Below are 57,671 nucleotides of genomic sequence, written 5' to 3'. Positions count from 1 at the left end.
GCCGCAGGCCGATCGCACGGAACTCGATCTGCGCCTGAAAATTATCGACTGGGTACGTGACACCATCAACATGCCAGCGGAAAACTTGGGGCCGGAACAACTGGCGACCCGCGCGGTAGACTTGATGTGTGACGTGGGCTGCGATGCGGTTAACTATCGCATTACCAAAGGCGAAGATCTGCGTGAGCAGAATTATGCGGGTATCCACGCGGTAGGGCGTGGCTCCGAACGTCAACCGGTATTGCTGGCGTTGGACTTTAACCCAACCGGCAATCCAGACGCGCCGGTGTTTGCATGTTTGGTGGGCAAAGGCATTACCTTTGATTCCGGCGGCTATAGCCTCAAGCAAAGCGCATTTATGGATTCGATGAAAGCAGACATGGGCGGCGCGGCGACCATCACCGGTGCGCTGGCGTTGGCGGTGGCGCGCGGTCTTGATAAGCGCGTGAAGCTGTACCTGTGCTGCGCGGATAACATGGTGAGCGGCAACGCGTTCAAACTGGGCGATATTATTCGTTACCGCAATGGTAAAACCGTTGAAGTCATGAATACCGATGCGGAAGGTCGGCTGGTGCTGGCGGATGGCCTGATTGATGCATCTGCGCAGAACCCTGAGATGATCATTGATTGTGCCACGCTGACCGGTGCGGCAAAAACTGCGTTGGGCAATGATTATCATGCTCTGTTCAGCTTTGATGATGCATTGGCGCAAGCGCTATTGACCAGTGCACAAGCTGAACACGAACCGTTCTGGCGTTTGCCGCTGGCCGAATTCCACCGCAGCCAGTTACCTTCCAATTTTGCAGAACTGAACAACGTAGGCGGGGCAGCGTACAGCGCCGGTGCCAGTACGGCGGCTGGCTTCCTGTCGCATTTTGTGGCGCAGTATCAGCAAGGTTGGCTGCATATTGATTGCTCTGCTACTTACCGCAAAGGTGCCGTGGATCAGTGGTCTGCCGGCGCGACTGGCTTGGGCGTGCGTGCCGTCGCTAATTTGTTGTTGAGCAAAGCCAAATAATATTGGGTTAATGGTTATATTCCTAAGGGTTCAGCATGCTGAACCCTTAATAATTGGAGTTGGTAATGAGTTCCCACCATCACGAAGCCACCCCCGGCGAAAATACGCTTGAACGCCTATTGAAGCTGGCGGTGAATGAACCCGCCCATCGTCCGTCATTTTTTCGCGAGCTGTTGGACTCGACGGTCTACATTCTCGGTGATAGCGATCAGGTGTCGCAGGAGGGGGAGATAGCCCTGAATGCGGATACGCCGGTTAATATCCAACACTGGGAGAAGCAGGACGGTAGCAGCATCGTGCCATTCTTTTCATCGCTTGCGGCACTGCAACACGCGGTGGAAGGACAGCAACCGTTTATTGCATTGCCTGCGCGCGTGCTGTTTGAAATTACGCAAGGTGCCGATTTATTCCTCAATCCCAAAGCCGAATACGGCAAAGAGTTTTATCCTGAGGAAGTGGCGATGTTGCTGGCAACCGGCGGCGTAGTTAAACCGGTTGAGCACTATGTTGATAAAGACACGCAGGTTCTACTCGGGCAACCAGAGGTCTATCCAGCAGCGATGGTGGACGCATTAACCACGTTGTTCAGCCAGCGAAAACTGGTACGTCGCGCGTTCCTGGCGCTGATGCATGACCGCGCAGTCGATGAGAAACCCAATCTTCTGGTGGGGCTGGAGGCTGATGGTGAACCGGCTGAAATTGAAGCATTAATCCACGAAGCGGGAAGCGTAGCCAGTGAGACACTGGCGGATGATGAGCCGGTGGATTTTTGCATCGTGTCAGAACAGGAACGGGGCGTTAGCCATTATTTGATCACGCATACGCAGCCGTTTTATCAGCGTCGTTGGGGCAGCTGGTTGCGCAATATCATACCGTCTACCGACAAAACACAGTAACTTCACATTACCTGCCGAGCGGCATGTTAGCCGCCGGTCGTACTTGCTGGCGAATCCCTTTCCTTAACGCTGATGCCCATGTGGTGAATGTGGGCTGAAAGGGGCAGCGTGCGGCCTTATCGGGGAAAAATCAATCAAACTCGAGCCTGTGCTGAGATGACGTTGCGCACCCTGAGCGTTGGAGTCGTCCTGAATTTTTTTGCAATATTGGGTTTGTGCGGCAAATTCAGCAATAACGATAACGTTTTTTTAATGAAATGTTGTTTTTTCCGTAGGCAAGCGTTAACGGCGCACATATAATCTGCGCCACTTGAGAAGGCCGGCACGCCAAATTATAGTCCGGCTCGTATTGGAAGTTAGACAGAGGCCATCATGACCGTAGAACGTACCTTTTCCATCGTTAAACCAAACTCCGTAGCCAACAATGACATCGGCGCTATCTATGCGCGTTTTGAGCGTGCGGGTTTCAAAATCATTGCTGCTAAAATGTTGAAACTGACTCGCGAACAAGCCGAAGGCTTCTACGCTGAGCACAAAGGCCGTCCTTTCTTCGACGGTCTGGTTGAGTTCATGACCTCTGGCCCGATCATGGTGCAGGTGCTGGAAGCAGAAAACGCTATCCAACGTAACCGTGACATCATGGGTGCAACCAACCCAGACAACGCGCTGGCTGGTACACTGCGTGCTGATTATGCAGACAGCTTCACGGCTAATGCGGTACACGGTTCTGACTCGCCTGAATCAGCAGCGCGTGAAATCGCCTACTTCTTCAACGAAAGCGAAATCTGCCCACGTTGATACGCTAGCATTTTTTCCTTTGGCATTAGCGCGCATTCACCGGCTGAAACAATAAAAATGGCCTGAATGGCTTCCAGCCATGGAAACCTGCTACTAAAATTTGTACAATGCCGCGCCCTGGATGAGCCAAGCTATCCAGGGCGTGTTTTTGCTGGCCAATCACCGACGGTGATGCCGTTACATAAAACACACTTCACTCATTCTTATTCCCGAAAGATCCAGGGAAAAAGCCATAACGTGTAATAACGAGGCTAAAGATCATTATGTTAGAACCCATCACGTCCGAGCACACCGTGTCTGAAAATAATTCGCTGACTCATCAGTCCGTTACTACGGAACAACCGGCTACGGCCAAAATTAACCTGCTGGATTTGAACCGTCAGCAACTCCGTGAGTTTTTTGCCGAACTGGGTGAAAAACCGTTTCGTGCCGATCAGGTAATGAAGTGGATGTACCACTATTGCTGTGATGATTTTGAGCAGATGACCGACATTAATAAGGTTCTGCGTAACAAATTACAGAGCATTGCCGAAATTCGTGCACCGGAAGTGGCCGAAGAGCAACGTTCAGCCGATGGCACCATTAAATGGGCGATCAAAGTGGGCGATCAGCAGGTCGAAACCGTGTATATCCCGGAAGCCGATCGTGCGACGCTGTGCGTATCTTCACAGGTAGGTTGTGCGCTGGAGTGTAAATTCTGTTCGACGGCGCAGCAGGGCTTTAACCGTAACCTGCGCGTGTCGGAAATCATCGGCCAGGTCTGGCGTGCGGCGAAAATCATCGGCGCACAAAAAGTGACCGGTCAACGTCCCATCACCAACGTCGTGATGATGGGCATGGGCGAACCCTTGCTCAACCTGAACAATGTGGTGCCAGCCATGGAAATCATGCTGGATGATTTCGGTTTTGGCTTGTCAAAACGTCGCGTCACGCTGTCAACGTCCGGTGTCGTACCTGCGTTGGACAAATTGGGAGACATGATCGACGTCGCACTGGCGATCTCGCTACATGCGCCAAACGACACAATCCGCGACGAAATTGTGCCGATCAACCGCAAATACAACATCGAAACCTTCCTGTCCTCGGTACGCCGTTACTTGGAGAAATCCAATGCGAACCAAGGCCGGGTGACGGTGGAATATGTGATGCTGGATCACGTCAATGACAGCACCGACGACGCGCACCAATTGGCCGAGGTGTTGAAAGACACGCCATGTAAGATCAACCTGATCCCGTGGAACCCGTTCCCCGGTGCACCGTATGGCCGTAGCTCTAACAGCCGGGTCGACCGTTTCTCCAAGGTGTTGATGGAATACGGTTTTACGACTATTGTTCGTAAAACCCGTGGCGATGATATCGATGCCGCCTGTGGGCAGTTGGCCGGTGAAGTGATCGACCGTACCAAGCGTACCCTGAAAAAGAAAATGGCCGGGGAACCTATCAACGTGCGGACGGTCTGAACCCTATAGGACGTTTTTTGTTATCAAACAGCCTGTTATGTGCGTGGTGTTTTCAGGCGAACGATAGCACCAGATAAGGAAATACATTCGAGCATGAAGCTGACACGGTGGGGATGTTTGCTGGTAGCAAGTCTGTTAGTGGGGTGTGCAAGCTCGTCGCCTGAAAGCGATGCGGCGGCAGGGCAAACGCGGTTGCAGCTCGGCCTGGCGTATTTGCAGCAGGGCGATTTAGATGCCGCGCGGCAAAACCTGCAAAAAGCGTTGGATGCCGCACCGCACGATTATCGGCCGCTGTTAGGTATGGCGTTGTATGAACAGCGGACGGGCAATCATGCTGCCGCTGAGCAACGTTATCAACGTGCGCTGAAGCTGGCACCCGGGAATGGCACCGTATTGAATAATTACGGTGCGTTTCTTTGCAGTTTAGGGCAGTATGTAGCGGCACAACAGCAGTTTAGCGCGGCGGTGCTGGCCCCTGAATATGGCCAGGTTGCCGACAGTTTGGAAAACGCAGGTTATTGTTTCCTCAAAGCTGGCCAGAATGATGAAGCGCGTAGGTTATTAAGCCGTGCTTTGAAGGTTAATCCAGATAAGGGGTTGCCATTGTTGGCTGAGGCAGAAAAACAATTTGGAGCAGGGAAACGCGCGCAGTCGCAGCTTATGTTAGATGTGTATCAGCACGTTCTGCCGGCCAGCGCCGACAGTTTATGGTTACAGATTCGTTTCGCCGCGTTAGCCGGCCGCCAAGATAGTGTTCAACGTTATGGCAGGCAGTTAGCGCGAAGTTTTCCACAATCCAAACAGTACCAGCAGTTCTTAGCTAATGAATACTGAAACCTCCCAAGATAAAACCGAATCCATGACGACAGGTGAGCGCCTGCGTCAAGCCCGCGAACAACTCGGGCTGAGCCAGCAGACGGTGGCAGAACGTCTGTGTCTCAAAATGTCTACCGTGCGCGACATTGAAGCCGACAACCTTTCGGCCGATCTGGCGTCAACCTTCGTGCGTGGTTACATCCGTTCTTACGCCAAGCTGGTGCATTTACCAGAGGATGAACTGTTGCCAATGCTGGCCAAGCAGGCTCCGATCAAAGCGGCCAAAGTGGCGCCAATGCAAAGTTTCTCGTTGGGCAAACGCCGTAAAAAGCGTGATGGCTGGCTGATGAGCTTTACCTGGCTGATCTTGTTCGTCGTCATCGGGCTGACCGGGGCGTGGTGGTGGCAAAATCACAAAGCACAGCAGGATGAGATCGCCACCATGGCGGATCAATCGTCAGCGCAACTGTCACAAAGTAGTGAAGGCCAATCGGTGCCGTTGATCGATAGCAACGCCGAAACCAGTGTGCCGTTGACTGACACGGCTTCTACGCCTGTGGCGATTGCCCCTCCAGCACCGGCGGCAAACGACGCGGAGAGTGCATCGCAATCGGCAGTCGTTTCGCCAAGTCAGGCGAGCATCCCTGAAGCGACGCCAACGGCGCAAGCCCCGTTGCCAACCGGCGACGCTGCCGTGACTGAACCGGCGGCCGATCAGAATGCATTGGTGATGGATTTCTCGGCTGACTGCTGGTTGCAAGTGACCGATGCGAACGGCAAAACGCTGTTTAGTGGTACGCAAAAAAACGGCGGTAAGCTAAATCTGACGGGAACGGCGCCTTATAAATTGACCATCGGTGCGCCAGCCGCAGTACAGATTCAATATCAAGGTAAACCGGTTGATTTAAGCCGGTTTGTTAAGTCAAACCGTGTTGCTCGACTGACCGTTGCCGCGCAGTAATTGCGTGGCGCGCGTCTTTAGGTTAAGAGCAGCAATGGAGAGTAAGTAATGCATAACCAAGCACCCATCAACCGTCGCAAATCAACACGTATTTACGTCGGCAAGGTGCCTATTGGCGATGGTGCACCGATTGCCGTGCAATCGATGACCAATACCCGAACCACCGATGTTGAAGCCACAGTCAATCAAATCAAAGCATTGGAGCGCGTAGGTGTCGACATCGTGCGCGTTTCCGTTCCTACCATGGATGCCGCTGAGGCGTTCAAATTGATCAAGCAACGGGTCAACGTTCCGTTGGTGGCCGATATTCACTTTGATTACCGCATTGCGTTGCAGGTTGCTGAATATGGCGTTGATTGCTTGCGTATCAACCCCGGCAATATCGGTAACGAATCACGCATCCGCTCGGTAGTGGATTGCGCGCGTGATAAAAATATCCCGATCCGTATTGGTGTCAACGGCGGTTCGCTGGAAAAAGACATTCAAGAAAAATACGGTGAACCGACACCGGAAGCGTTGCTGGAATCAGCCATGCGCCATGTGGATATTCTGGATCGCCTTAATTTCGACCAGTTCAAAGTCAGCGTTAAGGCTTCTGACGTGTTTTTAGCCGTGCAATCTTACCGCCTGTTAGCTGCACGTATCGATCAACCGCTCCACCTTGGGATTACCGAAGCGGGCGGCGCACGGAGCGGTTCAGTTAAATCAGCTATTGGCTTGGGACTGTTGCTGTCCGAAGGTATCGGCGACACCTTACGCATCTCACTGGCGGCCGATCCGGTTGAAGAAGTGAAGGTAGGTTTTGACATTCTGAAGTCTCTGCGCATCCGTGCGCGGGGTATCAACTTCATTGCGTGCCCAACCTGTTCGCGTCAGGAGTTTGATGTGATCGGCACGGTAAACGCACTGGAGCAGCGTCTGGAAGATATCATTACACCTATGGATGTATCCATTATCGGCTGTGTGGTGAATGGTCCAGGGGAAGCGCTGGTCTCCACCATGGGCGTGACCGGCGGCCACAAGAAAAGCGGCTTCTACGAAGATGGCGTGCGCCAAAAAGAACGCTTTGATAACGAACAGATGATTGACCAGTTGGAAGCGAAGATTCGTGCCAAAGCAGCGATGATGGACGAAAGCAATCGCATTGCGGTGAATCTGCTGGAAAAATAAGTTGCTTAGGTAGGGCGAGCCTGACTCGGTTCGCTCACTCTAGAACCCGGGGCGTATCCACGTTGAATAGCGAGGGGTAAAGTCCCTATAATCGGGTTCATTTTTTTATAAAACGGACAGAGAATTCACGTGGCAAAGAACATTCAAGCCATTCGCGGCATGAACGACTACCTGCCGGAAGAAACGGCATTATGGCAGCGTATTGAAGGCATTCTGAAACAGGTGCTAGGCAGCTACGGTTACAGCGAAATCCGGTTGCCGATTGTAGAGCAGACCCCGTTGTTTAAACGCGCGATCGGTGAAGTCACCGACGTGGTGGAAAAAGAGATGTACACCTTCGATGACCGCAACGGTGAAAGCCTGACGCTGCGCCCGGAAGGCACCGCGGGTTGCGTACGCGCCGGTATCGAACATGGTCTGCTGTACAATCAGGAACAGCGTCTGTGGTACGTCGGCCCAATGTTCCGTTACGAACGTCCACAAAAGGGGCGTTATCGTCAATTCCATCAGTTGGGTGTCGAAGTGTTCGGTCTGCAAGGGCCTGACATTGATGCTGAACTCATCTTGCTGACGGCCCGTTGGTGGAAAGCGCTGGGTATCGCGGAACACGTCAATCTGGAGTTGAACTCCATCGGTTCGCTGGAAGCGCGCGCCAATTATCGTGATGCGCTGGTTGCCTTCCTTGAGCAACACGTTGATGTGCTCGACGAAGATTGTAAACGTCGCATGTACAGCAACCCGTTGCGGGTTTTGGACTCAAAAAACCCCGATGTGCAGAAATTGCTGAATGACGCGCCACGTCTTTCCGAGTATCTGGATGAAGACTCCAAAGCCCACTTTGCTGGCCTGTGTGAACTTTTATCCTTGGCAGGTATCCCATTTACCATCAACGAACGTTTGGTGCGTGGTTTGGATTACTATAACCGCACCGTGTTTGAGTGGGTGACCACCAGCCTTGGCGCACAGGGTACCGTGTGTGCCGGTGGCCGTTACGATGGGTTGGTTGAACAGTTGGGTGGGCGCGCGACTCCGGCGGTAGGTTTCGCGATGGGGTTGGAGCGTCTGGTGCTGCTGGTTCAGGCAGTGAACCCGGAATTCAAAGCGCCAGCGACCATTGACGTTTACGTTATTTCTTCCGGTGCGGGTGCACAAAGTGCAGCGATGCGTTTGGCAGAGCAGGTGCGCGATGTTGCACCACAGCTCAAGCTAATGACCAACTACGGCGGCGGCAACTTTAAAAAGCAAATCACCCGTGCAGATAAATGGGGTGCGCGTGTCGCACTGATCTTGGGTGAAAATGAAGTCGCAGCGCAGCAGGTGGTCGTTAAGGACCTGCGCAGTGGTGAACAAGAAACGCTGGCGCAAAGCGAAGTCGCGGCGCGTCTGGCTATGATGTTAGGTTAAGGAGAAGGACACCGTGGAAGTCTATACCACTGAAAACGAACAGGTCGATGCCTTACGTCGCTTCTTTGTCGAAAACGGCAAAGCGTTGACGGTAGGCGTGGTGCTCGGTATTGGTGCCCTGGTAGGTTGGCGTTTCTGGCAAAGTCATCAAACCTCCAACATGATGGCCGCCTCACAATCTTATCAACAGGCAAGCGAAACGCTGGCTGCCGATAAGTCTGGTGACGTTGCCGCTGTGGAGACGTTTATTCAGGCCAACAACAATAACTATGGCGTAATGGCTGCGTTGGAGTTGGCAAAGCATTTCGTTGATAAAGGCGACTTTGCCAAAGCGGAACAACAATTGACGCTGGCGCAGTCTCAAGCGAAAGATGACAATCTGCTGTCGGTGATTAACCTGCGTCTGGCGCGTGTTCAGTTGCAGGAGAAAAAGCTGGATGACGCGCTGAAAACGTTGGAAGGCGTGAAAGGTGAAGGTTGGGCGGCGATGCTGGCAGATGTCCGCGGTGACGTGCTGTTAGCGAAAGGCGATACCAAAGGCGCACGTGAAGCCTACAGTAAGGGCATGGAGTCCAACGCCTCCCAAGCGCAGCAGGTGCTGTTGCGCATGAAAATGAATAACTTGTCCAGCTAAGGGGAATTCCCATGCAATTGCGTAAAACACTCTTGGTCGGGCTGGTTTCTGTCGCCTTGCTCAGTGGCTGTTCGCTGTTTAGCAGCGAAGAAGACGTGGTTACCATGTCACCACTGCCAAAAGTTGAAAACCAATTCACGCCCAATAAAGCGTGGAGCACGTCTGTCGGCAACGGCATTGGCGATTTTTATTCTCATTTGCGCCCTGCCTATCAGGACGGTACGGTGTTTGCAGCCGACCGTCATGGTATCGTGAAGGCGATGGATGCCGAAAACGGGAAAGAAAAGTGGAAGGTCGATCTGTCCGAGAAGACCGGTTTCCTCTCTCGTAACCGTTCGGCCATACTGTCTGGCGGCCTGACCGTGGCGGGCAGCAATGTCTACGTGGGTAGCGAAAAAGCGGTTGTTTACGCACTGAACACCGCAGACGGTGCGGTGACTTGGCAGAGCAAAGTGGCTGGCGAGATGATTTCTCGTCCGGTAGTCAGTGATGGCATGGTGCTGGTTCATACCAGCAACGGCCAGTTGCAAGCGCTGAACGAAGCGGACGGCGCGGTGAAGTGGACCGTTAACCTGGATATGCCAGCCTTGTCGCTGCGCGGTGAATCTGCACCGGCGACGGCATACGGTGCGGCGATTGTCGGTGGTGACAACGGTCGTGTTAATGCGGTACTGATGCAGCAAGGGCAGTTGATTTGGCAGCAGCGTATTTCGCAGCCAAGTGGTGCCACTGAAATCGACCGTTTGAACGACGTTGACACCACGCCGGTGATTGTTGAAGGCGTGATCTACGCATTGGGTTACAATGGCAACCTGGCGGCGCTGGATCTGCGTTCAGGCCAAATCATCTGGAAGCGTGATTTGGGCTCGGTGAATGACTTTATCGTCGATGCTGGCCGAATTTACCTGGTCGATCAGAACGATCGCGTGGTGGCATTGAGCACAGAAGGTGGCGTCACCGTTTGGACGCAGAGCGAACTGCTGCACCGTAATCTGACCGCGCCAGTGATGTATAATGGTTATCTGGTCGCCGGTGATTCCGAAGGTTATCTGCATTGGGTCAATACCACTGATGGTCGTTTTGTCGCCCAGCAGAAAGTGGACAGCTCTGGTTTCCTGTCTACCCCGGTCGTGGCAGGTGATAAATTGCTGATTCAAGCCAAGGGCGGCGAAGTTTACGCTTTCACCCGTTAACGCTGGAGATAGACTCGACATCATTCGGATTGCATGATTGCAGACGTGGCCCTTAGGGCAAGGTTCAAGGATGGGCCAACTCACCGCAGCGGCGGGGGCGTCTTGAATTTTGTCGGGTACAGATTTCCAAACGGCTCCTGAAATGTTCAGGGGCCGTTTCGTATTTTATAAACTACGTTGCCGGTGTTTATCCGCTGCGTGGTAACGCATTGATAATTAAGTAATGAGGCTTCAACAATGATACCTGTCGTCGCGCTGGTTGGGCGCCCGAATGTGGGTAAATCCACCTTGTTTAACCGTTTAACACAGACGCGCGATGCGCTAGTGGCGGATTTCCCCGGGCTAACGCGAGACCGCAAGTATGGTCGTGCTGAAGTTGAGGGTAACGAATTTATCATCATCGATACCGGCGGTATTGATGGTACCGAAGATGGCGTAGAAACGCGCATGGCTGGGCAATCGCTATTGGCGATTGAAGAGGCCGATATCGTGCTGTTTATGGTTGATGCGCGTGCCGGGCTGATGCCAGCGGATCAAGGTATTGCACAGCACCTGCGTAGCCGTCAGAAGGCAACGTTCCTGGTTGCTAACAAAACCGACGGTATGGACCCAGATATGGCGGCGGCTGATTTCTTCTCGCTAGGTTTGGGTGAAGTGCATCCTATCGCGGCTTCACACGGGCGTGGCGTTACCCAACTGATCGAACATGTGTTGGTGCCATTCCTGCCGGAAAAAGAGCAAGAAATTGAGCTAACCGAAGAAGAAGCCAATGCGGCCTACTGGGCAGAGCTTGAAGGCGAGCAGGCGGAAGGTGAAGAGGGCGAAGAGCCGGAAGATGACTTCAACCCGCAGGATTTGCCGATCAAGTTGGCGATTGTCGGGCGGCCTAACGTGGGTAAGTCCACACTGACCAACCGTATTCTTGGTGAAGATCGCGTGGTGGTATATGACATGCCGGGCACCACCCGCGACAGCATTTACATCCCGATGGTTCGCGATGAGCGTGAATATGTGCTGATTGATACCGCCGGGGTACGTAAGCGTGGCAAGGTGACCGAAACCGTCGAAAAATTCTCGGTGATTAAAACGTTACAGGCGATCGAGGATGCCAACGTGGTGCTGTTGGTGGTCGATGCGCGTGAAGGCATTTCCGATCAGGATTTGTCGCTGCTTGGCTTCATTTTGAATAGTGGGCGCTCACTGGTGATTGCGGTCAACAAGTGGGATGGCATGACTGAGGAAGATCGCGAGCATGTGAAAGAGATGCTCGATTTGCGTCTTGGCTTCGTCGATTTTGCGCGCGTACACTTTATTTCAGCGCTGCACGGCAGCGGTGTTGGCAACCTGTTCACATCGGTACAAGAAGCCTACGAGTGCGCAACCCGTCGCGTAAACACCTCGATGCTGACCAAAATCATGAACATGGCGGCGGAAGATCACCAGCCACCCTTGGTTCGCGGCCGCCGCGTGAAGCTGAAGTATGCCCATGCGGGCGGATATAACCCGCCAATTGTGGTTATCCACGGTAACCAAGTGGCCGATCTATCAGATTCCTACAAGCGTTATCTGATGAACTACTTCCGCCGTTCGCTTAATGTGATGGGGACGCCAATCCGCATTCAATTTAAAGAGGGTGAAAACCCATTTGCTGGCAAACGCAACACGCTGACGCCAAACCAGATGCGCAAGCGTAAGCGCTTGTTGAGCCATCTGAAGAAAGGTAAAAAGTAAGATGAACGGGGCGTGGTATTGATACCGCGCCCTTTTTATTGCTACAACACGATGAGTATTACCGCGTAATTTGAAGGGACGCCATGTCTTGGGAAACCTGGAGTTTTGCATTTAACGTCACCGTACCAAACTTATTGATGATGTTGCTGGGCGTTTTGCTGCGCCATCGGCGCATGATGGATGACCGCTTAATTGACGGTGCCAGCAAGCTGGTGTTCAATCTGGCTCTGCCTTGCCTGTTGTTTTTCAGTATCGCCACCAACCATCTGCACATGATGGAAAACCTGTCGTTGGTAATGTACGGCGCGGTAGGGACGATCATCACCTTTTTACTGTTGGAAATCGCTGCGGTCTGGTTGGTGAAAGAGCCGCGCGAGCGCGGGGTGTTCGTTCAGGGGGGATTCCGCGCGAATACCGCGATTGTGGGGCTGGCGTATGCGATGACGGCCTACGGCGCTGAGGGCGTGGCGCTCGGCTCGCTGTATCTCACGGTCACGGTGATTCTGTTCAATGTGCTTTCTGTTATCACCCTGACGCGTAGCTTGCAAGGCGGGGCAGATAAGCGCATCGGCCATTTGTCTCTACTGCGCAGCATGGTCCGCAACCCATTAATTATCAGTTTGGTTTGCGGTTTGGCGTATGCGCAAACTGGCTTGGGTATACCCCACGTTATTACCCAAACGGGCGGTTATATTTCTGGTTTATCGTTACCGTTGGCATTGTTATGCACCGGTGCCAGTTTGGATCTCCGCGCTATGTTTCGCTCGTCCAATGTTGCCGCGTTGTCGTCGGTGGCGAAACTGATTGTCGTCCCGGTTTTGATCACCTCTGGTGGTTGGTTCTGTGGTTTTCATGGTGCGGCATTGGGCATTATCTTTTTGTTTTCTGCCGCACCGACCGCTTCAGCCAGCTATGTCATGACGCGCGCGATGGGGGGGAATGCCACGTTGGCGGCAAATATTATTGCGATTACCACCGTGGGCTCTTTCTTTACCACCGCGCTGGGTATTTATGTCTTACGCTTATGGGGCGTGATGTGATTAGGGAAAACAACATGGAGACACTTTGCCCACAATGCCACCAGCCGATGATCTGGGTAAGTGGTCACTTTCACTGTGAGGCTTGCAACGACGCCTTCAAGCAACTCGCGCTTTGTCCTGATTGCGGCCAACCGCTACAAGAATTAAAAGCCTGTGGCGCGGTGGATTATTTTTGCCAAAACGGCCATGGGTTAATCTCTAAAAAACGCCTGCGGTTGAGTTATCAACCGCTGTAACCGATTCTTCCGTGCGAGCCGGGTTCTGGCGGCTAGCAAGCGCCGCATAACGCGACCATTAGGGATCATACAACTGATGGTTGTGAGTGCTGACTGCGGGAGTGACTTTATGGGCACTGAGGCGCTTAACCGATTCGCGTATCGTCAATCGACCGTGCAGCAACAGATTGCACGGTGGCGCATCTGGCCGCAGTATACGGCGCTGCAATAGCTGAATCGCCTCGAAACCCAGTTCGTCACGTGGGACATGCACCGAGGTTAAAGGAACATCATGAATCGCCGCCAGATTGAACCCATCGGTACTCATCACAGAAATATCGCCCGGCACGGTGAAGCCTAATTTCTGCAATGCGCTGACAGCCCCTACCGCCATATAATCGCCACCGGCCAAGATCGCCGTCGGTAGCTGCGCCCGATCGCTGACTTGATGAATAAAGGTCGTCAACGCCTGCTCGCTCTCTTCGCTGCTAAAACCGGAGGTGGTGATCAGGTGGCGTGCCTCATCGAAAGGCTGAGGGTGCTGTGCATACGCTTGACGGATACCGGCCAGTCGCTGTTCCATGGTGTGGCGACGTAGGCATTGTATATTGAGTATTTGGCTGTGGCCCTGCTGCAACAGGTAGTTTGCTGAGAACTCGCCGATCAATTGATGATCGGGTGAAACGCTGTCGAGCCGCATAGCGCGATCGCGACAGTTGATTAATACGCAGGGTTTATGCAGGTCTGCCGCCAGTGCATGAATGTGCTCATCATCGATACCAATAATCAGTGCCGCTTGCGTCAGCGGATCGCTCATCTTTTCCAGAAACAGCGCGCTATCGCTGCTGATTTCTTCTAACGCACAATAGCGAACCCGTACTTCGTGCCCGGCCAGTGCGGCGATAATACCTTGAATAACCTTGTAATAAAAAATATCGGTGCGGACATCAAAAGCACGCTGCGGCGCAAATACCATCACGCTGTTGAGCATCAATCGTCCGTTGGACATATTTTGCAAAATGCCGTTGCGTTGGGCGCATTCCAATACCTGCTGCCGAGCAGCGGCACTGGTGTTGGCTTTCCCCGCCAGTACGCGTGAAACCGTACTGATCGACAGGCCAGTTTGATGCGCAATTTCCTGTATTTTTAGCTTTCCGTTCATTTTGTGATCCCGTTCAAATCCGGTAATGAAAAAATTTTCATCGTGCAGGGAAGCTGTATTTATTGGGTTATTCATCCATTACGGCATATTTTTTCTACGCGATGAGAATTTTTGCAAAAAACGACGTTTCTCTCTGTGACATCGCTCGCTAGTCTGATTTGGTACACCAATTTAAACGACTTATTAGTCCAATTGGTAGACAACCTAACCCTAACACGGGCTTTATTCCCTGGATTGCCGTAGCAGCATGGCGAATATCACCGCCGTCTGTTGATCCCTCCGAAAACAAATGTACCCACTATAAGGCGATTGTCTTTAGGGCAATCGCCACGGAGCTGAGAAATGAGTGTTGAGATTGATCAGGCCGTCGCGCCCAGCGGGCGACGTAAATTCAAATCGCTGCGTTGGTGGATGTTGGCGCTGTTCTTACTAGGCGTAACGGTAAACTACATCACCCGTAACTCGTTGGGCATTTTGGCACCGGAACTCAAAACCAGCCTGAATATGACCACTGAGCAATATTCTTGGGTGGTGGCATCATTCCAACTGGCCTACACACTATTCCAGCCTATCTGCGGCTGGTTAATCGATGTGATTGGCTTAAAGATGGGATTCCTGATTTGCGCCAGCATTTGGGCGATCGTCTGCATGTTGCATGCAGGGGCGGGCAGTTGGCTACAGCTGGCCATTCTGCGTTTCTTTATGGGGGGAGCCGAAGCCGCCGCTACACCGGCCAACGCTAAAGCGATCTCCGAATGGTTCCCAAAAAAGGAGCGGCCTATCGCCGCGGGTTGGGCGGGCGTCGGTTTTTCCATTGGCGCGATGCTAGCGCCCCCCATTATCGTGATTGCGCACGTTTCCTTTGGTTGGCAGGGGGCTTTCCTGTTCTCTGGCATGTTGGCGATGGCGTGGGTAGTGCTGTGGTGGCTGTTTTATCACCAGCCGCAGCAGCACCCGAATTTAAGTCAGCAAGAATTAGCGCTGATCCGCGAAGACAATGAACCCGACCTTCCTAAGCTGCCGTTCTTTAAATCTCTTGCCATCGTGTGCAAAAACAAAAAGTTTTATGGCATCGCGATTCCTGCCTTCCTCGCAGAGCCTGCCTGGGCAGTTTTTAGCTTCTGGGTGCCGCTGTATCTGGCGACGGAACGCGGGATGGATCTAAAGCAGATTGCCATGTTTGCCTGGTTACCGTTTCTGGCGGCAGATATCGGCAGCGTGGCTAGCGGTTATCTCACCACGCTGTACCGTAAATGGTTTGGTTGTACACGAGTCAACGCGGTGGTAGCCAGCTCAGTAACCGGTGCTTTTATGATGGTGTCGCTGGCGTTTGTGGCGATCACTAAAGATCCCTACTTGGCGATCCTGCTGATTTCGATCGGCGGCTTTGGCCATCAGGTGATCTCCTGCATGTTGAGCGCGCTGGTGGTGGAATCATTCGATAAAAACCAAATGGCGACGGTGAACGGTATGCGCGGTTCTAGCGCCTGGATCGCCAGCTTTTTGTTTACGCTGCTGATTGGCGCGGTTTCTGACACCGTTGGCTTCAGCCCGCTATTCATCGCGATGGGCTTTTTTGACCTGATTGGCGCCGTATTCTTGATTGCGCTAATCGCCGAACGCGGTAAGAAAAAACCACTTAATCAGTAATACGGATGCTTATGAAAACGTTGAAAAACTGGACACTGGCAGGACAATACGCCGATCGCGTTGAGCTATGGGTGGATGAACGCCATCTGTTTTGCCTGTATGTACTCGAACATAATCTGTTTCGCGTATTGGTCAAGCGCAATGGTGAACTGGCGCTCGATCGTACCTGGAGCATTGCACCGGAAAACGATGTTCCATGGGAAGGGCGCGACCGACTGAGCACGGACGGTTTCAGTCTGCCGGGTTATCAATTGCATCAATTGGACGATCGACTGGTGGTGGCGAGTGAAACGCTGCGCGTTACGGTACATCAGCCGCTGTGGTTAGAGTGGGAATATCGCGATGAGCAAGCACAGTGGCAGCCACTGGCGGCAGATCGACCCACCAGCGCCTATTTACTGAACCCACAGGGTGACGGTGTGGCGCATTATCAGCGTCGTTTTACCGGGGAACGTTACTACGGTTTAGGCGAAAAGGCTGGCGATCTGGAGCGGGGCGGCCGCCGCTTCGAGATGCGTAATCTCGATGCGATGGGTTATAACGCCGCGAGCACCGATCCGCTTTACAAACATGTGCCGTTTACCATTACCCGACGTGAAAGCGTCAGCTTTGGCCTATTTTACGATAACCTCAGCAGTTGTTGGCTGGATCTCGGCAACGAGATCGATAATTACCATTTGGCTTATCGGCGCTATCAGGCCGAAGCGGGCGATCTGGATTATTACCTGTTCCTTGGCCCAAAGGTGTTGGATGTCACTAAAGCCTTTGTACGCCTGACGGGGAAAACCCATTTCGGGCCAAAATGGAGTCTCGGCTACAGCGGATCGACCATGCATTACACGGATGCGCCGGATGCGCAGGTGCAATTACAGCAGTTTATTCAACTGTGCCAATGGCATGATATTCCTTGTGATTCATTTCAGTTGTCCTCCGGCTATACCTCGATCGGCAACAAACGTTATGTGTTCAATTGGAACAAGGAAAAAGTGCCGCAACCGAAGCAATTGAGCCAAGCGTTCCATGATGCCGGGTTAAAGCTCGCCGCGAACATTAAACCGTGTCTGCTGCAAGATCATCCGTCTTATTCGGCGGTGGCAGAGCAAGGGTTATTTATCCGCGACTCGGAAAGCGAGGCACCGGAACGTTCAAGTTTTTGGGATGATGAAGGCTCGCATCTTGATTTCACCAACCCGGCAACGGTGCGCTGGTGGCAACGCGGCGTTACCCAGCAATTGCTGGAAATGGGCATTGATTCGACCTGGAACGATAACAACGAATATGAAGTGTGGGACGGCGAAGCGCGCTGCCACGGGTTTGGTCGCGCGATCGCCATCAAACATATTCGCCCTGTCATGCCGTTGCTGATGATGCGCGCCTCAATGGAAGCGCAGCAACGTTTTGCGCCAGGACGACGGCCGTATTTGATTTCACGCTCTGGTTGCGCAGGCATGCAGCGTTATGTACAGACCTGGAGCGGAGACAACCGCACTAACTGGCAAACTCTGCGTTACAACACCCGCATGGGATTGGGCATGAGTCTGTCTGGGCTGTATAACGTGGGGCATGACGTTGGTGGGTTTTCCGGCGATAAACCGGATGCCGAGCTGTTTGTGCGTTGGGTACAAAACGGTGTGATGCATCCGCGTTTTACTATTCATTCGTGGAATGATGACGCGACGGTGAATGAGCCGTGGATGTATCCGGCGGTGACGCCGATGATTCGTGATGCTATTAACCTGCGTTATCGTTTGATGCCGTATTTTTACACCTTGCTATGGCAGGCCAGCGTCAATGATGAACCGATGCTGCGGCCGACCTTCCTCGATCATGAGCATGACGCGCAGACCTGGTGTGAAAACGATGATTTCCTGATTGGTCGCGATTTGCTGGTGGCCAGCGTGGTGGAGCAGGGGCAGCGCCAACGCACGGTGTACCTGCCGGATAACGGCGAGGGGTGGTACTGCTTCTACCGTGGGCAATGGTTTAGCGGTGGCCAAACCATTCTACTCGATGCGCCGTTGGAGCGCTTGCCGCTGCTGGTTCGTGCCGGTGCGGCGCTGCCGTTGTCACATCGGCTGGCGCATGTGGACGTTGCCGCCGACGATCGGCGTGAATTGGCGTTATTTCCGCTGCGGCGAGGCCAAAGCACAGGCGTGTTATTCGAAGATGATGGTGAAACTGATGCTTGGCAGCAAGGTAATGCGCTGTGGTTACATTGGCAAATGCGCTGTAGCGCCAGCCGGGTTGAACTGGATATCCGCACCGAAGGGGATTTCCAACCTGCATGGCGCAGGCTGAGCGTGGCCTTACCCGCAGAGGAAACCCGCGAACTGTGGATTAACGGTGAACGGGCAACGGACTTTACCTTGGCTTAATCACGCTGGGTGCGGTAAACGCACCCACCTGCCTACTTGGCCGTAGGTTTCTTACGCGTCTTTTTCGCTTTGGTGATGGTTTTTACTTCGCTTTCTACCCAGCCGTCTTGCAAGCGGGTTTTCAGTAATTCACCCACCTGCGCCTGCTGCGTGGTTTTTAGCACATCACCGCACGGGGTTTGCGTAACGCTATAACCGCGAGCCAGCGTGGCTAGAGGGCTGACCGCTTCCAATTGGCTACAGGCGACGCCAAACCGCTGGCGATACGCATTGAGCTGGCGCTCTAGCCCTTGCTGTAAGCGGTATTGCTGCTGTTGAATGCGTTGTTGATAACGATGGATACGGCCTAACGGTTGTACCTGTGCCAGCCGTTGTTGAGTGCGTTCACTGCGGCGTGAAGAGAGCCGCAATTGATATTGCATGCCTTCTTCCAAACGGCGCCGCAGTTTGAACAAACGCGTTTGTTGCCGCGCCAGACGCAGGTGCGGGTGTTGCTGTTGCAAGCGATGATGTAACCGGCTGAACTGCTGTTGGCGCTGCGCCAGATAATAATCCATCGCCATTTCCAGCCGTTGTTGCTGCGATTGCAATTGGCGCAGTAACTCCAGTTGGTTACGGCTGACCAGCTCGGCGGCGGCAGAAGGGGTGGGCGCACGCAAATCTGCGGTAAAATCGGCGATGGTGACGTCGGTTTCATGACCGACGGCGCTGACGATAGGGATACGGCTGGCAAAAATAGCGCGCGCGACGCGTTCGTCGTTGAAGCTCCACAGGTCTTCCAGCGAGCCGCCGCCACGGCCAACAATCAAGACGTCGCACTCATCACGGCGGTTCGCGATTTCAATCGCCCGAACGATTTGCAACGGTGCTTCACTGCCCTGAACGGCGGTGGGATAGATAACCACTGGCAGCGAGGGATCGCGCCGCTGTAATACCTGCAGGATATCGTGCAATGCGGCTCCGCTGGCGGAGGTGATCACACCGACCCGTTTAGCCGGAGCCGGCAGCGGTTGTTTATTGTGTTGCTCGAACAGCCCCTCGGCAGCTAGACGTTGTTTAAGCTGCTCGAACTGTTGTTGCAGCAAGCCATCACCGGCAGGTTGCATGCTTTCGGCAATCAGTTGGTAATCACCGCGTGGCTCATACAGTGTAATACTGGCGCGTACTAATACCTGCTGACCGTTTTGCGGGCGGAAGGTGGTGCGACGATTACTATTGCGGAACATCGCACAACGAACCTGTGCGCGATCGTCCTTTAAGGTGAAATACCAGTGGCCGGAAGCCGGTTGGGAGAAATTTGAGACCTCGGCAGAGAGCCAGATCTGCCCCATTTCCATTTCCAGCAGCTGTCGAACCGTCTGATTTAGGCGGCTTACGGTAAAAATGGGGGGAGAGGTAGGTAGCGACATGTGACCCAGATCAAATTCCAAAACAACCACTTAATCCGTCGATACTACATGGCTAATAGAGGTAATCAAGAGTTTTTGTAAGAAAGTGCTGGAGGCAACCGATTACGCTCTGTATAATGCCGCGGCAATATTTTATCTTTTCCGCATCCACCTTGGTGAGATATTGCCCATGCTACGTATCGCTAAAGAAGCTCTGACGTTTGACGACGTTCTCCTGGTTCCAGCCCACTCTACCGTTCTGCCGAACACCGCAGAATTAGGGACTCAACTGACCAAAACTATCCGCCTGAATATCCCCATGCTGTCTGCAGCAATGGATACCGTAACCGAATCCGGCCTGGCTATTGCGCTGGCGCAGGAAGGCGGCCTTGGCTTCATTCACAAAAACATGTCCATTGAGCGTCAGGCTGAAGAAGTCAGCCGCGTGAAGAAACATGAAAGCGGCGTAGTCACTGACCCGCAAACTGTCACCCCAGCCACCACGCTGAAAGAAGTGAAAGAACTGACCGCACGTAACGGCTTTGCCGGCTATCCGGTAGTCACGGAAGAAAACGAACTGGTCGGCATCATTACCGGCCGTGACGTACGCTTCGTTACCGATCTCAACCAACCGGTCACTGCGGTGATGACGCCGAAAGAACGTTTGGTGACGGTCAAAGAAGGTGAAGCGCGTGAAGTCGTGCTGCAAAAAATGCACGAAAAACGCGTCGAGAAAGCGCTGGTGGTTGACGACAGTTTCCACCTGTTGGGCATGATCACCGTCAAAGACTTCCAAAAAGCCGAGCGGAAACCTAACGCCTGTAAAGATGAGCATGGCCGTTTGCGCGTTGGTGCTGCCGTCGGTGCCGGTGCAGGTAACGAAGAGCGTATCGACGCGCTGGTTGCCGCTGGCGTTGACGTGCTGCTGATTGATTCCTCCCACGGCCATTCCGAAGGCGTCTTGCAACGTATCCGTGAAACGCGCGCCAAATACCCCGAGCTGCAAATCGTTGGCGGTAACGTCGCGACGGCTGCGGGTGCCAAGGCACTGGCGGAAGCCGGTGTGAGCGCGGTGAAAGTAGGCATCGGTCCTGGCTCCATCTGTACCACCCGCATCGTTACCGGTGTCGGTGTTCCACAGATTACCGCTATTGCCGACGCCGTCGACGCGCTGGCTGGCACCGGCATCCCGGTTATCGCCGATGGTGGCATCCGTTTCTCCGGTGATATCGCGAAAGCCATTGCGGCGGGCGCATCCTGCGTCATGGTAGGTTCCATGCTAGCGGGTACCGAAGAGTCCCCTGGTGAGATCGAACTGTATCAAGGCCGTTCGTTCAAATCATACCGTGGTATGGGCTCATTGGGCGCGATGTCAAAAGGCTCTTCGGATCGTTACTTCCAGACCGATAACGCCGCAGACAAGCTGGTGCCAGAAGGGATCGAAGGCCGCGTGGCTTACAAAGGCATGTTGAAAGCCATCGTTCACCAGCAAATGGGCGGCCTGCGTTCTTGCATGGGGCTGACCGGCTGCGGCACGATCGACGAATTGCGCACCAAAGCCGAGTTTGTGCGTATCAGCGGTGCTGGCATTCAAGAAAGCCATGTGCATGACGTGACCATTACTAAAGAGTCACCAAACTACCGCATGGGTTGATTCCAGAACGGCGGCCTGTGCCGCCGTTCACGGCTTACGGCGCAGTGACGTGATGTTAGCTGTGCTAAGCCGTACTGACGGGATTGACCCTGTCGAATTCACTTTTACTTTTTCTCTGTTGCTGGAATTCGCCACACATGACACAAAATATCCATAAGCATCGCATTCTTATTTTGGACTTCGGTTCGCAGTACACCCAACTGGTTGCTCGACGCGTACGTGAAATCGGCGTTTACTGCGAGTTGTGGGCCTGGGATGTGACCGAAGAGCAGATCCGCGAATTTAATCCAAGCGGCATTATCCTTTCCGGTGGCCCGGAAAGCACCACCGAACAGAACAGCCCACGCGCCCCTGAATATGTGTTCAGCGCTGGCGTACCGGTACTGGGCGTCTGCTACGGCATGCAAACTATGGCGATGCAACTGGGCGGCCACGTTCAGGGCTCTACCGAGCGCGAATTCGGTTACGCGCAGGTTGAAGTCACCACCGAAAGTGCGTTGATTCGCGATATTGAAGATGCCATCAGCCCAGCAGGTAAACCGCTGCTGGATGTATGGATGAGCCACGGCGATAAAGTCACTGCCATTCCAGCGGGCTTTGCGACCGTTGCCAGCACCGATACCTGCCCGTTTGCCATTATGGCCAACGAAGAAAAGCGCTTTTACGGCGTGCAGTTCCACCCCGAAGTGACGCATACCCGCCAAGGGCAGCGCATGTTGGAGCGCTTCGTACTGGACATCTGCGGCTGTGAAGCGCTGTGGACACCGGCAACCATTATCGAAGATGCGGTTGAGCGTATTCGTGAGCAAGTTGGGGAAGATCACGTGATCCTCGGGTTGTCTGGCGGTGTGGATTCGTCTGTTACTGCGATGCTGTTGCACCGTGCGATCGGCAAGCGTTTGACCTGCGTCTTCGTTGACAATGGCTTGCTGCGCCTGAATGAAGCCGATCAGGTACTGGAAATGTTTGGCGACCATTTCGGGCTGAACATCGTTCACGTGCCTGCTGAGGAACGCTTCCTGAGCGCGTTGGCTGGCATCGATGAGCCAGAAGCGAAGCGTAAAACCATCGGCCGCGTGTTTGTTGAAGTGTTTGACGAAGAGGCCTGCAAGCAAAGCGAAGTTAAATGGCTGGCGCAAGGTACCATTTACCCTGACGTGATTGAGTCTGCCGCTTCGGCTACCGGCAAAGCGCACGTGATCAAATCGCACCACAACGTGGGTGGCTTGCCGAAAGAGATGAAACTGGGGCTGGTTGAACCACTGAAAGAGTTGTTCAAAGATGAAGTGCGCAAAATCGGCTTAGAGCTGGGTCTGCCGTACGACATGCTTTATCGTCACCCGTTCCCAGGGCCAGGTTTGGGCGTGCGCGTATTGGGTGAAGTAAAGAAAGAGTACTGTGACCTGTTGCGCCGTGCCGACGCGATCTTCATCGAAGAACTGCACAAAGCCGATTTGTACAACAAAGTCAGCCAAGCATTTACCGTATTCCTGCCGGTACGTTCCGTCGGGGTGATGGGCGATGGCCGCAAATACGACTGGGTGGTCTCACTGCGTGCGGTAGAAACCATCGATTTCATGACCGCGCACTGGGCGCACCTGCCTTATGAGTTCCTCGGCCGGGTCTCTAACCGCATTATCAATGAAGTCGACGGTATTTCCCGTGTCGTTTATGACATCAGCGGTAAGCCGCCAGCGACGATTGAGTGGGAATGATGCTCCTTTAAGAAAGGTCCGGCATTAACAGGCACTAAATCATACTTAAGTCCGCGTAACTGCGGGCTTTTTTGTTTTTGTATCTGGCACTTTCTGGCAGCTGTTAGCAACGGGAAGCACTTTTTTTTCAATGAAATTTTTGATGGTACTCTCTGGTTACGAATTCAGGTTTGAAAAAGTACCATGTGATAAATTCCGGTTGAGTTATGGTATTTGTTTTGTGTAACTCAATTAAAAACAGATAGTTAAATCATTTATCTGAGCTTTTTACAACATGGTATTAATTGAAGAAGGAAAACATTAATCCATGTTGACTGACACCAGGCTGCGCCATCTTAAGCCGAAGGAGAAACTCTATAAAGTTAATGACCGTGATGGTCTGTATGTTGCGGTCACTCCGGCTGGAACGATCTCATTTCGTTATAACTATTCAATAAACGGAAGACAGGAGACCGTTACTTTTGGCCGCTATGGTGTGGGAGGGATCACGCTTGCAGAAGCACGTGAACGGCTCAATGAAGCTAAAAAAATGGTTGCCGGTGGAAGTCGCCTGCGAGGGAAAAAGCCAGAGATAAAGCGCGTATCAAAGATGCGGAGACTTTTGGTGCGTGGGCTGAGAAATGGTTACGCGGTTATCAAATGGCTGAATCGACGCGTGATATGCGGCGTTCGGTATATCAAAGGGAGTTGAAGTCAAAACTTGCCCAGCAGAAACTGAGTGAGATTACACATGAAGACTTACGCGCATTAACCGATAACATTGTAGAGAGAGGGGCACCGGCGACAGCTGTACACGCCAGAGAGATTGTATTGCAAGTCTATCGCTGGGCTATTGAGCGCGGTCAGAAGGTGGAGAATCCAGCCGATCTGGTACGGCCTGCAAGCATAGCGAAATTTGAGTCTCGTGACAGGGTATTGACGCCAGTTGAAATCGGTCTGATGTATCGGTATATGGAACGGGTAGGAACGACGCCATCAATCAGAGCAGCGGTTAAACTTTTGCTGTTAACGATGGTACGTAAAAGTGAGCTGACTAACGCGACCTGGAACGAGATCAATTTTAGTGAAGCATTATGGACGATACCGAAGGAGAGGATGAAACGACGTAATCCACATTTGGTTTTTCTTTCCAGACAGGCAATGGATATTATGATTGCTCTCAAAACCTTTGCCGGTAGCTCTGATTTTATCCTTCCTTCGCGCTACGATTCCGATGCGCCAATGAGTAGCGCTACTTTAAACAGGGTTTTGACACTGACGTATCGCCTAGCACAGAAAGAAGGGCAGTCATTGCCCAAGTTTGGTCCCCATGATTTACGGCGTACAGCTAGCACCTTATTGCATGAAGCTGGGTACAATACTGACTGGATTGAGAAGTGTCTTACGCATGAACAAAAAGGAGTACGGGCTGATTATAATAAGGCCGAGTACCGCGAGCAGAGGTCAGAGATGCTGCAAGATTGGGCGAATATGATTGATGAATGGTTAGGTAAGTAATTGATAAACAATTGATTAAGTGAACTTTCCTATTCTGCACCGGAAGGAAAATTTTAGCCGCTAAAATTTATGACACATTTACCGATTGTTGATGCGATTACATAAAAAGAAGGAAAAGCAAGAATGCCTGAGTTGTCTGCAATTATACAGTGGATGGATCAATACCCTAAGATCGGTTGGCTGCTGCTGCTTGTTTATATTGTACTTGGTGTGGTTCGCCACAGAGTTATTAATGCTGAATCCGGTAGTGTCTTTCGTGGACTACTGAATTTCAGGAAGCGCCGACTAGAACAAATGCTGACGCAGCCCTATCTGAATAAAAATGCTGTCAGGTTGGCAAAGCGTGAGCTTCGCCAGCGTAGTCTATACCGACTCACAGGTCTATATCACTACCGCTTACAGGATTTGGCCGTCATACTGTGCGATCGCTATGGGCTGCGGGCTGCTTATCTCAAGCCGTGGCGTAACTGGCTGAAAGAACGAGACGGGCAGATAGTGTTCAATAGGAAAGGGCATAGTATCTGCTGGAGTCTTTTCTTAGTGGGGCAGATTGCAAACACTGCCTTACTGGTAGCATTTATTGTGTATTTAATTCGTCATGCACCAGCCGAAATGATTGCTCCCCTACTGATGCTTTACATGGTTGTTTTATGGTTTCCGTGGCTAATGATGACCTCGATGCCCTTTCCCGCATGGACTCGAGAAATGGAGGCTTATCTGGAAAAATTCAACAGTGAGCAGAGCGTAGTGTAATGCTTTCTCGCTGGACAGGAGGCCAGCCTTTACATTTTAAACAATGAATCACCATGGGTTTTACGGTCGTATATGATTTTTTTTGACTGGCTGTGTACCTTGATTTTTATCTCGTTATAATTATCAGGGTTAGAATACACTGAATTTGTAATACAATTTCTTGATAGTTATATTTAAATGAAAATATTTAATTTAAATATAGAATTCTTTTCGCACTGATGCTACGGCCTTGGACACAGCCTGATGTGTCATTGGTAAGCGATAATTTCTTGTTAATATTTGTGCAATCTCAGATTGATTAAATCCTTGATGTTTTAATGAAAGTATTTTTTTCTTGGTATCAGAGAGCTTAGAGTCAGTCATGCGTCGTGCAATATTTCTCAGCTCACCTATATCTACAGGGGTTAAGGTTTGACCTTGCATCTACTGTAAAAAATAATTATCAATTAATTTATCCCCGGAGTTAGCGTTAGCTTTTCTTGGTTTAGCGCATTGCCTTCTCAGTCTTATTAGTTCTTGATTAAATTGTTCTAGGGATCTTTTTCCTTGTCTGTAATGGGGATTCCATTGGCCATTGGTCAGTCTGGGTCTATGGTTAGAACAATATCGATGGTTAAGTACAAGTTTTTTATGATCAGGGAGTTCATTATCGTTAGAAATATATTATGATATTTCTCTGATAAATAAAGAGGATTCTGTTTGGTTGCCACAGAACTCGCAAAATCCAAGTTTACGCTGTGAATTTAAAGTCACCCCTGTTACAGATGATGATTTCTTCGGCCGCTTGGAACCGCATTCATTAACTAATTCAATAAGAGACTCGGCCGTAGCAATAAAACATTTATCAAGTGAATTTTGGCTATCTTTTGTCAGGACGAAATGGCGCAACAGGTGTCGTTGTGAACGGATCATAACATCAAAGCCCACTTTTTTGATTAGTTCACTAAATCCTATTTCTTCACCGGGAATATAGTCCTTATGGCTTGCTGGCAAGGAATTTATATAAATAGCTACTGCAGGGTCAACTACTTCCTGTATCAGCCGCAGTATGGGATACCTCCGTGAAGATATGGAATACGGAGAGCTGCGTTCTAAAAATGCTTTGATTGCTGCTGCGAAGGTGAAGTCACAGCCTTCTCAAGTTGTAATTTTCATGTCAACCATTTTAGCCAATGGATAGATTTTAGCAAGTGGTAATACCTGGCATTGTTTAGGTCTGATTGGAAACTGGAGGAAGGCAGATGCAAACAAAGGCACATAGCACACTCATTAATAGGAAAACACTTCTGAAGATGATCCCATTGTCAGCCCGGACTATTTATAACCTTGAGCTGCGAGGGGAGTTTCCTCGCCGTATAGCGCTTACTAGCCGAAAGGCCCTGCGTGGCGGGGACGTCGGGGATACGCTACAACTCGGATCTGAGACGTAGAAATAGCTGATGGTTACGCGGCGTCGGCTGTCGACCAAGGTCAGTCCTTCGCCAGTGGCGCTTCGAAGGGCAACTACTTTGAGAACCTACAATTTGTACGATGCGAAACTGACCGGCAGCTATGTGCACCGATAGTGGTCGTTCGGGAGGGGGGCAAAGTGGTCCCGGAACCTGCCATTCGTTTGTGCAACTTCCCAAATGACCGGACGTCGCGCTTGAATCTCAGCGGGAGTGATCGGCTAATGCTAAAACTCAACCACGAGACCGTACGGTGTCTTGACGTGGGCGATGTGCTTTTCGCCCGTGGCTGGATCAAATGCCGCGATTTCCTGCCATTCGAGGGGAAACTTGTTCTTCCAGTAGCGGTGCCACTTGGCTTCACTTTTCCACCAAGGGTTGCATAGGGGGGGGCTTAAGTGACCAGTGCCAGACTTTGACGTCCTACACTTGGCGACCATGCCGCCACCACAGCTCGGGCAGGTTCCCTTGAGCTTTGGTTGAGCCTCTACGCGCTTTTCATTCACAACCGCCAATCTCACGTTTCGCCCCGTCTTTTGATGTGGAGATAATGCCAGTCTTGCCCTCGAATCCACTCCCTTTACCGTCGGTCATATGCTATGGTACAGCTTAAGCGATAGTTAGTAATCGATAATAATTCTTCCATAATAACAAGGCGTTGCATAATCGGGCGGGGGCAAACCATATGCATCTTCACTCTCTGGCGTTTAAGAATTTTCGTAGGTTGAAAGATGCGCGTATCGAGTTTGCGAACGACCTGACCATATTTGTTGGAGCTAACAATAGCGGAAAGACATCAGCAACTCACGCAGTAGACCTGTTCTTGTCCGGCTCTAAAGACAAGTTCACTGTCAATGATTTCAGCGCAGATTGCTGGCCGGCCTTTGAAAATTTCCCGGCGGAAGATGCGGTTGAGCAAGCCCACGAATTCCCGGCAATAACTCTTGATGTGTGGATAAGCGTTGATCCGGATAATCTCTACCGGGTCGTGGATCTCCTGCCCAGAGCCGCATGGGAAGGTGCACTCGTCGGTGTCCGGATTGAGTTTACCGTGAAGGACGCGGCCCAAACGCTGGCCAGCTACCGGAAGATGGCGACCGAGGCTGCGAAGTTCGCCCAGAATAAGGCTGAGCATGGCGCAGATTACAAACCTTGGCCTCGCAACATGCGCGACTACCTCGCGCGCGAGCTGAAGAATGAATACGGCCTGCGCTATTTCATTCTCGACGAAGCGTCGCTATCCCCCGCTAACGTTGGCGAGACGTACACGCCGAAAGAGATCCTGGGAGACACCGAGCGAACGGGACACTCAATCATCAATTCGCTGATTAAGGTGGACTTCCTGAGCGCTCAACGACACTTGAGCGACGGTAACTCACAAGCTCGAACCGAGGACTTGTCCAAGCGGCTCAGCCGTTTCTACACTCGCAACCAGAGCAAGCGCGAAGACGACCACAACGCCCTGCGCGCGTTGGCGCTCTCTGAAGAACAACTGACGAAGCATTTTTCGGATGTGTTCAAGGACACGTTCAAATCGCTGCGCAAGCTCGGTTATCCCGGCCTTTCCAACCCTGCACTGGAGATCCGCGCAGCCCTGCGGCTGGAGCGACTGATGGGCGATCAACAGGCCAAAGTTCACTACCTACTCGAAGAAGCGACTGGTGGCGTAGAAGCCCTGTCTCTCCCCGACAGCTACAACGGGTTGGGTTTTAAAAACCTCATCTACATGGGCGTCGAACTTCTCGACCTCCACGCTGCGTGGTCGGTCACAGAGGAAGGCGAGGAAGGAAAACGCCAGCCAATCCACCTGATGTTTATCGAGGAGCCGGAGGCGCACATGCACGCGCAACTCCAGCAGGCCTTCGTTCGCAAGCTCACCGAACTCATCCCGTCCGAAGGGGCGGACGGTTACGACACGCAGTTCGTGATCACGACGCATTCCCCGCACATCCTGTACGAGCGGGGCTTCAAACCGATCCGCTATTTCCGCCGTTCGGCCGAAATCGGTTCCAAGCAATGCTCTTCTGTTTTCAACCTCTCAGCCTTCTACGAGAGCAACAAGGACGACCGGGATTTCCTCCAGCGATATATGAAGCTGATGCATTGTGACCTCTTCTTCGCTGACGGCGCAATCCTTGTTGAGGGTAACGTCGAGCGCCTCGTACTTCCGTTGATGATTGGTCACGGTGCTAAGAAGCTGAACGCGGCTTATCTCAGTATTCTTGAGGTCGGTGGTGCTTTCGCCTTTCGTTTCCAGAAGCTGATTGAGTTTCTCGGCTTGCCGACCCTGATCGTGACAGATCTCGACAGCGTGTACCCGCCCAAACCTAAGAAGACTGCTGACGCCGCTGCCCAAGACGATAACGACGCTGGCGATGACGAGGACGATGATCTCGACGATGAGGCCGCGGCTGAAGGGGATGAGCCGAAGCCAAGCTCAAAATGCCCTGCAGGAACGGCTGGAGCTGTTACGGCAAACCAGACCCTTCGCCAGTGGCTCCCTGGCAAGATACTGATTGAAGACCTTCTGGCCGCAACGCCTGAAAGTAAGCTGCAAGCGCCGCAAAACGGCTCGGGTGCGCATGTGATGGTGACGTATCAGTGCCCTGTAACCGTGAAGTGGGGAGAGGAAACTGCTGAGCTGAAGAGCCGAACCCTCGAAGAGGCCTTCGCCTATGAAAACCTTGAGTGGTGCCAGAAGAAGGAGCACCGCGATCTGAAGCTGAGATGGAGCAAGGCGGGAACGATGCCGCTGGCCGACCTTGCTTCGAAAATCCATACTCGCGTCAAAGGCCAGCATTTCAAGAAAACCAACTTCGCCTTGGGCCTGTTAGCTAGCAGCGACGCGACGTGGGTCGTCCCTACTTACATCCAGCAGGGCTTAGACTGGCTGACGCAGCACGTCACAATCGTAGAAGAGGTGTCGGATGGCACGGCTGAAGTAGTCGGTGTCGATGACGCTCCTGTCCAACCTCAAGATGTTCAGGTGGATCAATGACCAGCCGTGCGGGAAAGCCGGATACGCCGGCTGATATTGAACTGAGAACCTTGCTAGACGATGATGCTTCTACTGGGTTCGTGATGGTTTCAGGTGCAGGGTCGGGCAAAACGACCTCGATCGTCAAAGCGCTCGATCATCTTCTCAAAACACGAGGCCCCGCTCTACGAGCGCAGTCCAAAAAGATTGCCTGCATTACTTACACAGAAGTCGCGGTCGGCGAGATTTGGGGTGATGTCGGCAACAACCAGCTGTTCCACGTGTCCACAATCCACAGCTTCCTCTGGGCGGCCGTGAAGCCGTTTCAGAGCGACATCGCAGACTGGGTCGGACGTCGGCTCGACAAGAAAATCACCGACACTGAAACTAAGATTGAAGGCTTCACGAACAAGACGCGGGCATCGACGCGAGAACGTAAACACGCCGACCTAGAGCGGTATCGAGCCCAAAAGCTCACGATCGGTGATGTGAAACGCTTCACCTACGGTGTCGGGAGCGACTACCCGAATGGCATTCTGGGGCATGGCGACGTTATCAAGCTTTCGACCGAGCTGATCCGGGATCTGCCGGTTATCGCCAAGGTCGTTGGGCAGAAGTATCCCTTCATCTTTGTCGATGAGAGTCAGGACACCGATCCGGATGTTGTTGCGGCATTAAAGGCGATCTCAGCTTTGCTCGGTAATAAGTTTTGCCTCGGGTTCATTGGTGATCCGATGCAAAAAATTTACATGTCCGGGGCCGGCGTCATAGCCCCTCTAGACGGTTGGAAACTTATTGAGAAGCCTGAAAATTTTCGCTGCCCCGTCGCAGTCCTGGATGTGATCAATCAAATCCGCGCGGGCGCTGACGGTCTTGCTCAGACCGGAGGCAAAACGAAAGAGGTCGGAGGCGCACGCGTTCCGGTCCAAGGTTCCGCGAAGCTGCTCGTGGTGTCCAAGGCCGACCGTACCCAGAGCCTTACCGAGGCGCGACAGTGGCTAGCCCATCACAATAACGACCCCCTTTGGCTTAGCGATGAAGCTGACGCTGACGTAAAGGTCTTGGTGATTGCCCATCGAATGGCAGCCAACCGCCTTGGCTTCGGCTCCCTTTACGAAGCCTTCCACGACAAAACGTCTGACGGTTTCAAAGACGGGTTCGATGACGGCACACATTGGTCTGTCGCCCCTTTGTTGAAGCTGCTGGCCCCCTTGATGCTGGCCAATGTCGATGACGATCAATTCGAGGTTATGAGCCTTCTGCGTCGCCATGCGCCTTTTTTGCAGCGCGAGTACATGCAGGCGAACGCCGTGCCCGGCATTTTGAAGGATATGGATACTCGAGTGAAGGCGCTCGCGCAGATCTGCGGAGAGTCTTCAGCAACTCCTGCATTCGCTGCGTTCGAACACCTGCGAGATGGAGGCATGTTTAAGCTGGATGAACGCATCCTAGCGGCAATGGCCGAATACGATGCTGCGGTTCCATCGGCTGAGAGCGGCAACCATGCCGCTTTGGTGAAGCTCCTTCACACGCCGATCCGGCAACTATGGGGCTATCGTCGCTACATTGAGGAACAGTCGCCGTTTGAAACGCATCAGGGGGTAAAGGGGGCTGAGTTCAACCGGGTCCTCGCGATCCTCGATGACGAAGAAGGTCGCCATAACCAGTTCCATTACGGGAAGTATTTCGGAATAACGCCTCTCTCCGACACGGACGAGCAGAATATCCGGGATGGCAACGAAACGACGATTATGCGCACCCGTCGACTTCTGTATGTCTGCTGTTCTAGAGCTGGCGAGGATCTGGGAGTCGTGTTTTTTGCGGATGATCCTGCGCAGGCTCATGCTGCCATCATCGCGTCGGGTCTCTTCCCCGCTCAGGACGTGATCAATCTTGCCGCGTCCTAGTCTGTTACAGGCCTACCGCCCGGTCAGAAGGGCTATCGACGTGTGGTGCCTAGGAGGTCTTTCCGCGTCCTCGTTCGGTGAGATGTCGAATATCCGCTATTGGTCTGATGTGCCGTTCGACAAATCGCGAGGGCACGACTGAAATGTCTCAGATCCAGTCATGCTTCCAACGTCCGATTGTAGTCGTGGCTAATTTGTTTTGTTTCACGATAGGGAGCGCCGACGGGGCCTTAGCTCCAGGTATGGTACTAATCATGGTGTTGGTGACTGATTTGTTTGTAAATAACTGATAAATAAGGTTATGATGTTCTTGTCAACAATCGAGTGGGAATGATTTAACGTCTGGCAACAGCCTGCACGTAAAAGCAGTAAAGTACCGCTAAGCCCGCGTAACTGCGGGCTTTTTTGTTTTTGTATCTGGCACTTTCTGGCAGCTGTTAGCAACGGGAAGCACTTTTTTTTCAATGAAATTTTTGATGTCACCTTCTGGTTTCGGATTCAGGTTAGAAAAAGGATATATTTCAATCATATGACTGACAAACATAGTCCGTTAGGTTCGCTATGAGTGAATAAAAGAAAAATGAGATCTTACCGGTGAGGAGGAGCGAATATTTTTGCTTTTAGTTACTCGGAAAATAATTTTATTAGCTCATTAAAGAGTTGTGTTAATAACTGCGTAATTTCATTTAGGAAAAATCCAGATGCACTTGATAAAAATGTTGAATTTATCGTTACTTTAAAGCCTGTGATGAAAAATAAACGGAAAAGCCAAAAGCATCACACCTTGGTTGCGGTAAGGTAGAAAAATGAAAGGTAGGGGGAGCGCCAAGAAGATTAGAATATCCCATTTAATAAACTATCCATCAACTCAACAGGTTAATACAGACTAAAAATAGCTTGCAAGCTGTTAGTCATACACGCTAAACCTTCCCATATCGGTTTCTTGCTGATTATAAAAAACAATTTAAAGTTATGAATCTAAATCATATAAAAGGCTGAGTTTTACGAAAAATAAGAAACATAGGGATTTTTTAATAAATAAAAACAAGTGTTTCCGCTCTATTGTGAGATTGATTTAACTCATTTCAACCAGTTTGTGTTTGACTTATTCTTTAAAATGGTGTCCTTATATTGTTGAAAAACCATTTATTAAAGAGGGAGTAAACATGAGAGATAAGATAACAGAAGCTATTTTAAACCATAAAGTTATTCACGGAATAAAATGGAAGGATGTAGCAGACGAAATAGGCTGTTCCAAAGAGTGGACTGCGGCCGCATGCCTAGGGAATATGAAGTTCAGTGCGGCTCAGGCAGAAAAAATAAAAAATATCTTTCATCTGGATGATGAGGCGATGGCATTGCTGCAACAGGTACCCGTTCGCGGACAACAGACTGAATCGGTGAAACACGATCCCCTTATTTACAGGTGGCATGAAATAATTACCGTTTATGGACCCGCCATCAAAGAAATCATCCAGGAAGAGTTCGGGGATGGGATCATGAGTGCGGTCGATTTTACGATGGATATCAGAAAAACAGTGTCCCCTAAAGGCGACAGAGTTGAAGTCACTTTCTCCGGTAAATTCCTTCCCTACAATGAGTTCTGAGGGGTTTTAAGGCGTTTGCTGCCGTTAAACGATAGGTATGCGAAATACGGCAGCACGTCTTATCGTAAAGAATGCCTTACAAATTACTGAGCTTTAAATCACTTAGGCAACAACTCACATAACTTTGCAGACAAATTTGGTTCATGCTTTAATTAAAAAAGTATTATTAATCATGATGATATATTGTGTCTTGGCTATGCTGCGCGTTTATTAACGTCCAATATCGAGGTTTGCTGCTTTTTTGTTAAAAATAGGTTGCCATTTTTGTGTTAGGCGATCTAATGTATTTCCTTGCTCTTGGATAGTGGAACTGTCAATGGGCGTCAGGCGTGAAGCATCTTTATCTCTTTTAGGACTGGGAAAGTGCTATGACTGCAAAGATACACATAGGCTTACTGACAATAGCGCTGTTCATAGGAACGTTCGCTGTTAACATTCAGACTCCTTTGTACGGCGTTTATGCAGCCAAAAGTGGCGTAGGTGCCACCGCAGTCACGCTGGCCTTTGCTGCTTATGTTGCTGGCCTGATGCCTACTCTGCTTTTTCTGGGGGGGTTATCCGATCGGATTGGAAGGAGAATACCTGTCGCTGCATCACTGGTCCTCGCCGTGCTGGCAACGGCTCTGTTGGTGATGTCCCCGAGTTGGATAAGCCTCTTTTTTGCGAGAGTTCTGCTGGGGATCGGCACCGGTTTAATCACTACCGCCGGTACAGCCTACATGGCTGAAATTATGAAGGGCGATACGTCGCACCGCGCCCCGCTTATTGTCACTTCTGCAACGTCACTCGGATTCGGGAGTGGGGCACTAGCGACGAGCATCAGTCTTAACATTCAGGGGGATACTCTGCTTCCTGCAAGTTTCATTATCTTTTTCATCATTGCAGGCTCCGTTATTCTTTTAATGAAAGCCATGCCTCCATCATTAAGACGGAGAGACGTCTCTCTTTTCAGGCTTCCATTTTACCCACAAAACACCGGTATATACGGCCTCGCTATGGCCGCCGCATGGGCAACGACCGGTATGATTATCGCCGTTGTTCCGCTGGAGCTTAAACAGCTTAACCTCAGTGAATACAGTGGATTAGTGGTATTTCTTGCGATATTCATCGGGTTTCTCTGCCAACCAATAGCGAAAAAGTGCAGTAATGAAAACTCACTTTTTACTGGCATGATCATGACGGCAGCAGGATTTCTTGTCATCCTGGCAGGTGTATGGAATGCCTCTATTTCTCTGATTCTGATTGGTACCGGCATCACGAGTGCTTCAAGCTACGGGTTCACCTATCTGTCATCGCTTTCTGCTTTTACGTTGATGGCCCAGAATGAAAAAGCCAGGGCAACGGCCGGTTTATTTGTTTATGCGTATGTGGGTTTCTCGCTACCCGTTATTGCCAGTGGTGCGTTGGCCGACAGATATGGCCTTGAGCCGGCCCTTACTGCTTTTTCAGCATTTCAGGTTTTGTCTGTAATTTTAATTCTGCTGCTCATGAAAAGAAATAAAATCAAGTCACGGTATCGGGAAATCCGAAGTTAGTGTTTTTGCCTGGCATGATTATCTCTCGTTTCAGAAATAGTTATCGTGAAAAGTCAAACACCGAAATCTCCTGCTCTCTTGAACAGGAGGAAACTATAGATACGCGCCGGTTTGGCTATAAAATAAATAGTTTCCTTGAAGGAATAGATAAGGGAAAACGCTGAGATGACTGATATGAATTGCGCATCAAAAAAGATCGCACTTATCACGGGTGCAAATAAGGGGATTGGGTTTGAGACAGCCCGACAGCTTGCTGAAAAAGGAATGACTGTCATTTTAGGGGGGCGTGATTTAAAGGCTGTCAAGATTGCCGCAGAAAAGATATTAAGCATGGGGTATGCGGCTGATTACATTCTTCTCGATATTACTTCCTCTGAGCATATTCATGCCGCCTTAGACACTATTAATGAAAAATATGGTCGTCTTGATATTTTGGTAAACAATGCTGCCATAAGAATTGAACATTATGGCCTGAATCCTTCAGAACAGCCCATGCAAAAATGGCGGGATACATTTAATACGAATCTTTTCGGTATGGTTGAGTTAACCGTAGCATTACTGCCGCTGATAAAAAAATCGAATGCTGGTCGGATTGTCAATGTATCGAGTCTGCTGGCTTCAATAACAACGCATACCGATCAGGACTCCTACGCCTATAGCCCGATGTTTAAATCTTTACCCGCTTATAGCGCAGCGAAAAGCGCAGTGAACTCTTGGACCATTCATCTCGCATATGAACTCAGGGATACGGTGATCAAGGTCAACGCCGTGCATCCGGGATATACTATCACGGACATGAATGACGGTGCCGGAGATTTGGACGTATCAGCCGGGGCGTTGACCAGTGTGCAAATGGCCACGCTGGATAACAGCGGTCCGAGCGGCACATTCACGCATATGGGAAATACGATAGGGTGGTAAATCAATAACTGCTTGAGTGATCCACTCGGAAATCCGACCTGACAAGCCTTCCGAAGGCTTAATGACGACGAAAGGATTGTAAATGCCAACGATTGCACTGGTGACCGACGCTGAAAGTTTAGCCAATGATTATGACATGCCACTGCTTATTGAGGCTTGCAAAGATGTAGGCTTGGAAGCAGAGGTTGTCAGATGGGACGATGAAGAGGTTAACTGGGAAAATTACACTTCAGTTATCTTGAGATCGCCCTGGAGTTACGTTGAGCGCCTAGAGGACTTCATCTTGTGGAGCGAGAAAATTTCAGCAATCACAGCGCTCTTTAATCCTCTTGCTGTTATTAAATGGGGACTTAATAAAACTTATTTACTTGATTTACGTGATAAAGGAGTCAGTATTGTTCCGAGTAGGCTAATCAGAGCCGGTCATCGAGACATTACAGCAGAGATAAGTGACTTTATCGAGCAGCAACGTAATCCGTCTGAAGTGGTCATCAAACCCGTTGTTGGCGCTTACTCACGCGGTGTTCGCAGGTTCCGCACGGAAGATTCGGATTCAGCCATATCATATATCCGTGAGCAGCATTCCGAAGGGAACGATGTTTTAATTCAACCTTACCTTCCTTCAATAGATGTAAACGGGGAGACCGACCTCGTCTTTTTTAACGGCATATACAGCCATGCCATACGCAAAAGCGCTTTACTTCAGCAGGACGGTACGGTCAGAGAACCTCTGCAGGAATTCCGAAGAGAGCGGCAGCCCAGTGAAGCAGAGCTTCGTCTGGCGAGTTCAGCAGTCAACGCTGTGGAAGAAATATTCCAACTAGAAAAACCACTGCTCTATGCACGAATCGATCTGATACTGGACGATGACAATCAGCCGGTTGTTCTGGAAATGGAAATCTGTGAACCCTCTCTCAATCTGCCTTTTTCTTCGGGTAGTGCTTTGCGTTTCGCTGAGGCAATAAAAAAACGGCTAGCTGAATAACACATTTTCTACAGATGGTGGCTGGTTGCACTTTTATTTTTGTCGCCAGACGATCGGCTACCATTCACGGTGAGGTTTGGTGTACACAGCTCAATTTTCAGTGCGCAGGATATCGAACCCCCTGCGTCCCTGGCATACAGCGTTCAATGACGACTTGCGGCAGACTGACACGTTAAAAAAATCAAATGTAATTAACAGGTATATAGTGGACGTTTGCCAGATGGATCGGAGAACCCGTTTGCAGTCTTGGGGTTTAATCTTGCTTCAAGTTATATCAATGATGTAATAAGCAAAGATGTAACTTGAAGCAAGGAGGGGTATATAGTGTCTGGCTGAACAACGCCTCTTAAGGCGTCGGTGCTGCAGCTTCTGCCAGATTAATCACTCTTTCCGCCGAAGCAATTGTCGATGGCCGGTGTGCCACAATAATACGAGTGACATTCAGATCGGAAATGGACTTGTTGATGATTGATTCATTATCCAAATCCAAATGACTGGTTGCTTCATCCATAAAGATAATATTAGGTTTTCTGTATAAGGCTCGTGCAATCAACAGACGCTGCTTTTGCCCGCCGGATAGGCCAGATCCTAGTTCACCGATCAGCGTTTCATATCCCATCGACATTTTCATGATTTCATCATGCATGTTGCAGTAAGTTGAGCATGAGACGATCAGATCATAATCTGGTGTCAAATCAAAGCCTGAGATATTGTCGGCAATCGAGCCAGAGAACAGTTTATCGTCTTGTAAAACACACGATATGCATTCACGGTAGTTATCTAAACCGATTTTATGTATATCCATCCCCTCAATTTGCACGGTACCTTGGGTAGGCGAGAGTAATCCTGCCATAACTTTGAGTAAGGTTGTTTTACCAATGCCTGATGGGCCGACGATGGCGACGCTTGAGCCAGCTTCAACTCTAAAACTTAATTTATCAAATACCGGTTTCGGGGCGCCATCATATTGATAACTTAATTCTTTAATCTCAAAAGAAACAGGTTGTTCAGACTCGAAAATTTTCCTTAGTGGTACTTCAGGTTCTGGGTCAGTAAATGCAATATCTGAAATCCTTTCATTATGCAATGACAGAACACGTAATTGGAGCAATAAGTCTACCAAGCTTGCTGAACGCTGCGAAAATTGCCCACGGTAAGCATTAAATGCAATAAACATACCGAGTGACATATTGTTATCAATTACCATTAGTGCACCTAACCACAAAATGGTGATCTGATCTAGCGATGAGATAAAAGTATTAAGCCCACCCACCATCATATTGAAGCGCGTCAATCTAATGTTGGTATTGGTAGCATCAACGTTTAGATTTAACCAGAACCCTGAACGTCGTTTATGTAAACCCAGTGCTTTGATCGCAGAGATGCCGTAGAGCGTTTCCATAAAATGTGAGTTAGCCTTGGCATCTTTAACGATTTTCTCTTCGGTCATGCGACGATAAAAATCGTAAGTGACGATACGTATAAAGGCATAACAAACGGTAAATCCGATCACCACCCAGGATAACCAATCACCATAGAAGAACATCATGACGATCAGGCCAATAGTCATAATGCCATCAATCAGGCCACCAATAATATTATTGGTGAAGGTATTTCTGATGACTTCTAATGACGAGAAGCGTGACTGAATATCGCCTAAGTGCCGCTTTTCAAAGAAGGATAGCGGTAATCGCATTAGGTGATCAAAGAATGATGCTTTCCACTGTAGATCGATCATGCTGCCGGTCACTAACGATATCCAGCCGCGTATCATACTGATAAAGGCATGGAATATAAGAAAGAACAGCAGTCCGATACAAATAACCGACAATAAATTATTATCTTTAGCCTGAATAACGTGGTCGGTCACTAGCTGTGTACCGACCGGTAGCAGGAGGTTGACGGTTTCGATCACCACTGACAGGAAGAAGATCTTGGTTAAAATGCCTTTGATGCCGCTGATGCTTTTAACCAGATCCAGCAGTTTGACTTTGCTTTTTAAAGTGGCTTTAGTGAACTGGCTATTAGGCCATAATTCCAGAGCGACACCGGTAAAATGCTGGGACATTTCCTTGATGCCAATGACGCGCTTGCCACTTGCTGGATCATGAATGACAAAAGATGAGCGGCGTACTGCAACCAATACCACGAAGTGGCTCATGTCCCAGTGCAGTATGCAGGGAAGTTTCAGTTCTTTAATTTCATCAAGATCTAAGGTTAACGCCCGGCTATTTAGGTTAACCATCGTAGAGGCTTGCACCAGCGTATTCAGCGTTGCGCCTTGGCTCGACACGCTGAATTTATGGCGTAAGTTGTATAAGTCTATATTTAGACCATAATAACCACAAATCATAGCCAAACACGCGAGACTACATTCAGATGTTTCCGTCTGAAGTATTTGCGGTACGCGTTTGATCAGGCCGAAACTCAGCTTCTGAGAAATGAAACCAAATACATCATTACTCATCGATTTTCCCCGTTACGCTATTTTTAATTCCATAAAACGGAACAAACATCCATTGATACAAGGGGCGCTCTTCAAGGAACACGATGGCATTTGCTTTTAATCCGCTTGATAAATGCATTTCTTTTCCTTTATCACTGAACTCCGTGTTTTTTACTGCTACTAAAACTTTATAATAGTTATCTTTGACCATCCCATTATTATTTAATGCAGGGATGTTGTATTCTGATATTTCTTGGTTTGATACAGGAATACTGGAAATTGATTCAATTTTACCAGGGAATTGACCAAATTTCTCTGATGGAAATGCATCATAACGAATATTGATGCTGTCACCCTGTTTAATATAAGGCAAACTGTTGTTTGGAACCCAAATCACCAAGTAGTATTTGACATCGGTTGTTGGCCTGATTTGTGCCAAGCTGCTACCAACGTTGACCATTTGGCCTGGCGTTACGCTCAGTGATTCAACCAGCCCCGTTATTTGTGCGCTGACAATTGTCGTATCATCGGCATCATATTCTATTATTTTTCTTTTTAAATCATGCAGTTGATATTCATACTCTGCTATTTTATTTTCATACTCAGAAGATTGAGTCAGGATTTCGCTTTGCAACTTTGAAATTTGCAAACCTTCCTGAATACTTTGGCTATTCAGGCCTTGGTACCCATTCTGCTGTTGATAGAATAGGAATCGCTGGTTATTTAGCTGATCTTTGGTGATCAGACCTTTCTTGCGATATTCCTCATAACTGGCCATGCCTGCACGCATGTTCTTCACGCCCTCACGTGCACTGGCCACAAGTTTCTTTGTCTCTTCGTGTGATTCGACATATTGTTCTAGTTGGCTTTGCAAGTTGAGTATCGTGATTTTTTTAGATTTTTTTAATTTAGTGATAATTGAGTCAATATTGGCAATCTGCTTGTCTAACGCCTCTTTTCTTTCTGCATTGACATTACCAGACAGCGTCATTCTAGCTACGCTGACCTCATAAAGTGGATCACCTTTATTAACTTTATCACCCAATGCAACATACGCTTTTTTGACATAACCTTGCATGGGGGAGTAAATATTGATGGAGTGCGGGTAGGTTATTATTTCTCCGCTAACGTCAATTCTTCGGGTGTATTCTAAATAGTAAACCAAAAGGAATAATGTTATTACGAATAGGCTGGATAAAAATGCAACCATCCATGCAGGAGCACCATTTTTTAATAAAACCTTTCCTTTCCATTTCTGTTTTTGGTTTTCAATGAATTCCCGACGATAAATACCTTTTCTTTCCATAGAATGCTTATTATTTATATAGATAAGAGCAAATCCAGTATCAGCTCGGATTTGCTCTTATAATAATGTTCTCATCCACCTCTAATCGAGATGATTACAAAAAATGGATGATTAAATACCAGCAGAGATAACGTCAAACTGGCTTCAATGTAACATCAATTAAAGGTAACGACCTTCGTTGAAACCTTTAACTACATTGAATACGAAGTCGGTGAATACTTTAGCACCGCTAATAAAGCCATTAGTGATGCTACCGATGATAGTATTACCAGCATTGTTCATGTCTTTACCGATACCACCAAACAAGCCACCGCTCAGTGAGCCAAACATATCGCTCAGGAAACCAGCGCCAGAAACTTCGTGCATTTCTACTTTAGATAATTCTCTCATAGCTATTCCTTACTGAAATTTTATTTATGAAGTGAATGCTTTGGTGCTATCTTATTATAATAAGATTATTTGCACTCAGTACGTTCTACAGGTTTGCTTTTTGAGGTCACGACGCCGAATTTATCAACGCAACCAACCGTTACATAACAAACTTCTTTGCCTTCAACAATGCTCAGATTGTGGCTAACTTCACAGCCCATTGCGCCACCCAATACTTGCATAGCGACATTTTTTTCAATCTTTTTCATATTAATATCCTTATTAATTATATCTATAAGTCTAAATAGACAACAGATAGTGAAATAACTTATTCTTTTGGCGGAGTAACTGGATTAGCTGGGGCAGCTGGTTTAAATGCATTATTGAAGATTTTACCGATGTTATCGAAGAAACCCATACCCATACCAATGATAGAGCCAATGCTGTTACCAATGTTACCAGCAATATTGCCAATCATACCAGCAACGGTATTGACAGCAAGATCGGTCACTTTACCCAGTGTACCGAAGATATCACCGATCAAGCCAGCACCTGAAACTTCTTGCATTTCTACTTTAGATAACTCTCTCATAAATACTCCATTTTTTACTGATAGATGTGTGTCATTACATGACGATAATCCATGAATTGAATTTTACAACTCATGGACGATTTCTACAGGAGATAGTCACTACAACTTAGGATAAACACTTAACTGCCGGTGAATATTACACTCATTGTTGATGGATTATAAATAGGTTGTGCAATTCAAATGGGAATTTAAGGATAATTCTCAACTTATCACCGAAGTTATTTAATAAAAGTCCCAAAAATACTTTATTTTTATCAAGGTGTGATGAGTTTACAGTAATTATTACGTATTAATACACGGCATAATAAGGCTTTTTTTTATTTTTCATGGGTGAATATCAACATTAATTATCAAAATAATTTATATTTTTGCATGATGTGATAATCTTATCTGTATAGGTTGGCGATTGTGTGTAATAAATAATAAGAGTGATAGCGCTATTTGGTAAGGTAATATTTTCCTAATTATCTATGTGGGGATAATTTAACCGAAGAAAGTGGATGTGGCTATTAGCCCCTTTTGTGATATATGATTGTAGCTAGCAATACGATAAATCTATCATATTCAAAAGACTCGGGGTGCCCGATAGGGCTGAGATTTTACCCGTATTACCTGATCTGGATTATGCCAGCGTAGGGAAGTCTCGATACCCAACCGGTATCTGCCTTCTTAAACGCCGGTTGGGAGGATTATGATCGCTCGACCTGATATTTTACCCAGCGCTTGTGCTGCGGCCAGCTTCAACCTATTCAAACACCATTCTCCATTGATTCATTGCTTGACGAACGACGTGGTTCAGGCTTTGACAGCTAACGTCTTGCTGGCGTTAGGCGCGTCACCGGCTATGGTGACTGAACCGAGCGAAGCCGCGCAATTTAGCCGTATCGCCGATGGTCTATTAGTGAATATCGGTACGTTAACCGCCTCGCGTGCTGAATCCATGTTGGCGGCGATTGAAGCTGCTAATCAGAGTAATAAACCGTGGGTATTGGATCCGGTTGCCGTGGATGGGTTGACTTACCGTACTGATTTTGCGAGGCGTATATTGATGTTGCGGCCAGCTGCAATCCGTGGCAATGCGTCTGAAATTATGGCATTGAGTGGATTACAAGGTGGTGGGCGCGGTGTCGATAGCACTACCGACTCACGGATCGCGTTGCCTGCTGCATATCAATTGGCACAAACCAGTGGTGCCGTAGTTGCGGTGACCGGTTCGGTGGATTATGTGACCGACGGCAAACGCAGTTGGGCGATCCCCGGAGGCGATCGTCTGATGACTCGCGTTGTCGGTACAGGGTGTGCGTTGTCGGCGGTGGTAGCCGCATTTAGTTGCCTGCCGGGTGAGCGAATGGGGCACGTGGCTACTGCGTGTCGCGTAATGTCGTTATGCGGTGAACGCGCGAGTCAGCAGGCTGAAGGTCCTGGTAGTTTTATTCCGGTGTTTCTTGATGCGTTGTACCAGTTGAAAGCAGGGGCGCTGCAATGAAAAGAATCAATGCGTTAACCATTGCGGGCACCGATCCGAGCGGTGGTGCCGGTATTCAAGCCGACCTCAAGACATTTTCGGCGTTGGGGGCTTATGGTACCAGTGTGATCACCGCGTTAGTGGCGCAAAATACGTGCGGTGTGCAATCGGTTTATCATATTGAACCGGCGTTTGTGGCTGCACAGTTAGATTCTGTCTTGAGCGATGTACGTATTGATAGTGCCAAAATCGGTATGCTGGCAAACGCAGACATCGTACGCGCGGTGGCGGAGCGTCTGCACTATTATCAACCGCCGTTTGTGGTGCTAGATACGGTGATGTTAGCTAAAAGCGGCGATCCGTTGCTGGCGCCAGACGCCGTCGAATCGATTCGTTGCGAACTCTTGCCGCGGGTGTCGCTGATTACGCCAAACCTGCCGGAAGCCGCGGCTCTGTTGGCCTGCCCAGAGGCGAAAAATGAGCTACAGATGCGCGAGCAAGGCCGTGCATTATTGGCGATGGGCTGTCAGGCGGTATTAATGAAAGGAGGGCACTTGAGCGAGAGTGAAAGTCCTGATTGGTTATTCACGGCTGAGTTCGAGCTGCGTTTCACTGCGCCCCGTGTTGCGACGCGGCATACGCATGGCACCGGTTGCACGCTGTCGGCGGCGTTAGCCGCCTTGCGCCCACGCCATGATAATTGGGCGGATACGCTGGCGGCGGCCAAAGACTACTTGCAACGCGCGTTACAGCAGGCGGAGAGCCTGGAAGTGGGCCAAGGGATTGGGCCGGTACATCATTTCCACGCGTGGTGGTGAGACTCCTGTAAAGGCTGACAACATAATGGCAGCTTACGGCAACCATCATGCTGGGAACCGCAGCGATACATTGCGAATCAAATCGGTTTGCTTGACGACAACACGCGAACGGCTTGCCGCGGGAGCACCCCTTGGGGCACTAGGCTCGAGTATCTTTGGTTCAATGGTAACGCAGTCATCAACCTTAGTTAGGTATTTCGTCGGGGCATCGCCATCATGCCCCGGCGCCTCACGTAACCGGCGATAATTAACCAATGCCAGCTTGATGCAAATCATGCAGGTTGATGGCACCGACCAATCGGCCATCAATATCTACCACGGGGGCGGCGCTGATATGCTGTTCATGCAGCGCTTCTAAGGCTTCTCCTGCGCGCCACTGCGCCGGTAAACGATAGCCGGGCCGAGTGATCGCTGGGCTCAAGGCGTCATTCAGGCTATGGCCCTCTACCAACCAGCGCCGCAGGTCACCGTCGGTAAAAACGCCCACCACGTTTTGCTGTTCATTGCACACGGCCACCAGCCCCAACCCGGTACGGCTCAGTTCCAACATTGCATCCATCACATTGGCGCTTTCAGCAACGGCTGGCAGTCTATCGCCGGTTCGCATCAGGTGGTGCACCCGATTCAGTAGGCGCGCACCCAAGCTACCACCGGGATGTGAACGAGCGAAATCCTCGGCATTAAATCCGCGTTGGCGCATTAATGCCATCGCCAACGCATCGCCGATCATTAACGTATTGACCGCGCTAGAGGTGGGGGCTAGTCCCATCGGGCAAGCTTCGCGCTCGACGCTAATATCCAGCACGCATTCGGCCGCCAAAGCCAACGGTGACGTTTTACCGCCGGTGATGGCAATCACTGGAATAGGGTTTTCTGCCAATAATGGCAGGATCAGATCCAATTCTTTGGCGTGGCCAGAATAGGAAATAAAGATCATCACATCATCTTTGCTAATCATCCCAAGATCGCCGTGCAGCGCTTCTGCCGGATGCACGAAGAACGCCGGTGTGCCGGTGCTGGCCAGTGATGCCGCAATCTTTTTACCGATGTGGCCTGATTTGCCGATGCCGGAAACCACGGCTTTCCCGCGACAATTTAGCAGCAGTTCGCAGGCGCAAACAAAGTTGTCGTCCAGCCGTGCCAATAGACGCTGTGCTTCGGTAAGTTCAATTTCCAGGGTTTCACGGGCGAAATTAAGCAGGGCGGTGGCGTTACTCATCGGTGTCTCCTACCAGAATAATATTGATGCCTTTGGCTTGCAGTGCGGCGAGATAATCCGGATGGATATCGTTATCGGTGATCAGCGTGTCGACTGCGGCCAGTTCACACACCACGTTCGGGCTTTTGCGGCCAAATTTGCTGGAGTCTACCAGCAGAATAATGCGCCCGGCGGCTTCGCACATCGCTTTGCTGACGTTGTGAACCTCATTAAAGGTTGTCACGCCGGCATTGAGGTCAACGCCGTCTGCACCAATAAATAATTTATCAAAACTAAACTGATGAAAGGCCGATTCCGCCAGGCTACCGTGAAACGACGCCGATTTTTTGCGGTAAGTCCCGCCAGGCATCAAAATGGTTTGGTCATTATCCAACTCCACTAATGCGTTGACGATATGCAGACTGTTTGTCATGACCGTAATGTTATTGAACTGCGCTAAATGCGGCACCATTTGCAAGACGGTGCTGCCCGCATCGAATATCAACGAGTCGCCGTCGTCGATCAATTTAATGGCGGCGTAGGCGATCTGGCGCTTCTTCTCGGTATTAATGTGGGTTTTACGATCGATCGGTTGATCGCCGTCATCGCGGCTGAGCACCACGCCGCCATAAGTGCGGATCACCTCACCTTCGTCTTCTAACAGGGTGAGATCTTTACGGATAGTGGTGCCGGTGGTGGAAAAGTGTTGTGCAAGGGCATCCACGGCGGTTTTGCCATGCCGCTGTAGATATTCAAGGATAGCGGCCTGCCGCTGCTTTGGTTTCATCGCGATTCCTGTTCACAAGATAGGCACATTACTCTCAGTAAATAATTCAATATGAAAGGTAATGTCTTTTACTGTGAAAATATCATGATTCTGCGGCAATCGCTAACGATAGTGCAACTTGGCTGGCGCGATCCTCGGGGAAGATCACATCCGGCAGTAAATCACGGCGATGTAAACCGTGCAGATGTTTCAGTGGTTTTGGTTGGGCAAAAACGGTCAGGCCGCGCATCATCATGCTGCCACACACGCGTTGTTGTGCATCGAACGCCAGTGCCAGCACCACTCGGGGCTTAAAGCGGCCGCCGGAGCGGCCAATCCCAACCGGCCCCAGTTGGCATAACTGGTCAAAAGCGCGATTAAAGCGCTGAATCTGCCACCAGCCGCAGGCTATTTGCCCCAACCAAGCGAGGACGGCAAGAGTAATCAATGCACTGGTCATACGGTTCCTCATCTAATTGCTACCCTTCATACTTCACGTTGCTTGGGTGTGGGCTGCCTTCCTTCACCCTGGTCACATAGTTGGCTATGCTCCCAGGGAGTCATTCAGTTGCCGCCTACAAGCAACTCGAAATATCTTGGGTATATATACCATTGGGCACACGGTGGGCGCCCAGTAAATTAACGTTAAAACATCACCTGGCCGCCGGTGATATTGATGGATTGGCCGGTGCAGTAACTCGCTTTGTTACTGGCGTAGAACAGTAGGGTATTCAGTACGTCCTGATAGTCGCAACCCCGCTTCAGCGGCACTTTATCGATGTAGTATTTTTCGACTTCGTCGGGCTGGATGCCTAGCTTCTCGGCGTATTGTGGCAACAGCGATTGGAACATCGGTGATTTCAGCAGGTTGCCCAGCATCAGTGAATGCACGGTGATGCCATATTCCGCCAAATCCAGCGCCAGCGATTGCGTCAGCCCGACACCGCCGAATTTGGCCGCGCTGTAACCGGAGTTATGTTTACTGCCGACTTTACCGGACTTGGAGTTGATCTGAATGATGCGGCCAGCTATGGCGTCGCGGATCATCAGGCGTGAAAACTCACGGGCACAGAGGAAATATCCCACCAGATTAACCTGGAGTGAACGGTCAAAATCGCCAAGCGCGAAGTCGATAATCGGCGCAGCCTTGGCGATACCGGCGCTGTAGACCAGCAAATGCGTACCGCCGAAGGCGTTGTCGACCGCATTGGCCAGCGCAATCACGCTTTCTTCATCGGTGGCATCGACCTGCAAGCCAACGGCACGGCCGCTGCCGAACTCCTGATTAATTTGCTGGGCTACCTGATACGCGTTATCGGCGTTCAGATCGGCCACCGCCACGCGGTATCCTGCCGCTGCCAAACCCTTACTTAAAAAAGCACCTAACGTTTGGCCGCCGCCAATCACTACGGCTACTTCAGACATGGTTAACTCCTTATGCGATAAATTTTAGTGTGCTGCCTAACGGGATATCGTCTGGCGTGCTGCCGGAAACGTGGATCGAACCGGGGAATTCCGCCTGCACTTCGCCGTCGAAACGTACGGTAATGTGGCCTAATTCACGTAAGTTTTGGGTGGCGACGCTGCCAACGGCGGTGATCGGGTAACGCCGTTCTGCCAGTTCAAATAGACCGCCGGCTTGCAGTTCCCCCGTGGTGTCGCCGTGTTGATGAATGAAACAAAATTCTGCTATATCGGCAGGTGCGCCTTGGCGAAAGGTGATCAGCATGTTGTCTTGTAACGCTTCGCGTGCGCAGTCACCGATGTGAGTAATGGTGGTTTGGAAAATGACATTCATAGCGAACCCCTGGAATAGGAAAATAAACGTATGTGTTACTGATAAATGAAAGCGGAGGCCGCCCAGGCGATTAAGACCGTCGGGGCACCGGTAAGAAAGCGGCCAACCAGCACCGAGGGCACACCCACGCGCACCGTGTCCTGTTTGGCTTCTGCCAGCGACAGGCCAACGGGGATAAAATCACAGGCGGCCTGCGCGTTAATTGCAAATAGCGCGGGCAACGCCAATTGGGGAGGAATATGGCCGAGGCCGATTTGTACGCCGACCAGCACGCCGATGACCTGTGCGATCACCGCGCCGGGGCCAAGGAATGGCGAAAGCAGGGGAAAGGAGCAAATCAACGCCAGCGTTACTAAGCCGACAGGGCTATTGGCTAACGGTGTTAAACCATGAGCAATAAAGTCACCGAGCCCGGATGCCATGATGATGCCGATCAGTGCCGACACGAAGGCCATAAACGGTAAAATGGTCTTTAGCACCGTATCAATGGTGTCGCGTCCGGCCTGAAAGAAGACGGCGACTACCGAGCCCATTCCCATACCAACCTTAGCCAGCAAACCGTCACTCTGTTCGGTGATTTTTTTACTGGTATCGTAATCGCGCGTTTTAGCCGTGCTTGGGGCGTTTGGTTCCGCAAGAGGTGCTGCGGCGGCTGCGTGATCGATCAGATGGATATTATTTTCGCGTACCCCAGAAACGTAAATATCTTCGACAATAAATTGGGCTAGTGGGCCAGATTGGCCTGTTGCATGGATATTAACGGTTGGAATGCGGCGTTTCGGGTAAAGGCCACAGCGTAAGGTGCCGCCACAATCGATCACCGCTACGGCGATCTCTTCTGCGGGGGGCTCACCCTCTTTAAAACCGTCAACGGCCTGCCAGCCGGTCAGTTCACTGATGCGATCAACGATGGCTGGCCGCGTGCCCGCGGTGATGTAAACGATTTTTTTGCCTGCTTCGATGGGTAATTCCAATGGGCCACCCCAACCGCTGGCACCTTTCTCAATGCGAATATAAGCGCTCATGATGCTCTCCCGAATTAAAGTTGAACCTGACGATCCAGGCGAATACCCATCTTGCGTTCGAATAGGCTGGTGGTCAGATCGGTTACCCAGCCACGGAAAAAGTTAGTGAACAAACCGACTAGGAAGTAGCTCACGGCCAGCGGGCCGAGCGGCAACCCCAGCGTAGTCAGGCCACTGGCGATACCAAGATAAACAAACAATTCGCCGGGGTTGATGTGCGGGAACAAACCGTTCATGGAATGACAGCTGTAGGAAGCGGCAGCGTAATAGCTAGTTTTATATTTTTCCGGCATGAATCGGCCGAGGCTCAGCGTCATTGGGTTGCAAAACACGAAGGTACCGATCAGCGGTAACAACAAATAACGCGAAACTGGGTTACCTGCGCAGCGCTGTGCCAGGCGTTCGATACGTTGCTGGCCAACGAATTTGATCAGGGCATTCATAATAATTAACAAGCTGATTAATAGCGGTAAAATACCGGTGACCATACCGACAAATACCTCTCCGCCTTTCTGGAATAGGCCGATGAACCATTCGGCTCCGTGAGTGATGTACTCAATCATTATTTTTCTCCTGTAATGGGTGCGATGGCCCGGAGCAAAACCTGTCTCTGTTGCCATTGGCCTTACAGTAATCACTTTATCGACAATATTGTTTTATATAGATCACATTTTGAAAGATAAATCTTTTAATGTGAAAGTTAAAATCGAAAGAAAAGTAATATTGAAAGGAGTGTGGGGGGACGAAAAGAGAAAAGTCGGTGATTTGGCCTGCTGCTCATGTTGTCATCGCTCCGCCAACAATGCGCCCACTCATCTCGTCGGGAGACTGCTGCGCCCGTCAACATCACTATGGCGTGATGTGGACGGCGTATTTGCTACCGGTAGTTAAGCAATGAGCCAATGTTGTCATCGCTCCGCCAACAATGCGCCCACTCATCTCGTCGGGAGACTGCTGCGCCGGTCAACATCACTTTGGTGTGATGTGGGGGCGTGTTCGCTACCGTTAATTAAGCAATGAGCCAATGTTGTCAGTGTTCTGCCGACAAGACTCTCACTCACCTTGTAGGGGCGTAGCCTGCTGCGCCCGTCAACATCACTATGGCGTGATGTTGGGGCGTGTTCGCTACCGGTAATTAAGCGATGAGCCAATGTTGTCAGTGTTCTGCCGACAAGGCTCTCACTCACCTTGTAGGGGCGTAGCCTGCTGCGCCGGTCAACATCACTTTGGCGTGATGGGGGCGGCGTATTTGCTACCGGTAATTAAGCAATGAGCCAATGTTGTCAGTGTTCTGCCGACAAGACTCTCACTCACCTTGTAGGGGCGTAGCCTGCTGCGCCGGTCAACATCACTTTGGTGTGATGTGGGGGCGTGTTCGCTACCATTAATTAAGCAATGAGCCAATGTTGTCAGTGTTCTGCCGACAAGACTCTCACTCACCTTGTAGGGGCGTAGCCTGCTGCGCCCGTCAACATCACTATGGCGTGATGGGGGCGGCGTATTTGCCCCCAATGCGTTAATAGCGTGGTTATAAAACGCAGCGAATGATTCCCACCGGCAACAAAACCAGGCAGATAAGATTAAATTGGGGCGGGCGAAAAAGGTGAAAAGGATAGGGCAGTGTCGCTCAAATTTAACCGAGCGGCACTGCGGCGAAAGCCTAGTCAGCCAGAGAGAAATGACTGCGCGAAGTTAAGCGACGGTGACATTTTTATCCAGATAGGTATCCTGCACGGCGTTGATCAACGCGATACCGTCTTTCATGGATTTTTTAAACGCCTTGCGACCCAGAATCAAACCCATGCCGCCAGCACGTTTGTTGATCACGGCGGTACGTACCGATTCTTGCAGATCGTTCTCACCGGCAGCACCGCCAGAGTTAATCAAACCGGCGCGCCCCATATAACAGTTTGCTAACTGATAACGCACTAAATCGATCGGGTGGTCGGTGGTGAGTTGGTCATAGACGCGATCGTCGGTATAACCGAAGTTAACGGCACGGTAGCCGCCGTTATTTTCCGCCATTTTTTGCTTCACAATATCGGCGCCAATGGTCGCGGCAATGTGATTAGCTTGCCCGGTTAAATCTGCACTTGCGTGATAATCAACGCCGTCTTTTTTGAATGCCGGGTTGCGCAGATAAGCCCACAGAACGGTGACCATCCCTAACTCATGCGCCCGTTCAAAGGCCATCGAAATTTCTTCAATTTGTCGGCGAGACTGCTCTGAACCGAAATAAATGGTGGCGCCAACCGCTACCGCTCCCATATTAAAGGCTTGCTCAACGCTGGCGTACAGCGTTTGATCATATTGCGTTGGATAACTGAGCGTTTCGTTATGGTTGAGTTTGACCAAAAAGGGGATTTTGTGCGCATAACGGCGTGATACCGCCGCCAGCACGCCGTAAGTTGAGGCTACGCAGTTACAACCGGCCTCAATTGCCAGTTCAACGATATTTTTAGGATCAAAGTACAACGGGTTAGCGGCGAAAGACGCGCCAGCGGAGTGCTCAATTCCTTGATCGACCGGCAAAATTGACAGGTAACCAGTGCCAGCCAAGCGGCCATGATTAAACAGCGTTTGCATGGAACGCAGTACGCTGTTGGGGCGGTTATTGTCGAGCATCACCCGATCGACAAAGTCGGCACCTGGCAAATAGAGATTTTCTACAGGAATGGTGGTACAGCGGTGTTGCAACAGGTCTTCCGCTTCTTTACCTAACAACTGTGCAATATCAGTCATGATTAACTCCCGTTAAAGCTTCCTCATACGCTGGTAAGTCGAGGTCACTGACCACCGGCAGAGTGAAAAAGCGGTGATTGAAGCCGAGATACTAATAAAATCATGATGGCAAGGAGAAACAATAGATGCGATAGCGGGAATATGACTTCCTGTGCTTACGGTGCTGTGTTGGATAACAACTACGCCATGACCTACCTACCATACAAGTATGATTTGGCATTTTTGCCGGAAAGGATCACTGCTTGGTGTTTGGTGTTTAGAGAGCGGAAAAGCGAACGGCAGAAAACAAATCGTTATGGATGAAGTGGGCTCTGATTTAGCCGATAGTTGAATTTTTCACATAAATAAGAAGTGATAAAATATAATAAAGTTATCAATCAAACTGTTATAAAAATATAGTTTGCGTGAGTTGCGATGCGATTCAGGCGCCTGCCGGCGCCTGTTGCACTTAGCCGAGTAGCTGGCAGTTTGGCGGTAGACGGCATTGGATGGCGTTAGGTAGTACTTCAATACGGAAATGCGTGCCTTTTAACGGCTCACCGTCGAGATTAAAGGTCATCTCATTTGGCGCGTCAATTTCCAACCAAGGTAACGAGGCTCCCTTTACGCTTTTGTTTTCTTCGCCGTTGAAGAGGCTGGCGATCAGTGCGGGTAGCAATTCGTCGGCAATCAGCAAACGCAATTGCAATAGACCATCGTTGATCAACGCTTCTGGGCACAACTCTTGGCCGCCGCCCGCTTGCTTTCCGTTGCCGATGCCTATCACCATTGCATCGCCGGACCACTTGAAGCCTGGGCCGCGAATCTCGCAGCGATCGGCTTTGAGCGTATCCATTCGCAATAGACCATGGATAAAATAAGACACGCCACCGAGTGCCGCTTTGAGTTTTTCCGGCGTTTCAGTGGTGATTCGCGCACCAAAGCCGCCGGTCGCCATATTGATAAAGTAACGGTCGTCGTTCACTTTGGCTAAATCGATCGGTACAGCACGGCCTTTTATCGCCAGATTCAGTGCCTGTTCTGGAACTAAAGGAATGTTACACGCCATGGCGAAATCGTTAGCCGTCCCCAGCGGCAGGATACCTAATACTGGGCGTTGTTCCGCAGGGATGTTAATCAGCGCGGCGGCTATTTCGTTAATAGTGCCATCGCCACCCCCTGCAATGATGTTGCTGACGCCAAGCTTTGCACCTTCTTCAACGTAGCGCGCTGCATCACCGTATTCATAGGTTACGCGAACGTGCAGAACATCACCCGTCTCTCTGAGGTTTTGTATGGCTGAGCGTACCCGTTCATCACCGGCTCCCTTGCCATTAATGATAAGCAGCGTTGGTGCATTTTCACCCATTTTGGTTGTTCCTTTGATAACGGTGCTTAGAAATTGATTTTGCGTTGTAGAGGGGGGAAGGGACGGCCCTATCTGCAAAGTTTGTTGTCGCCTTCTTGCCCATCGAGCATCAACGTTAAACCAATGGCGAGGGGCAAGCCATAAGAAAATTCAGGTAATGGCGGTTGGCTGATGGACATTTTTATTAGTTATGCCTTAAACGCCTCCTGCAGCGATGTTTGTTATGTCGTGATGTTTATTTTTACGAGGGTCAATCGTGCTAATTTTTCAATAGTGAGGTGGGTTTATGGAATCATTAATGTGATCTGAGTCCAATATTTAAAATTAATCGATCCAATTAACGTCAGGATGACGTCGTTAATATTCATTGGATACATTTTAATTACTTCTCGTCATCATTAGTAAAGGTATTTATATAATGAATGACAGTTGCGAAAACAATGTGTTTTATATAAAAGTAACGTTTAGTGTAAATAAATTCTTGTGTATTTATTGGGTTATTATTAATGGGTTAATATTAAAAAATAAAAAAATAGTTGAAATAAAAAATCTTGACTTGGCCGTGGGGGTAAATCATGCTAATTATTAAATAAACTTACACAAAACAGTAAAAAAGGATGTTGCCATGCGGAAAGAACTAGAGGAATTCCTAAAGACGTTAATTGATAGATTAACTGACGTTGACGTTAGCTCAATCACTGATGAAACCACGATAGAGGAATTAGACCTTGTCAGTCTTGATTTCGTGACCATCAAGGTTGAAGCTAAAAATGAACTCGGAATGGATATTGATCTCAATGCACTGGCAGAGGCTGAATTGAACACCTTTGGCGAATTAATGGATTATTTGGTAAGTCATTACCCACAGGAGCGTTGATAATGTCGACGACAGGATGTAATTCTCAGCGGGTGGTCGTCACCGGTTATGGTGCCATCTGTTCATTAGGTGATAACACTGAACAAATATGGCAGTCGGTTCTGGATAAGAAAATTGGCTATGATGTCTGGGATGATCCAGGAAAAGGGATTTCGGCCAGGGTGTTTGGCAGAATAAAATCCCCGTTGGATCTCAGTAAGTTTTCAAACAAAATTTTAAAAAATACGCCACGTTTTGCTGAGTTGGGATTAATTGCGGCGGATGAGGCCATGACCATGGCATTTGGTGAGGAACAACACCTATCCGAATATTATGACCAAAGGGACTGTGGCGTTATTTTTGGTACAGGATGGGCTGGTTATGACTGCTCTTCGGTAAATTTTTACGCCTATAGCGATCCCGCCTCGTTTTCTGCCTCGGCGCATAGCTGTTTTAACTCAATGCCAAGCATTGCAACCTCCGTAATTTCAGTTAACTGGAAGTTAAAAGGCTATCAAAATTCGCCGATCGCGGCTTGTGCAACCGGTAATATAGCGATTGGTGATGCCTATGAAATTATTAAAAGCGGTAAGGCAAGAATGATGATCGCAGGGGGCGGTGAGAGCCTAATGCAACCGTTCACCATTTGGTCGGTTGATGTGTTGGGAGCATTAACAAAAGAGAAGACCGATCTTAAAAAGGCCTGTTGCCCATTTAGCCAGGACAGAAGTGGTTTTGTTCTTTCCGAGGGGGCGGCGGTGGTTTGCCTGGAGCGCCTTGACGATGCGTTGGCAAGGAAGGCGACTATTTACGGTGAAGTGGTGGGTTACGCGAATCACAGTGACGCGTATGTCAATTTGACCACACCGGCCCCTGATCTGGTAGGGCGTGTGACGACCATTCAAAAAGCCGTCGAATATGCCAACATCGATCTCGCAGACATTGATTATATCAATGCACATGGCACATCGACGCCGATGAATGATCTTAACGAGACGTTAGTGCTGAAAGAGGTATTCGGACAGCGTGCCTATGAGATACCGATTTCAAGCACCAAATCGTATACCGGCCACCTTATTGCCGCCGCAGGTGGAATAGAAACCATTTTTTGCTTAAAGAGCCTGAATAACAAGCTGATACCTGCAACTATCAACCTTAACTCTCCCGATCCAAAATGCGATCTTAACTATGTGCCGAATGAGCATTTATTCGATCAAGATCTCAACCATGTACTTAATATCAATTATGGATTTGGTGGTGCCAATAGCTGTCTGGTACTGAAGAGGTTTGTTGAGTGAACAGGCGATATTCACAGCATGAAATAGAAAAGTGGGCTGACTATTCTGGCGACCGTAATCGAGTTCATTTTGATAAAGAGTTCGCAATAGAGAATGGGCTGAGCGATGTCATAGTGCAAGGGATGCTTATCTTGCTGGATGCCAAGATAATGATGTCATCATGCATTGAATCTAGCTCAATGCTTAATTTCTATATCAAAAAACCGGTAACTATCGATACCGATATCAATTACAGCCTCAAAGATCGAGGCAGTAAGAAAATTTTAACGGTTACTGAATTAAATGATCCTGATGAGATTTGCGTGACTGCAACGGCGTTACCACAAAAGCCAATGACATTAACTCCGGGCTCTAATCAGATTCACGTGACCCCGGAGTTTGTGCAAGGGCATCTAGATACCTTGAAAAAATACTATCCGGGTATTGAAGCTAATTGGTTGTTAATGGATACCATTTTATTTTGTATCTGCTTTAACCAACAAAAGGATGACTACTTCTACAGACAATCGCTGAAGATAGCGAAGGATAACCGTCAAGATAAGATTACGACCTATCATGTTGCCCAGAAAATATTCGCTTCAGAGCGTATTTTGACCTGCCATGATATTGATTTTTCTGCTATCTCGTATGTTATTGAAGAAAAAGACATCTATATCCAAGCTGATTCAGCCTATAGCACATTCAACGTTAATGCATTCGAAGCGGATGAGGTAATTTTTCAATCATCTATTGGATGCATCACAAAGTCATTTTCCAATTGAATGGAATAGACCCGCGCCAGGGAGGCATCATCACGTGTTGAATAAAAAATTAGTATTAGTGACCGCCGGCAGCCGAGGCATTGGTGCTGCGATTGTCAAAGCATTGGTTGAGCAAGATTACTACGTTGTTTTTACCTATAAAAATAATAAGGGGCTGGCTGAGGAGCTTGCCGCATCGCTCAATAAAAAGGGTGAAGTTTGTGCGTTTTATCCTTGTGACGTTGGTGTGGTGGGGGAAGTGAAGCAGTTATGTGAGACCGTGCTGGAACAGCATGGCGTTCCTTACGGCATCATTAATAATGCAGGTATCACTAAGGACAGGTTTAATTTTGATATGCCAATTGAAGACTGGCATGACGTCATTAATACTAACTTAAACGCGATTTTTTATATCAACCATTATCTTTTAACTGCGATGATCCTCAAAAAAGAGGGGTGTATTATTAACATCAACTCGATTGCGGGATTAAGAGGCAACGCGGGCCAAACTAATTACGCTGCAGCCAAGTCCGGCCAGTATGGGCTTATCAAGAGTTTAGCGCGGGAAGTGGGGCATTTTAACGTAAGGGTTAACTGTGTCGCACCGGGGCCGATTGACACGGATATGATTGCTTCAGTGCCCCAGAAGACGTTGGATCAGGTGATCAAGTTAACCCCGTTAAAAAGAATAGGGAAGCCTGAGGATGTTGCCCTGATGGTGGCATTTTTGCTGGGTAAAGGGGGTAACCATATTACCGGGCAAACGTTTGTCGTGGATGGCGGGATGTCGATTTAACGGATAGTTTTAACATTAAGGAGAATGTTATGGAGATGCAGTATAGAGCCGTACCCAGTGAAGTCTATCGCGTCATGGAGTTGAATGAGAACTTTAATTACCTTTGGAACCCCGATCCTATCTCTTCATTAGTTGGCTTGGGAAGCTCCTACGTTTTGGAATTTTTCGAATTTTATGGGCAAGGAATAGGCGATTACTACGAAGAGTTCATTCAGAGTACCGAGTTAAATGACGAACGATTCCCTGTTTTTCTTGATCAAGAGAAAAGACATGCTGCAGCACACCGCAAACTGAATAATTTCATCACGAAGGGGATCACGCCGCCAGCGAGAGAAAAGTATCATCCGCGCGTTTATGATTTTATGTATGGCATCTATAAAGGGTTTGCTGAACCTATTTTGGCTGGCATCGAACAAGAAAAGGCGGCGGGTAAAAGAGCCGATGGCCCATCTTTTAAAGAAGCGGTGCGTAGCGTTGCTATTTTTGAAAGTGAAGTCTGCATGACTGGCTTTGCCTTTTTTGACAACCTATTTGATAACGATCGGTTTGACATGGTATCAAACATGTCGGGTAATCTTGGGGTGCTTTATCTTCTAGGCTACCATTATGCCGAAGAGATGGAGCATTGCTGTGTTTCAATCGAAGCGTTTGAAACCATTTATGAAGAAAAATTATGGACGAAAGCGCTCATCGATCAGCATGTGAACAACAGTGACATGCTATCTAAGCAGGTTGTTCTGGCGACGCTGCATGTGGCAAGAATGCTGCGGAAAGACATTACCATTAAGCAGATCACCGATAGCATTGCGGTGCAATACCGGGGGCAAGTGGCTAAGAAGTATATACAAGAAGGATTTAATGCGCGCGAGCCGGAAGTCTTAGCAAAACGAGAATATTTGGTTAACCGTTGGGACACGGAATGGGAACCCAAATTGTTAGAAAAAATAAAACAAAAAATCAGCATGGGCTAACTAACACCTGAGTGAGCCTCAAGGATGAGGTTTATTAAATTCGTCTATATCCACATTAATTCAAGCGCATCGAACGCTAAGTCGCAACGCTATCGGTAGTGGAGTTTAATGTTGCCTATAAGAAAACTAATGGGCGAGATGAGATAGTCTTGGTCAAAGCGAGGCGGCTTGACATATGGCGGGTATAAAATAGAAAAATGATTATGCCGCGTACCGAAAAAAATAAT

At 49.7% G+C, this 57,671-nt stretch carries 48 protein-coding genes, 1 pseudogene and 1 riboswitch (2 of these 50 cut by a window edge); of the genes and pseudogenes, 33 read left to right on the top strand and 16 right to left on the bottom strand.

Annotated features, from left to right (window positions below):
* From pepB to ACQKDS_RS09105, 13 genes are all read left to right on the top strand, one after another.
* On the top strand, nucleotides 1–1,018 hold the 3' portion of the coding sequence (gene pepB / locus ACQKDS_RS09165; protein WP_399668992.1) for an aminopeptidase PepB. Its footprint begins 278 nt before the window's first position; the window shows 1,018 of its 1,296 coding nt (coding positions 279–1,296); its start codon lies off the left edge, out of view; its stop codon occupies nucleotides 1,016–1,018.
* 65 nt (nucleotides 1,019–1,083) lie between these two features.
* Complete coding sequence (sseB, locus tag ACQKDS_RS09160; protein ID WP_399668989.1) at nucleotides 1,084–1,914, top strand: enhanced serine sensitivity protein SseB; 831 nt, start codon at nucleotides 1,084–1,086, stop codon at nucleotides 1,912–1,914.
* Nucleotides 1,915–2,286: 372 nt separating this feature from the next.
* Nucleotides 2,287–2,712 (top strand): nucleoside-diphosphate kinase, encoded by a 426-nt coding sequence (ndk, locus tag ACQKDS_RS09155; RefSeq protein WP_399668986.1) that lies wholly within the window; start codon nucleotides 2,287–2,289, stop codon nucleotides 2,710–2,712.
* Between the two features lie 263 nt (nucleotides 2,713–2,975).
* Entirely contained in the window at nucleotides 2,976–4,172 is a 1,197-nt protein-coding gene (locus tag ACQKDS_RS09150) for a bifunctional tRNA (adenosine(37)-C2)-methyltransferase TrmG/ribosomal RNA large subunit methyltransferase RlmN (RefSeq protein ID WP_399668983.1), read from the top strand.
* Between the two features lie 93 nt (nucleotides 4,173–4,265).
* A complete protein-coding gene (gene pilW, locus ACQKDS_RS09145) occupies nucleotides 4,266–5,006 on the top strand; it encodes a type IV pilus biogenesis/stability protein PilW (protein WP_399668980.1) in 741 nt (246 codons plus the stop codon).
* Entirely contained in the window at nucleotides 4,996–5,949 is a 954-nt protein-coding gene (gene rodZ / locus ACQKDS_RS09140) for a cytoskeleton protein RodZ (RefSeq protein ID WP_399668977.1), read from the top strand. Before pilW ends, rodZ begins: the two co-directional genes overlap by 11 nt.
* Nucleotides 5,950–5,997: 48 nt before the next feature.
* A complete protein-coding gene (gene ispG / locus ACQKDS_RS09135) occupies nucleotides 5,998–7,119 on the top strand; it encodes a flavodoxin-dependent (E)-4-hydroxy-3-methylbut-2-enyl-diphosphate synthase (protein WP_399668974.1) in 1,122 nt (373 codons plus the stop codon).
* A 129-nt stretch (nucleotides 7,120–7,248) separates the two neighbouring features.
* Complete coding sequence (hisS, locus tag ACQKDS_RS09130; protein WP_399668971.1) at nucleotides 7,249–8,523, top strand: histidine--tRNA ligase; 1,275 nt, start codon at nucleotides 7,249–7,251, stop codon at nucleotides 8,521–8,523.
* Between the two features lie 13 nt (nucleotides 8,524–8,536).
* Complete coding sequence (locus tag ACQKDS_RS09125; protein WP_399668968.1) at nucleotides 8,537–9,157, top strand: YfgM family protein; 621 nt, start codon at nucleotides 8,537–8,539, stop codon at nucleotides 9,155–9,157.
* 11 nt (nucleotides 9,158–9,168) lie between these two features.
* The gene (bamB, locus tag ACQKDS_RS09120; protein ID WP_399668964.1) at nucleotides 9,169–10,350 is read left to right on the top strand and encodes an outer membrane protein assembly factor BamB; all 1,182 of its coding nucleotides are present in this window, start codon (nucleotides 9,169–9,171) and stop codon (nucleotides 10,348–10,350) included.
* 237 nt (nucleotides 10,351–10,587) lie between these two features.
* Nucleotides 10,588–12,081: a ribosome biogenesis GTPase Der gene (der, locus tag ACQKDS_RS09115; RefSeq protein WP_399668961.1), complete on the top strand. Its 1,494-nt coding sequence runs from the start codon at nucleotides 10,588–10,590 to the stop codon at nucleotides 12,079–12,081.
* 83 nt (nucleotides 12,082–12,164) lie between these two features.
* Nucleotides 12,165–13,121, top strand: coding sequence for an AEC family transporter (locus ACQKDS_RS09110; RefSeq protein WP_399668958.1), 957 nt, complete (start codon nucleotides 12,165–12,167; stop codon nucleotides 13,119–13,121).
* A 14-nt stretch (nucleotides 13,122–13,135) separates the two neighbouring features.
* Nucleotides 13,136–13,357: a zinc ribbon domain-containing protein gene (locus tag ACQKDS_RS09105; RefSeq protein ID WP_399668955.1), complete on the top strand. Its 222-nt coding sequence runs from the start codon at nucleotides 13,136–13,138 to the stop codon at nucleotides 13,355–13,357.
* Nucleotides 13,358–13,415: 58 nt separating this feature from the next.
* Here ACQKDS_RS09105 and ACQKDS_RS09100 read toward each other — a convergent pair whose 3' ends face one another.
* Entirely contained in the window at nucleotides 13,416–14,498 is a 1,083-nt protein-coding gene (locus tag ACQKDS_RS09100) for a LacI family DNA-binding transcriptional regulator (protein WP_399668952.1), read from the bottom strand.
* Between the two features lie 342 nt (nucleotides 14,499–14,840).
* On the opposite strand from ACQKDS_RS09100, the gene ACQKDS_RS09095 reads away from it, so the two are divergent.
* Together ACQKDS_RS09095 and ACQKDS_RS09090 are read left to right on the top strand one after the other, a co-directional pair.
* Nucleotides 14,841–16,148: an MFS transporter gene (locus ACQKDS_RS09095; RefSeq protein ID WP_399668949.1), complete on the top strand. Its 1,308-nt coding sequence runs from the start codon at nucleotides 14,841–14,843 to the stop codon at nucleotides 16,146–16,148.
* Between the two features lie 11 nt (nucleotides 16,149–16,159).
* Nucleotides 16,160–18,523, top strand: a complete 2,364-nt coding sequence (locus tag ACQKDS_RS09090) for a TIM-barrel domain-containing protein (protein WP_399668946.1) — start codon at nucleotides 16,160–16,162, stop codon at nucleotides 18,521–18,523.
* Between the two features lie 32 nt (nucleotides 18,524–18,555).
* On the opposite strand, the gene xseA is transcribed toward ACQKDS_RS09090, so the two are convergent.
* A complete protein-coding gene (xseA, locus tag ACQKDS_RS09085) occupies nucleotides 18,556–19,932 on the bottom strand; it encodes an exodeoxyribonuclease VII large subunit (protein WP_399668943.1) in 1,377 nt (458 codons plus the stop codon).
* A gap of 169 nt (nucleotides 19,933–20,101) precedes the next feature.
* On the opposite strand from xseA, the gene guaB reads away from it, so the two are divergent.
* The 10 genes and pseudogenes from guaB to ACQKDS_RS09035 all read left to right on the top strand — a co-directional run bounded on the left by guaB (nucleotide 20,102) and on the right by ACQKDS_RS09035 (nucleotide 36,910).
* Nucleotides 20,102–21,565: an IMP dehydrogenase gene (guaB, locus tag ACQKDS_RS09080; RefSeq protein ID WP_399668940.1), complete on the top strand. Its 1,464-nt coding sequence runs from the start codon at nucleotides 20,102–20,104 to the stop codon at nucleotides 21,563–21,565.
* A 137-nt stretch (nucleotides 21,566–21,702) separates the two neighbouring features.
* Nucleotides 21,703–23,280 carry a glutamine-hydrolyzing GMP synthase gene (guaA, locus tag ACQKDS_RS09075; protein WP_399668937.1) on the top strand — a complete coding sequence of 526 codons (1,578 nt, stop codon included), beginning with the start codon at nucleotides 21,703–21,705 and terminating at the stop codon, nucleotides 23,278–23,280.
* Nucleotides 23,281–23,587: 307 nt separating this feature from the next.
* Nucleotides 23,588–24,777: pseudogene (locus ACQKDS_RS09070) on the top strand (tyrosine-type recombinase/integrase).
* A 123-nt stretch (nucleotides 24,778–24,900) separates the two neighbouring features.
* Entirely contained in the window at nucleotides 24,901–25,530 is a 630-nt protein-coding gene (locus ACQKDS_RS09065; RefSeq protein ID WP_399668934.1) for a hypothetical protein, read from the top strand.
* A 2,133-nt stretch (nucleotides 25,531–27,663) separates the two neighbouring features.
* Nucleotides 27,664–29,976: an ATP-dependent nuclease gene (locus tag ACQKDS_RS09060; RefSeq protein WP_399668931.1), complete on the top strand. Its 2,313-nt coding sequence runs from the start codon at nucleotides 27,664–27,666 to the stop codon at nucleotides 29,974–29,976.
* A complete protein-coding gene (locus ACQKDS_RS09055) occupies nucleotides 29,973–31,862 on the top strand; it encodes a UvrD-helicase domain-containing protein (protein WP_399668928.1) in 1,890 nt (629 codons plus the stop codon). The genes ACQKDS_RS09060 and ACQKDS_RS09055 overlap by 4 nt, the downstream gene beginning before the upstream one ends.
* A gap of 1,166 nt (nucleotides 31,863–33,028) precedes the next feature.
* Entirely contained in the window at nucleotides 33,029–33,469 is a 441-nt protein-coding gene (gene cynS, locus ACQKDS_RS09050) for a cyanase (RefSeq protein WP_399668925.1), read from the top strand.
* A gap of 368 nt (nucleotides 33,470–33,837) precedes the next feature.
* Nucleotides 33,838–35,004, top strand: a complete 1,167-nt coding sequence (locus ACQKDS_RS09045; RefSeq protein WP_399668922.1) for an MFS transporter — start codon at nucleotides 33,838–33,840, stop codon at nucleotides 35,002–35,004.
* Nucleotides 35,005–35,169: 165 nt separating this feature from the next.
* On the top strand, nucleotides 35,170–35,925 hold the full coding sequence (locus tag ACQKDS_RS09040; protein ID WP_399668919.1) for an SDR family oxidoreductase: 756 nt from the start codon (nucleotides 35,170–35,172) through the stop codon (nucleotides 35,923–35,925).
* An 82-nt stretch (nucleotides 35,926–36,007) separates the two neighbouring features.
* The gene (locus ACQKDS_RS09035; RefSeq protein WP_399668916.1) at nucleotides 36,008–36,910 is read left to right on the top strand and encodes a RimK family alpha-L-glutamate ligase; all 903 of its coding nucleotides are present in this window, start codon (nucleotides 36,008–36,010) and stop codon (nucleotides 36,908–36,910) included.
* Between the two features lie 346 nt (nucleotides 36,911–37,256).
* Here ACQKDS_RS09035 and ACQKDS_RS09030 read toward each other — a convergent pair whose 3' ends face one another.
* The 5 genes from ACQKDS_RS09030 to ACQKDS_RS09010 form a co-directional block, all read right to left on the bottom strand.
* A complete protein-coding gene (locus ACQKDS_RS09030) occupies nucleotides 37,257–39,377 on the bottom strand; it encodes a peptidase domain-containing ABC transporter (protein WP_399668912.1) in 2,121 nt (706 codons plus the stop codon).
* On the bottom strand, nucleotides 39,370–40,662 hold the full coding sequence (locus tag ACQKDS_RS09025; RefSeq protein WP_399668909.1) for an HlyD family secretion protein: 1,293 nt from the start codon (nucleotides 40,660–40,662) through the stop codon (nucleotides 39,370–39,372). Before ACQKDS_RS09025 ends, ACQKDS_RS09030 begins: the two co-directional genes overlap by 8 nt.
* 159 nt (nucleotides 40,663–40,821) lie before the next feature.
* Nucleotides 40,822–41,052, bottom strand: coding sequence for a hypothetical protein (locus ACQKDS_RS09020; RefSeq protein WP_399668906.1), 231 nt, complete (start codon nucleotides 41,050–41,052; stop codon nucleotides 40,822–40,824).
* Between the two features lie 65 nt (nucleotides 41,053–41,117).
* Entirely contained in the window at nucleotides 41,118–41,300 is a 183-nt protein-coding gene (locus ACQKDS_RS09015) for a hypothetical protein (protein WP_399668903.1), read from the bottom strand.
* Nucleotides 41,301–41,359: 59 nt separating this feature from the next.
* Complete coding sequence (locus tag ACQKDS_RS09010; RefSeq protein ID WP_399668900.1) at nucleotides 41,360–41,623, bottom strand: hypothetical protein; 264 nt, start codon at nucleotides 41,621–41,623, stop codon at nucleotides 41,360–41,362.
* A 564-nt stretch (nucleotides 41,624–42,187) separates the two neighbouring features.
* Nucleotides 42,188–42,279: riboswitch (TPP riboswitch) on the top strand.
* 35 nt (nucleotides 42,280–42,314) lie between these two features.
* Between ACQKDS_RS09010 and thiM the strand changes: the two genes are divergently transcribed.
* Complete coding sequence (gene thiM / locus ACQKDS_RS09005) at nucleotides 42,315–43,109, top strand: hydroxyethylthiazole kinase (protein ID WP_399668897.1); 795 nt, start codon at nucleotides 42,315–42,317, stop codon at nucleotides 43,107–43,109.
* Nucleotides 43,106–43,906 carry a bifunctional hydroxymethylpyrimidine kinase/phosphomethylpyrimidine kinase gene (thiD, locus tag ACQKDS_RS09000; RefSeq protein WP_399668894.1) on the top strand — a complete coding sequence of 267 codons (801 nt, stop codon included), beginning with the start codon at nucleotides 43,106–43,108 and terminating at the stop codon, nucleotides 43,904–43,906. The genes thiM and thiD overlap by 4 nt, the downstream gene beginning before the upstream one ends.
* 247 nt (nucleotides 43,907–44,153) lie before the next feature.
* Here thiD and gutQ read toward each other — a convergent pair whose 3' ends face one another.
* The 9 genes from gutQ to yegS form a co-directional block, all read right to left on the bottom strand.
* Nucleotides 44,154–45,125, bottom strand: a complete 972-nt coding sequence (gene gutQ / locus ACQKDS_RS08995) for an arabinose-5-phosphate isomerase GutQ (protein WP_399668891.1) — start codon at nucleotides 45,123–45,125, stop codon at nucleotides 44,154–44,156.
* Nucleotides 45,118–45,891, bottom strand: a complete 774-nt coding sequence (srlR, locus tag ACQKDS_RS08990; RefSeq protein WP_399668888.1) for a glucitol operon DNA-binding transcriptional repressor SrlR — start codon at nucleotides 45,889–45,891, stop codon at nucleotides 45,118–45,120. The genes gutQ and srlR overlap by 8 nt, the downstream gene beginning before the upstream one ends.
* Before the next feature lie 82 nt (nucleotides 45,892–45,973).
* Entirely contained in the window at nucleotides 45,974–46,330 is a 357-nt protein-coding gene (gene gutM, locus ACQKDS_RS08985; protein WP_399668885.1) for a transcriptional regulator GutM, read from the bottom strand.
* Between the two features lie 185 nt (nucleotides 46,331–46,515).
* Nucleotides 46,516–47,295: a sorbitol-6-phosphate dehydrogenase gene (gene srlD / locus ACQKDS_RS08980; RefSeq protein WP_399668882.1), complete on the bottom strand. Its 780-nt coding sequence runs from the start codon at nucleotides 47,293–47,295 to the stop codon at nucleotides 46,516–46,518.
* Nucleotides 47,296–47,305: 10 nt separating this feature from the next.
* Nucleotides 47,306–47,668, bottom strand: coding sequence for a PTS glucitol/sorbitol transporter subunit IIA (gene srlB / locus ACQKDS_RS08975; RefSeq protein WP_399668879.1), 363 nt, complete (start codon nucleotides 47,666–47,668; stop codon nucleotides 47,306–47,308).
* 35 nt (nucleotides 47,669–47,703) lie between these two features.
* Nucleotides 47,704–48,693, bottom strand: coding sequence for a PTS glucitol/sorbitol transporter subunit IIB (gene srlE, locus ACQKDS_RS08970; RefSeq protein WP_399668876.1), 990 nt, complete (start codon nucleotides 48,691–48,693; stop codon nucleotides 47,704–47,706).
* Between the two features lie 14 nt (nucleotides 48,694–48,707).
* Nucleotides 48,708–49,256, bottom strand: coding sequence for a PTS glucitol/sorbitol transporter subunit IIC (gene srlA, locus ACQKDS_RS08965; RefSeq protein ID WP_399668873.1), 549 nt, complete (start codon nucleotides 49,254–49,256; stop codon nucleotides 48,708–48,710).
* A 1,129-nt stretch (nucleotides 49,257–50,385) separates the two neighbouring features.
* On the bottom strand, nucleotides 50,386–51,435 hold the full coding sequence (gene fbaB / locus ACQKDS_RS08960) for a class I fructose-bisphosphate aldolase (RefSeq protein WP_399668870.1): 1,050 nt from the start codon (nucleotides 51,433–51,435) through the stop codon (nucleotides 50,386–50,388).
* Nucleotides 51,436–51,883: 448 nt separating this feature from the next.
* Nucleotides 51,884–52,783 carry a lipid kinase YegS gene (gene yegS / locus ACQKDS_RS08955; RefSeq protein ID WP_399668867.1) on the bottom strand — a complete coding sequence of 300 codons (900 nt, stop codon included), beginning with the start codon at nucleotides 52,781–52,783 and terminating at the stop codon, nucleotides 51,884–51,886.
* A 625-nt stretch (nucleotides 52,784–53,408) separates the two neighbouring features.
* On the opposite strand from yegS, the gene ACQKDS_RS08950 reads away from it, so the two are divergent.
* The 6 genes from ACQKDS_RS08950 to ACQKDS_RS08925 all read left to right on the top strand — a co-directional run.
* Entirely contained in the window at nucleotides 53,409–53,660 is a 252-nt protein-coding gene (locus ACQKDS_RS08950) for an acyl carrier protein (RefSeq protein WP_399668864.1), read from the top strand.
* A 2-nt stretch (nucleotides 53,661–53,662) separates the two neighbouring features.
* Nucleotides 53,663–54,937, top strand: coding sequence for a beta-ketoacyl-[acyl-carrier-protein] synthase family protein (locus ACQKDS_RS08945; RefSeq protein WP_399668861.1), 1,275 nt, complete (start codon nucleotides 53,663–53,665; stop codon nucleotides 54,935–54,937).
* On the top strand, nucleotides 54,934–55,698 hold the full coding sequence (locus ACQKDS_RS08940; protein ID WP_399668858.1) for a MaoC/PaaZ C-terminal domain-containing protein: 765 nt from the start codon (nucleotides 54,934–54,936) through the stop codon (nucleotides 55,696–55,698). Before ACQKDS_RS08945 ends, ACQKDS_RS08940 begins: the two co-directional genes overlap by 4 nt.
* A 34-nt stretch (nucleotides 55,699–55,732) precedes the next feature.
* On the top strand, nucleotides 55,733–56,473 hold the full coding sequence (fabG, locus tag ACQKDS_RS08935; protein ID WP_399668854.1) for a 3-oxoacyl-ACP reductase FabG: 741 nt from the start codon (nucleotides 55,733–55,735) through the stop codon (nucleotides 56,471–56,473).
* Nucleotides 56,474–56,502: 29 nt separating this feature from the next.
* Nucleotides 56,503–57,444, top strand: coding sequence for a hypothetical protein (locus ACQKDS_RS08930; protein WP_399668851.1), 942 nt, complete (start codon nucleotides 56,503–56,505; stop codon nucleotides 57,442–57,444).
* Between the two features lie 197 nt (nucleotides 57,445–57,641).
* Nucleotides 57,642–57,671: the start of a class I SAM-dependent methyltransferase family protein gene (locus tag ACQKDS_RS08925; protein ID WP_399668848.1), read on the top strand. Its footprint extends 1,740 nt past the window's final position; only the first 30 of its 1,770 coding nucleotides appear in the window; its start codon is at nucleotides 57,642–57,644; its stop codon lies beyond the right edge, outside the window.

This window comes from Serratia sp. NPDC078593, assembly GCF_050268245.1.
In the GTDB taxonomy this organism is placed as follows: domain Bacteria; phylum Pseudomonadota; class Gammaproteobacteria; order Enterobacterales; family Enterobacteriaceae; genus JBNNGK01.
The sequence above is the reverse complement of the archived record's forward strand: the minus strand, read 5'-3'. Positions and strand labels throughout refer to the sequence as shown.

Bases quoted from the DNA above. Each gene is read 5' to 3' on its own strand.
- sseB (WP_399668989.1), top strand. From the start codon at position 1,084: ATGAGTTCCCACCATCACGAAGCCACCCCCGGCGAAAATACGCTTGAA.
- ndk (WP_399668986.1), top strand. From the start codon at position 2,287: ATGACCGTAGAACGTACCTTTTCCATCGTTAAACCAAACTCCGTAGCC.
- ACQKDS_RS09150 (WP_399668983.1), top strand. From the start codon at position 2,976: ATGTTAGAACCCATCACGTCCGAGCACACCGTGTCTGAAAATAATTCG.
- pilW (WP_399668980.1), top strand. From the start codon at position 4,266: ATGAAGCTGACACGGTGGGGATGTTTGCTGGTAGCAAGTCTGTTAGTG.
- rodZ (WP_399668977.1), top strand. From the start codon at position 4,996: ATGAATACTGAAACCTCCCAAGATAAAACCGAATCCATGACGACAGGT.
- ispG (WP_399668974.1), top strand. From the start codon at position 5,998: ATGCATAACCAAGCACCCATCAACCGTCGCAAATCAACACGTATTTAC.
- bamB (WP_399668964.1), top strand. From the start codon at position 9,169: ATGCAATTGCGTAAAACACTCTTGGTCGGGCTGGTTTCTGTCGCCTTG.
- der (WP_399668961.1), top strand. From the start codon at position 10,588: ATGATACCTGTCGTCGCGCTGGTTGGGCGCCCGAATGTGGGTAAATCC.
- ACQKDS_RS09110 (WP_399668958.1), top strand. From the start codon at position 12,165: ATGTCTTGGGAAACCTGGAGTTTTGCATTTAACGTCACCGTACCAAAC.
- ACQKDS_RS09105 (WP_399668955.1), top strand. From the start codon at position 13,136: ATGGAGACACTTTGCCCACAATGCCACCAGCCGATGATCTGGGTAAGT.
- ACQKDS_RS09100 (WP_399668952.1), bottom strand. From the start codon at position 14,498: ATGAACGGAAAGCTAAAAATACAGGAAATTGCGCATCAAACTGGCCTG.
- ACQKDS_RS09095 (WP_399668949.1), top strand. From the start codon at position 14,841: ATGAGTGTTGAGATTGATCAGGCCGTCGCGCCCAGCGGGCGACGTAAA.
- ACQKDS_RS09090 (WP_399668946.1), top strand. From the start codon at position 16,160: ATGAAAACGTTGAAAAACTGGACACTGGCAGGACAATACGCCGATCGC.
- xseA (WP_399668943.1), bottom strand. From the start codon at position 19,932: ATGTCGCTACCTACCTCTCCCCCCATTTTTACCGTAAGCCGCCTAAAT.
- guaB (WP_399668940.1), top strand. From the start codon at position 20,102: ATGCTACGTATCGCTAAAGAAGCTCTGACGTTTGACGACGTTCTCCTG.
- guaA (WP_399668937.1), top strand. From the start codon at position 21,703: ATGACACAAAATATCCATAAGCATCGCATTCTTATTTTGGACTTCGGT.
- ACQKDS_RS09065 (WP_399668934.1), top strand. From the start codon at position 24,901: ATGCCTGAGTTGTCTGCAATTATACAGTGGATGGATCAATACCCTAAG.
- ACQKDS_RS09060 (WP_399668931.1), top strand. From the start codon at position 27,664: ATGCATCTTCACTCTCTGGCGTTTAAGAATTTTCGTAGGTTGAAAGAT.
- ACQKDS_RS09055 (WP_399668928.1), top strand. From the start codon at position 29,973: ATGACCAGCCGTGCGGGAAAGCCGGATACGCCGGCTGATATTGAACTG.
- cynS (WP_399668925.1), top strand. From the start codon at position 33,029: ATGAGAGATAAGATAACAGAAGCTATTTTAAACCATAAAGTTATTCAC.
- ACQKDS_RS09045 (WP_399668922.1), top strand. From the start codon at position 33,838: ATGACTGCAAAGATACACATAGGCTTACTGACAATAGCGCTGTTCATA.
- ACQKDS_RS09040 (WP_399668919.1), top strand. From the start codon at position 35,170: ATGACTGATATGAATTGCGCATCAAAAAAGATCGCACTTATCACGGGT.
- ACQKDS_RS09035 (WP_399668916.1), top strand. From the start codon at position 36,008: ATGCCAACGATTGCACTGGTGACCGACGCTGAAAGTTTAGCCAATGAT.
- ACQKDS_RS09030 (WP_399668912.1), bottom strand. From the start codon at position 39,377: ATGAGTAATGATGTATTTGGTTTCATTTCTCAGAAGCTGAGTTTCGGC.
- ACQKDS_RS09025 (WP_399668909.1), bottom strand. From the start codon at position 40,662: ATGGAAAGAAAAGGTATTTATCGTCGGGAATTCATTGAAAACCAAAAA.
- ACQKDS_RS09020 (WP_399668906.1), bottom strand. From the start codon at position 41,052: ATGAGAGAATTATCTAAAGTAGAAATGCACGAAGTTTCTGGCGCTGGT.
- ACQKDS_RS09015 (WP_399668903.1), bottom strand. From the start codon at position 41,300: ATGAAAAAGATTGAAAAAAATGTCGCTATGCAAGTATTGGGTGGCGCA.
- ACQKDS_RS09010 (WP_399668900.1), bottom strand. From the start codon at position 41,623: ATGAGAGAGTTATCTAAAGTAGAAATGCAAGAAGTTTCAGGTGCTGGC.
- thiM (WP_399668897.1), top strand. From the start codon at position 42,315: ATGATCGCTCGACCTGATATTTTACCCAGCGCTTGTGCTGCGGCCAGC.
- thiD (WP_399668894.1), top strand. From the start codon at position 43,106: ATGAAAAGAATCAATGCGTTAACCATTGCGGGCACCGATCCGAGCGGT.
- gutQ (WP_399668891.1), bottom strand. From the start codon at position 45,125: ATGAGTAACGCCACCGCCCTGCTTAATTTCGCCCGTGAAACCCTGGAA.
- srlR (WP_399668888.1), bottom strand. From the start codon at position 45,891: ATGAAACCAAAGCAGCGGCAGGCCGCTATCCTTGAATATCTACAGCGG.
- gutM (WP_399668885.1), bottom strand. From the start codon at position 46,330: ATGACCAGTGCATTGATTACTCTTGCCGTCCTCGCTTGGTTGGGGCAA.
- srlD (WP_399668882.1), bottom strand. From the start codon at position 47,295: ATGTCTGAAGTAGCCGTAGTGATTGGCGGCGGCCAAACGTTAGGTGCT.
- srlB (WP_399668879.1), bottom strand. From the start codon at position 47,668: ATGAATGTCATTTTCCAAACCACCATTACTCACATCGGTGACTGCGCA.
- srlE (WP_399668876.1), bottom strand. From the start codon at position 48,693: ATGAGCGCTTATATTCGCATTGAGAAAGGTGCCAGCGGTTGGGGTGGC.
- srlA (WP_399668873.1), bottom strand. From the start codon at position 49,256: ATGATTGAGTACATCACTCACGGAGCCGAATGGTTCATCGGCCTATTC.
- fbaB (WP_399668870.1), bottom strand. From the start codon at position 51,435: ATGACTGATATTGCACAGTTGTTAGGTAAAGAAGCGGAAGACCTGTTG.
- yegS (WP_399668867.1), bottom strand. From the start codon at position 52,783: ATGGGTGAAAATGCACCAACGCTGCTTATCATTAATGGCAAGGGAGCC.
- ACQKDS_RS08950 (WP_399668864.1), top strand. From the start codon at position 53,409: ATGCGGAAAGAACTAGAGGAATTCCTAAAGACGTTAATTGATAGATTA.
- ACQKDS_RS08945 (WP_399668861.1), top strand. From the start codon at position 53,663: ATGTCGACGACAGGATGTAATTCTCAGCGGGTGGTCGTCACCGGTTAT.
- ACQKDS_RS08930 (WP_399668851.1), top strand. From the start codon at position 56,503: ATGGAGATGCAGTATAGAGCCGTACCCAGTGAAGTCTATCGCGTCATG.